Source organism: Acaryochloris sp. CCMEE 5410 (genome assembly GCF_000238775.2).
In the GTDB taxonomy this organism is placed as follows: Bacteria; Cyanobacteriota; Cyanobacteriia; order Thermosynechococcales; family Thermosynechococcaceae; genus Acaryochloris.
Map to the genome: position 1 here is coordinate 57,672 of NZ_AFEJ02000005.1, position 57,671 is coordinate 115,342.

At 45.7% G+C, this 57,671-nt stretch carries 35 protein-coding genes, 3 pseudogenes and 1 riboswitch (2 of these 39 cut by a window edge); of the genes and pseudogenes, 18 read left to right on the plus strand and 20 right to left on the minus strand.

The window, feature by feature from the left end:
* From ON05_RS33565 to ON05_RS33585, 5 genes are all read left to right on the plus strand, one after another.
* Positions 1–573, plus strand: partial view of a hypothetical protein gene (locus ON05_RS33565; RefSeq protein WP_010478814.1) — the 3' portion only. 555 nt of this gene lie to the left of the window's left edge; the window shows 573 of its 1,128 coding nt (coding positions 556–1,128); its start codon lies off the left edge, out of view; its stop codon occupies positions 571–573.
* An 83-nt stretch (positions 574–656) separates the two neighbouring features.
* Entirely contained in the window at positions 657–1,289 is a 633-nt protein-coding gene (locus ON05_RS33570) for an MT-A70 family methyltransferase (RefSeq protein WP_010478812.1), read from the plus strand.
* Entirely contained in the window at positions 1,286–1,735 is a 450-nt protein-coding gene (locus ON05_RS33575) for an ASCH domain-containing protein (protein ID WP_010478811.1), read from the plus strand. The genes ON05_RS33570 and ON05_RS33575 overlap by 4 nt, the downstream gene beginning before the upstream one ends.
* The gene (locus tag ON05_RS33580; RefSeq protein WP_010478808.1) at positions 1,725–2,495 is read left to right on the plus strand and encodes a DUF5131 family protein; all 771 of its coding nucleotides are present in this window, start codon (positions 1,725–1,727) and stop codon (positions 2,493–2,495) included. Before ON05_RS33575 ends, ON05_RS33580 begins: the two co-directional genes overlap by 11 nt.
* Positions 2,496–2,510: 15 nt before the next feature.
* The gene (locus ON05_RS33585; RefSeq protein ID WP_010478807.1) at positions 2,511–2,858 is read left to right on the plus strand and encodes a hypothetical protein; all 348 of its coding nucleotides are present in this window, start codon (positions 2,511–2,513) and stop codon (positions 2,856–2,858) included.
* 435 nt (positions 2,859–3,293) lie between these two features.
* Positions 3,294–3,387, plus strand: a riboswitch (cyclic di-GMP riboswitch).
* An 84-nt stretch (positions 3,388–3,471) separates the two neighbouring features.
* Here ON05_RS33585 and ON05_RS33590 read toward each other — a convergent pair.
* The gene (locus tag ON05_RS33590; protein ID WP_010478805.1) at positions 3,472–4,260 is read right to left on the minus strand and encodes a PD-(D/E)XK nuclease family protein; all 789 of its coding nucleotides are present in this window, start codon (positions 4,258–4,260) and stop codon (positions 3,472–3,474) included.
* A 393-nt stretch (positions 4,261–4,653) separates the two neighbouring features.
* Here ON05_RS33590 and ON05_RS33595 point away from each other — a divergent pair, with 393 nt between their 5' ends.
* Together ON05_RS33595 and ON05_RS33600 are read left to right on the plus strand one after the other, a co-directional pair.
* A complete protein-coding gene (locus ON05_RS33595; RefSeq protein WP_010478803.1) occupies positions 4,654–5,295 on the plus strand; it encodes a Crp/Fnr family transcriptional regulator in 642 nt (213 codons plus the stop codon).
* Positions 5,296–5,608: 313 nt separating this feature from the next.
* Positions 5,609–6,259: a hypothetical protein gene (locus tag ON05_RS33600; RefSeq protein WP_010478800.1), complete on the plus strand. Its 651-nt coding sequence runs from the start codon at positions 5,609–5,611 to the stop codon at positions 6,257–6,259.
* A gap of 409 nt (positions 6,260–6,668) precedes the next feature.
* On the opposite strand, the gene ON05_RS38880 is transcribed toward ON05_RS33600, so the two are convergent.
* The 3 genes and pseudogenes from ON05_RS38880 to istA form a co-directional block, all read right to left on the minus strand.
* The gene (locus tag ON05_RS38880; RefSeq protein WP_050857527.1) at positions 6,669–6,998 is read right to left on the minus strand and encodes a S24 family peptidase; all 330 of its coding nucleotides are present in this window, start codon (positions 6,996–6,998) and stop codon (positions 6,669–6,671) included.
* 219 nt (positions 6,999–7,217) lie between these two features.
* On the minus strand, positions 7,218–7,928 hold the full coding sequence (gene istB / locus ON05_RS33610; RefSeq protein WP_262562641.1) for an IS21-like element helper ATPase IstB: 711 nt from the start codon (positions 7,926–7,928) through the stop codon (positions 7,218–7,220).
* A gap of 108 nt (positions 7,929–8,036) precedes the next feature.
* Positions 8,037–9,525 (minus strand): annotated as a pseudogene (gene istA / locus ON05_RS38885) (IS21 family transposase); the annotation flags it as partial.
* A gap of 1,228 nt (positions 9,526–10,753) precedes the next feature.
* On the opposite strand from istA, the gene ON05_RS33620 reads away from it, so the two are divergent.
* Both ON05_RS33620 and ON05_RS33625 read left to right on the plus strand, forming a co-directional pair.
* Entirely contained in the window at positions 10,754–11,359 is a 606-nt protein-coding gene (locus ON05_RS33620) for a ParA family protein (RefSeq protein ID WP_010478941.1), read from the plus strand.
* Positions 11,352–11,627 carry a hypothetical protein gene (locus ON05_RS33625; protein ID WP_010478942.1) on the plus strand — a complete coding sequence of 92 codons (276 nt, stop codon included), beginning with the start codon at positions 11,352–11,354 and terminating at the stop codon, positions 11,625–11,627. Before ON05_RS33620 ends, ON05_RS33625 begins: the two co-directional genes overlap by 8 nt.
* Positions 11,628–12,561: 934 nt before the next feature.
* Here ON05_RS33625 and ON05_RS33630 read toward each other — a convergent pair.
* A complete protein-coding gene (locus ON05_RS33630; RefSeq protein WP_010478943.1) occupies positions 12,562–12,885 on the minus strand; it encodes a hypothetical protein in 324 nt (107 codons plus the stop codon).
* A 191-nt stretch (positions 12,886–13,076) separates the two neighbouring features.
* Between ON05_RS33630 and ON05_RS33635 the strand changes: the two genes are divergently transcribed.
* Positions 13,077–14,429, plus strand: a complete 1,353-nt coding sequence (locus ON05_RS33635) for an ISKra4-like element ISAcas1 family transposase (protein WP_010478944.1) — start codon at positions 13,077–13,079, stop codon at positions 14,427–14,429.
* Between the two features lie 457 nt (positions 14,430–14,886).
* On the opposite strand, the gene ON05_RS33640 is transcribed toward ON05_RS33635, so the two are convergent.
* From ON05_RS33640 to ON05_RS33655, 4 genes are all read right to left on the minus strand, one after another.
* Positions 14,887–15,456, minus strand: a complete 570-nt coding sequence (locus ON05_RS33640; protein ID WP_010478945.1) for a pentapeptide repeat-containing protein — start codon at positions 15,454–15,456, stop codon at positions 14,887–14,889.
* A 433-nt stretch (positions 15,457–15,889) separates the two neighbouring features.
* Positions 15,890–35,776 carry a putative Ig domain-containing protein gene (locus ON05_RS33645; protein ID WP_010478946.1) on the minus strand — a complete coding sequence of 6,629 codons (19,887 nt, stop codon included), beginning with the start codon at positions 35,774–35,776 and terminating at the stop codon, positions 15,890–15,892.
* Between the two features lie 113 nt (positions 35,777–35,889).
* The gene (locus ON05_RS33650; protein ID WP_010478947.1) at positions 35,890–36,648 is read right to left on the minus strand and encodes a hypothetical protein; all 759 of its coding nucleotides are present in this window, start codon (positions 36,646–36,648) and stop codon (positions 35,890–35,892) included.
* 498 nt (positions 36,649–37,146) lie between these two features.
* On the minus strand, positions 37,147–37,887 hold the full coding sequence (locus ON05_RS33655) for a hypothetical protein (protein ID WP_010478948.1): 741 nt from the start codon (positions 37,885–37,887) through the stop codon (positions 37,147–37,149).
* Positions 37,888–38,003: 116 nt separating this feature from the next.
* Here ON05_RS33655 and ON05_RS33660 point away from each other — a divergent pair, with 116 nt between their 5' ends.
* From ON05_RS33660 to ON05_RS33675, 4 genes and pseudogenes are all read left to right on the plus strand, one after another.
* Complete coding sequence (locus ON05_RS33660) at positions 38,004–38,900, plus strand: DUF4351 domain-containing protein (protein ID WP_029315559.1); 897 nt, start codon at positions 38,004–38,006, stop codon at positions 38,898–38,900.
* A 219-nt stretch (positions 38,901–39,119) separates the two neighbouring features.
* Positions 39,120–39,646, plus strand: a pseudogene (locus ON05_RS33665) (hypothetical protein).
* Positions 39,647–39,996: 350 nt separating this feature from the next.
* Entirely contained in the window at positions 39,997–40,839 is an 843-nt protein-coding gene (locus ON05_RS33670; RefSeq protein ID WP_010473927.1) for a hypothetical protein, read from the plus strand.
* 9 nt (positions 40,840–40,848) lie between these two features.
* Positions 40,849–41,295: a carboxypeptidase-like regulatory domain-containing protein gene (locus ON05_RS33675; RefSeq protein WP_010473928.1), complete on the plus strand. Its 447-nt coding sequence runs from the start codon at positions 40,849–40,851 to the stop codon at positions 41,293–41,295.
* A gap of 90 nt (positions 41,296–41,385) precedes the next feature.
* Here ON05_RS33675 and ON05_RS33680 read toward each other — a convergent pair whose 3' ends face one another.
* Together ON05_RS33680 and ON05_RS33685 are read right to left on the minus strand one after the other, a co-directional pair.
* Positions 41,386–41,940, minus strand: a complete 555-nt coding sequence (locus tag ON05_RS33680) for a leucine-rich repeat domain-containing protein (protein ID WP_010473929.1) — start codon at positions 41,938–41,940, stop codon at positions 41,386–41,388.
* Positions 41,941–42,006: 66 nt separating this feature from the next.
* Positions 42,007–42,231, minus strand: a complete 225-nt coding sequence (locus tag ON05_RS33685; protein ID WP_010482018.1) for a hypothetical protein — start codon at positions 42,229–42,231, stop codon at positions 42,007–42,009.
* A 189-nt stretch (positions 42,232–42,420) separates the two neighbouring features.
* On the opposite strand from ON05_RS33685, the gene ON05_RS33690 reads away from it, so the two are divergent.
* Both ON05_RS33690 and ON05_RS33695 read left to right on the plus strand, forming a co-directional pair.
* A complete protein-coding gene (locus ON05_RS33690; RefSeq protein ID WP_010482019.1) occupies positions 42,421–43,077 on the plus strand; it encodes a DUF4145 domain-containing protein in 657 nt (218 codons plus the stop codon).
* A gap of 24 nt (positions 43,078–43,101) precedes the next feature.
* The gene (locus ON05_RS33695; RefSeq protein WP_010482020.1) at positions 43,102–44,136 is read left to right on the plus strand and encodes a RelA/SpoT domain-containing protein; all 1,035 of its coding nucleotides are present in this window, start codon (positions 43,102–43,104) and stop codon (positions 44,134–44,136) included.
* 70 nt (positions 44,137–44,206) lie between these two features.
* On the opposite strand, the gene ON05_RS33700 is transcribed toward ON05_RS33695, so the two are convergent.
* Both ON05_RS33700 and ON05_RS33705 read right to left on the minus strand, forming a co-directional pair.
* The gene (locus ON05_RS33700) at positions 44,207–44,818 is read right to left on the minus strand and encodes a hypothetical protein (protein WP_010482021.1); all 612 of its coding nucleotides are present in this window, start codon (positions 44,816–44,818) and stop codon (positions 44,207–44,209) included.
* 218 nt (positions 44,819–45,036) lie between these two features.
* Positions 45,037–47,877 carry a DUF4157 domain-containing protein gene (locus ON05_RS33705; RefSeq protein WP_010482022.1) on the minus strand — a complete coding sequence of 947 codons (2,841 nt, stop codon included), beginning with the start codon at positions 47,875–47,877 and terminating at the stop codon, positions 45,037–45,039.
* A gap of 514 nt (positions 47,878–48,391) precedes the next feature.
* Between ON05_RS33705 and ON05_RS33710 the strand changes: the two genes are divergently transcribed.
* On the plus strand, positions 48,392–48,670 hold the full coding sequence (locus ON05_RS33710) for a hypothetical protein (protein ID WP_010473667.1): 279 nt from the start codon (positions 48,392–48,394) through the stop codon (positions 48,668–48,670).
* 23 nt (positions 48,671–48,693) lie between these two features.
* Here ON05_RS33710 and ON05_RS33715 read toward each other — a convergent pair whose 3' ends face one another.
* The 6 genes and pseudogenes from ON05_RS33715 to ON05_RS33735 form a co-directional block, all read right to left on the minus strand.
* Entirely contained in the window at positions 48,694–48,822 is a 129-nt protein-coding gene (locus ON05_RS33715; protein ID WP_255345135.1) for a hypothetical protein, read from the minus strand.
* Between the two features lie 135 nt (positions 48,823–48,957).
* Positions 48,958–49,356 (minus strand): DUF5958 family protein, encoded by a 399-nt coding sequence (locus ON05_RS33720; protein ID WP_010482614.1) that lies wholly within the window; start codon positions 49,354–49,356, stop codon positions 48,958–48,960.
* 19 nt (positions 49,357–49,375) lie between these two features.
* Positions 49,376–49,642 carry a DUF2004 domain-containing protein gene (locus ON05_RS33725; RefSeq protein ID WP_029315924.1) on the minus strand — a complete coding sequence of 89 codons (267 nt, stop codon included), beginning with the start codon at positions 49,640–49,642 and terminating at the stop codon, positions 49,376–49,378.
* A 50-nt stretch (positions 49,643–49,692) separates the two neighbouring features.
* Positions 49,693–50,127: a transposase gene (locus tag ON05_RS33730; protein WP_262562644.1), complete on the minus strand. Its 435-nt coding sequence runs from the start codon at positions 50,125–50,127 to the stop codon at positions 49,693–49,695.
* 92 nt (positions 50,128–50,219) lie between these two features.
* A pseudogene (locus tag ON05_RS38890) lies at positions 50,220–50,618 on the minus strand (transposase); the annotation flags it as partial.
* A 56-nt stretch (positions 50,619–50,674) separates the two neighbouring features.
* Complete coding sequence (locus ON05_RS33735) at positions 50,675–50,971, minus strand: transposase (protein WP_010473445.1); 297 nt, start codon at positions 50,969–50,971, stop codon at positions 50,675–50,677.
* 469 nt (positions 50,972–51,440) lie between these two features.
* Between ON05_RS33735 and ON05_RS33740 the strand changes: the two genes are divergently transcribed.
* Positions 51,441–53,129, plus strand: coding sequence for an ISL3 family transposase (locus ON05_RS33740; protein WP_010474233.1), 1,689 nt, complete (start codon positions 51,441–51,443; stop codon positions 53,127–53,129).
* Positions 53,130–53,945: 816 nt separating this feature from the next.
* Here ON05_RS33740 and ON05_RS33745 read toward each other — a convergent pair.
* Positions 53,946–57,671: the 3' portion of a hypothetical protein gene (locus ON05_RS33745; protein WP_262562645.1), read on the minus strand. It continues 297 nt past the right edge of the window; the window shows 3,726 of its 4,023 coding nt (coding positions 298–4,023); the start codon falls outside the window, past its right edge — the gene reads right to left on this strand; it ends in the stop codon at positions 53,946–53,948.

The following is a 57,671-nucleotide window of genomic DNA, read 5'->3' on the forward strand; positions in this document are numbered from 1 at the left end:
AACTATATCCGCGAGAAAACTGGGGCTGATTGGCTCAAGTCAGCCTGTGTGTTCTGTCCCTTCTGCAAGCCAGAACAGGCAGGCCAGCGCTGGGAAGCTGAACCAGAAGCGGGCCTGTATGCCCTGGTCTTGGAAGCTGCGGCGCTTGCTCTCAACCCTCGGATGAAGCTGTTTGCCAGTCGCTCTGCCTGGGAGGTTGCCCCCCAGTCCGTCAGAGAGTTGGCCGTGAATCACCTGGACTCAATTGATTGGGCTGTTTACCGAGTCGAGCGCATTTATCAAGGCAAGCAGATCAGTAGGCGAGTCATGAGAGTGTCTAAGCCGATGCCTCGCCGTGCAGCCGATGAGCAGGTCAGTGTGATTGCCAAGCAACACGGCTGTGCTTGCGATACCTCAGACCCGACCTATATCAGAGCTTACGAGTATCACAGAAAGCCCAACGAGTCCCTGACCTGTGAAGGGTTCTGGGTTGCGGCCCCTGGCTTTATCCAGAACAAGGTGCATCGACCGAATTACTTTGAGCAGACCTGGCAAGAGGCAACCGGGAAGGTCAAGCAGCTCTCGCTAGTTTGAATTACTTTGACCAGACAGAGAGCGGTCGTCTGTGAGTGCTGCCACTCTCCCCATGACAACCTTATTCATCATTGGAATCACCCATGAAAACCATGTATGCACCGACCGACAAGCGTGGGCAGCAGAAGCTTGCTATCACGCTCAACCTTGTTCCGAACACTCCACCCCTTCCCGTGGGTGCCTTCTCCCTGATTGTGGCTGATCCGCCGTGGTTATATCACCTGAGAGAAAGTGAAAAAAAGCACCGAGGGCGATGTCCTTATCCAGCCATGACCGACGAGGAAATTTTGGCGATGCCCGTGAGTTCGATTGCCGCTCCAGATTCATATTTGTTGTTGTGGACGACAAACAACCATCTGCCAGTGGCGTTCAGAGTTATGGAGGCATGGGGATTTGAGTACAAAGCCATACATACGTGGGTGAAGACGACATTAGACAGGTCCAAGATTAGATTCGGTGTAGGACATTACGGTCGAAATGCAACTGAACACGTTCTTATAGGCCGCAAAGGAAAGGCTAAAACCTTTATGGCACTGGGATTGACTAATATTCCCACCGCATTCCAGGCTCCCCTTGGTCAGCACTCTCAAAAGCCAGAAGAGTTCTACCAGATGGCGGATCGGCTAGGTGATGCTCTCGGCGGGCAGCGGATTGAGTTGTTTGCCCGGTGTCCTCGTCCTGGCTGGGAGAGTTGGGGTGCGGAGGTGGAGGCATGAAAATCATCACGCTCTGGCAACCTTGGGCAACCTTCATTGCTCTGAACTTCAAGCAATTTGAGACTCGCTCTTGGGGCACTGGCTACCGGGGCAAGCTGGCAATCCATGCGGCCAAACGGCATATCGACCCGGATGGGAAGTATGCAGCAAGCCAGGTGTATGAACTGACCAATGGCAAATTGGCTCTCAAGCGACGGGATTATCCACTGGGCTGCATCGTGGCGATTGCGGATCTAGTGGATTGTCTCCAAATGGACTCAAGTCTGATCAGCAGACAAACCGAACTGGAGTTGGCCGTGGGCAATTGGCAACCGGGACGCTTTGCTTGGCAGCTAGAGAACATCGTTGCTCTGAGTGTACCCATTCCCTATCGAGGGTCTCAGGGACTCCGGGATGTTCGGCCCGATGTACTGAAAATTTTGATGGAGTTAACCAATGGAGAATAGCAAAATTGAGTGGACCCACCACACGTTCAATTCTTGGATCGGCTGCGCCCACAACAGTCCCGGCTGTGCGAATTGCTATGCCGAAACCCTAATGGACACACGATACCATCGCGTAAAGTGGGGCAAAAATGGAACCAGATCACGCACCTCTGAATCTTACTGGAAGCAACCTCATAAATGGAATCGCAAGGCTGCTGAGCGAGGGGTTCTTGAAACCGTTTTCTGTGCGTCCCTGGCCGATGTGTTCGAGGACCGGGATGATCTGATTGATTGGCGGTTGGACCTGTTTGATGGTGTTATCGACAAAACCCCAAACCTGATCTGGTTGCTACTGACCAAGCGGGTGGATGTCGCGGCTAAGTTTCTCCAGTTCAGGCGAGTACCGCCCAATGTCTGGCTGGGCCATAGCATCTGCACCCAGCGTGAATGCGATGTCGTCATTCCCAAGCTGGCGAAGTTGCGGAAGTATATTGGCGGTGCCTTTCTGAGTTGCGAACCCCTGCTCGAACCCTTGGACCTGGGTGCCCTTCCCGCGAATTGGATTATTGCCGGGGGTGAGTCTGGTCCTGGGGCACGGCCTTGTGATGTGGACTGGATTCGCTCCATCCGGGACCAGTGTAAATCAGCAGAAATTCCCGTGTTTATCAAGCAGATCGGTAGTAAACCCGTGGGGGTTCCCAAGCTCCGTTCAGCGAAGGGTGGGGATACCGAGGAATGGCCCAAGGATCTTCGGGTGAGAGAGTTTCCTGAGTTCGGGTGAGGGAGGTGATTGTGGATGAAGAGTGACGAAATCGAAGGGTGGCGAGTAGGTCTGAAGTCTGAGACTCAAGTCGGCATTGAATCTCAGACTTTGGAAATCTCTGGGCCGGGAAATTTGAAAATCGAAATCCAACGCTTCAAGTCTGTAGAGGTTACCATTGAAGGCTTTGTGAATCTGGAAATGGCCCCAACCAAGTTTTTTGAGTTGTCCTGTAAGTGTTACGACTCGGTGAATAAATGCAAGGTCAGCCTCGATTATTATTTCACCGGAGAACCAGAAGCGTATCTGATCGTGGGATGCGCTCATTGGGTGATACCCATACCCTTTGCACAGCAACTCGTGCATGTTTTCTTGCTGGGCTAGGTATTGACCAATGCTCTGTTATACATTCAACACAATTGACAAAACATGCCCATTTTGTCAGCACAGGAGACGAAAAAATCCTGTTCTCAATCTCGTGTTCTATCTCAGCTATCATCAAAGTACGCGCGTCCAACCTTTCAACACAGCCAATTGAGGGAAGCACACAAATCCTAAACCCCTAAGCTTTGTAACACGTTCGCCACTAGCATCCACTGCCTCTTCGTCCCCATTGCCTACTTAATTTTTAACGAATTGGATGGATTCAGGTCTATATCTAGAATAAAGAAAGATATTCGATTGTAATCCGCGCTAACACTGATATTTTCTACTAAAAATCTCTTAAATTTCAGTGATTCTTCGGTTTAATTTGTATTACATCGGTAGCTACAGTAGATGTATTGAGCTGTCATACCCCCCACGCCAGCTCAGTTTAAGTCCCCGAAATGGCAACTTGCACCGAAAGGGTAAGACGCAGATTAGCAGACCTAAAGTCCAAGCATTACGGGGTATGGATGCTGCTAGTGTCGAAGGGACTTTCTTTATTTCTCAACAATGCCCTCTACCACTGTGTAGAGGGCATTGTTGTTGTGGTAAATTTTTCGTGAGAGCTGCATCAAATCCCCAACACTAATTGAACCTGCCGCGCTTCCTTCGTCCCCTCCGGTAATGGCTCTGGCTTCTTGGACTTCGCGGGACAGTACTTCTGATATCCACAGTGGTTGCAGTGCCCACCAACTTCCGGTTTCCACTCATCATCTGCTCTGAGTCTTACTGCTATATCCCCGATCAACTCCCGGACCTGCTGGTGATGGTCAGGGGTCACATCCAACGAAACTTTCTGCCCCTGCCGTAGATAAATCAGACTCAGGGTTTCAAGAGCTTCTGGGTAGATCTGCTCCAGAATCAAAAAGTACAATCCCAGCTGTAGATCTATTCCATCAGATGGGCCAATCGTCTTGCTGGTCTTATAATCAATCAGCTCCAGACCCTTATCGGTATAGTCTAAGCGGTCATAACGGCCTGTGATGGAAAACTCGATATTGTTCACCTGGAAGCTGGCCTTGATCTTCCCCTCGACGCCAAGCGGTTTACGGATCTGGGGTAGTGGGGCAACGTATTTCTCGTAATAGAGCCGCAAGGCCATCCACCCTTCATGAATCTGAGCAGGTTTCAGCTCTCCAGTATGTGCCTGCCAGCAAACGGCGAACCAGTCGAGGGAAGGGAGGGGGTAATCGTAATTCCAGTCTTTGTAGATATCTGCGAGAGTTTTGTGAAGGGCAATCCCAAAGGCAGGCGAACCGAAGGCAGAGGGTGAAGAGAGTCCCCGCTCATATCTGAAGTTGTAGGCTTTGGGGCATTGCTGGTAGGTGATGAGTTTAGTGGCTGAGAGGGGATAAGCCATCGATTTGCACTGGGGGTATATTTCAATCGTAGTTCAAGACGCTCTGACACCCTTTAGCGATGACTGATTAGTGGATGGTCTCATTAACTTCAATATTGTGATTTCTGATGAATTACCAAGTGCTTGAAAATAGGTGAATCTCAATGGATTCTGTTGATACTTCAGTTGAGAAATTTCTCAACTGAGACTATGCGAGATAACCCCGACACCTTCACGAGAGAATTGTTAGTATACGTAGAATATAGGTTTTAGCGGTCATAGCTCAATGTTCAGTTTGAACTTGAACATGGCTCTGAAGAAAAGCAATTATATCTCTATTGAGAATATATCTTAATTTAGATTTAACCTCAACGTTGAGATTTTTGAGTAAGGGCCAGCTCTCAGGACGCACCAATGCCACAAACACAGATTTCACCAGCACTCTCCTCTTTCCATTGGTCGCAGTTACTTGAAGAGGTTTATCAAGGACGACAAACCTATGATTACAAGAGGGGTTTCAACATCGTTTTGCATTCCTACGATATTTGGATCGTGTGTCGAGGAATCGTTCAACTACATACATCGGATGGTGAGGGGAATGAAGCAATCTTGGGATTGGCTTGTCCAGAAATGCCCTTTGGTTTGCCCTTGACTCAAGTTTATCCCTATACAGCGACTGCGTTAACGGATGTCGTACTCATGCGTATCAGTCAGCAAGAGTTGGAGCAGTCGCCTGTTCTGGCACAAGGCATTCAAGTTCAATTGAATCGACGACTCCAGCAAACTGAGGCTTTATTAGCTCTAAATCTTCATCGTCGTGTGAGCGAACGCTTTCAGGAATTACTGTTATTGCTGGCAAGGGAAATAGGGGAACAGGTCCCAAATGGCTGTCGGATTGGTGCTCGATTAACTCATCAACAAATTGCAGGTCTGATAGGGGCTACTCGTGTTACGGCTACTCGCATCCTTGGTGAACTGCGAAAGGAAGGATGGCTATCGGTCGATAAAACTCGCCATATCATCCTCCACGAATCTTCTGTTGTGGATCTCCAGTAATGCTTAGCATCTGCACACTAATCATTAGCTCTGCCTAGTATCCTCCCTCCATCGATCAGGAACTCTAATCCCCCCATCCTTGTAGCACCAAGCTATCCACGCTACCCTAGTGGCTAGGCAGTGGGGTATTCCCACCCAAAGTTTTTCTCCAAATCCACCTCACTACGGCTCAAAATCGAGCCTGATTTTTCCCGAGGGTATATTCCCCAAGAGGCAAAGACCACCTTTGCATTTTCTCAATATCAACATGGCCGACTCGGTTGCACTTGCCAGTCGTGCCCTATCCACTATTCATTCTTAAAGGACAAAAATTATGAAGCTCATCACTTCTGTCAAGATCCAACAAGCCGACCACACCGAAGTCATCGACAGTGCCGCTACCCAAGTGGGTCAAGCTGCAAATAAAGCCTTCCTGTTCGTCATTCGCAAGGAGATCCAGGGCTGGAAAAACTTCACTGCTCTCTGCTCCTGGGGCCTATCCAAAGTGAGCCAGAAGCACGGCCCCATCTTTGAGGAGGTCAAGGAACGTACTGTGGCGGTCTACCGCAAGGGCTGTCAGCAAGAGACGGCATTCGTCCAAGCGCTAATCAAAACTCAGCTCACGGATCGAATTGATGCCCACTGGGAACTCCATGATAAGGCTATCGATTGGTTCAAGGCCCAGACTCAGGCATTCCTAGCCGACAGTCCGGTTAAGGAGGCTTCTGAAGTCGAGGCTGAGGATCTGGCTCCTGACATTTCGGCTGATCTGGGGGAGGCTGAACCTATGGCTGAGGATGAGGAGACCATCTTGGATGAGTCCCCGGTCCTAGATCCACCTGTTGATCCTGACCCACTGGATGATGAGTTGGCCGTACCTCAAGACCCGACTCCTGCTGTGGCTAGTGGTGGGAGTAAGCGTCGGACTGGGAGCAAGCGAGTGACCCTAGCTGATGTGATGAAGCAAGAAGCTGCTAAATCCTAGGCAGACCATAGACCTGGCCTCCGGGATTTCTGGAGGCTGGGGGCAAAATATGGGGTTTGTGGGGCAATGGAACAATAAACAACGTTAAGGCTATAACCTAGACTGGGTATGGCTTTCAAACGTCAATTTTTACCTATTCACTGCCTCTTGAATCGCTGAAACACTTACTGGAAGTGAGTTTGAAGAAATTCAAGTTTTGGAGTCTACCGTTAACATTACATTATTTCCTTAAAAGCCATACTGTGCAACTGATTCAGCATTTCATTGCTTTTCAGAAGTTGCAGTGGAGTAATCGGCATACGCATCTTTTTGAGTAGATTTCACTCTAAAAACCCCCAATGTGATCATGAAACTGATCGGACGATTACATGCTAATCAACTGAAACCTATGCCCTAAAATGATTTTGGCTTATTTGAGGGTAAATTGAATATTGCTGAAAAAGTTGATTTTCCTGTAAGCCTTTCTTAGAGTGGAATTCAGCGATTTCTTGAGAAAATTCTTGGCTTCGATCACAGGTCTAAATGCAGTGCCTGTATAGCTTTCAAGCTTAACGTTGTTTATTGTTCCATTGCCCCACAAACCCCGATTCAGGGAACGATCAACAATAACCAAATCTCCTGAGAAGATTCCACAGCCTACCATTGAATCACCATCAACCCGCATCAAAAACGTGGCCGCTGGGTGGGGTATCAAAGCCTCATCCAAGTTCAGAGATTTTTGCAAATGATCATCTATCAAATGTCAACCTAACTTGGCGGGTGGCGTCAACCTAACTTGACGGATTGACACTAAATTTCAACCCGAGGATACAGCGCTTACTCAACTTATTAGGAATGCGATATCTTAGCCATCAGGCATGATGACTCGTATGCATTGCTTTGATGCCGCGACAACTCGTGATCAAAACGACAACATCAGATCGAAATGACAACTAGCGATCACAAATTTTTGTAGAGGTCATTTGGCGGTTGCTTTAGTGCTCCGTTGAGCCGCAGCCTGCCGACGATAACTTTCCGCTTGCACCTCAATGATCACCCCATGGTGAACGAGCCTATCGATGGCGGCCACTGTCATCATCGAATCTGTGAAGATATGATCCCACTGGCTGAAGGGCTGATTGGCCGTAATCAACAAACTCTTACGCTCATAGCGGTGGGCAATCAATTCAAAGAGCACCGAGGTTTCCGCCTCTGATTTTTTGACATAGCCGATATCATCAAGCACCAGCAGGTCATAGCGGTCGAGCTTTTTGAGCAAGGGATGCAACTGTAGCTGTAATTTGGCATCCTGCAGCAGCTGCACGAGGGCAGTGGCGGCAAAGAACTTGGCTCGCTTCCCTAGCTCAATGCTGCGACGGGTCACACTAATCGCTAAATGTGTTTTCCCTGTTCCACTTGGCCCGAAGATCAGACAGTTCTGGGCTTGCTCTAGCCAAACCGTATCTTCAACTAATTGCATTAACGGGGCCGGATTAAAGTCTGGGCAATGGTCAAACTCAAAGTTGGTAAAACCTTTTGCGCTTGGAAGCTGGGCTTCGGCGAGGGCTCTTTTGAGGCGCCCCTGTGTCCTTCGGTCGGCTTCTAGATAGCACAATTCGAGCAAAAATCTGGCATAGGACCATTGTTGTTGCGTAGCTTGATGCTCGATAGCTTCCCAATGGTCGAGCATGTGAGCAAGTTTCAGCTGCTTGAGCAGGAGAGTCAAGCTTTGGTAGGGAGTCGGATCTGATGTCTGGGGTTGAGCGAGGCGGCTCTTCCGTGGCTGGGTAGGGGATGATGAGTTGGTCATAACTGGATAAATCGTGTTGGGTAACGCTAAGTTCTGCCACATCCGGGTGGGCAGTGAAGGCGAACTGTTGCTTCAACCGCTGGAGGGTAAGGGTGCCAGCTGCGAGTTCGGCAGTGAGATACTGAGCCACTGCCCGTTCTTTATCCTCAGTTGCTGCAATATAAAGGGCTTCTACTATCAATCGAGCAGCATCATCCAAGGGAAACTGAGCTTTCAACTGCTGCCACAACTGTTTGTATTCCGCATTGGGCAACAGATCTTGCTGCCAGGTACAGTGCAAGAAGGCGCGAGGCTTGCGATGGAGTCCGCTAATCACGTGACGATAATCAATGCTGCGCCCTCTACGTTTATTCGGGTCAGTGACCCGCACACGACGCAGTTCAACCACTTGCTGGGTGCCAAAATATCCGACGATGCGGTTGTGATACAGGTGCAACTCCAGCCGCCGTCCGATGAGGCGTGACGGCACACTGTAGAGGATGCAGCGGACCATAATGGTGCTATTGCGACTGACTTTGACCGTGTGGATCTCATAGTCAGGGGTGCGATATTTCGGTAGTCGTTGCAGATGAGTTTGCTCATGAGCAAATTTGGCTTGGCACTGGCGGTTTAATCCCTCAACGGCCTCGTCTATCAGGGCTTGGTACTCAGACACACTGGTAAACTCTGCACTACCGCGCAGATAGATGGCCTGCTTAATTCGGTTCTTCAGATGACCATGGGGAGACTCTATGGCCCCGTTCTCATGGGCTATTCCGGTATTGTTGCGCGTCGGCTGCAAATGATAGTGTCCACACACCTCGTCATATAAACGGGTCAATGGTTTGTTGCGTTTGCCCCCCGTGTTTCGATAGCAGGCTGCGAGACTATCCGTTCGATGCTGCTTGGGCGCACCACCACTGGCAGACAAAGCATTCTGCAATCCCTCTGAAAGGGCCACAAAGCTTTCACCTCCTTCAATGATCTGAGCGTACTGCCAACCGCTGTAGGCTAAACGGTAGTGGTAGATCAAATGCTCATAGGGTTCTCCAGCAATGGTAATCTTCATGCCTTTGAGTTCCGTAAAATCTGAAAGCCCCATCATTCCTGGCTCGTGACGTAGCTCAAACATCACTTCTGGCGTTGGACCATGCATGACCTTCCAGTTTTGAACCCGACGTTGGAGGGTCCGACGCACTTGCGGATATTGCCCCGGATATTTGTCCTGGAGATATTCATATAGGGTGGTTGCTTTGAGTCGAGGTTCTTTGAAAAGCATGGGTTCGAGTTCACTGTCCCATACTTCAGCAAGTGGATCTGGGACTGTGCGACCCTTCTGAGGCCGACCCCGATTAGGTTGGTGTGTTCCAGCTTCAATTCGTTGACCAGTACGAATTGAAATCTCGGCAATCTTGGCTGAGGTCGGTTGACTCAAGCCTTGCTCACGCGCATTCATATAGACACGGCTATGATAGACATCAATTGTTTTTCCAGACACTAGGCGTGCTCCATCTTATGAGGAGGGACTAGTGTCTTTTTTATGGAGTCAGACGGGTAAATACCAAGCGAGTTGAAGGGATGTGTGTGTGGGTTTGTGGGATATTCTTCAACACGCCAATAAGGTTGTCGCTTGGTTGACCGTCATCCGCCAACCTTGATTGTCATCTAATAATCATCCGCAGGGGACGGGAACCCCGCTGATACAGGTTCAACAAGTAAGGGCAGACAAAGAGAACCTGCCCAAGCGACAGAATGAACTGAGCAAATGAGCATTGTAGTAATATATATGTACTATAAGAGGATAGCACGGATGTTTCCTATTCTGAACTCGGCATAAGCGGTATATCTTGTAGCAAAACATCTTTCAGTCAACTACTCAATCGCTCAACTAATTAACCACTAAATCGATCAACCGATAGTTCAATTGAGCAGCTTTTTCTTGGCAGATACGTTTAACCTATTACTCAACCACTCAATCGATATACTACTCAATCAGTTAATCGCTCAACCGATAGTTCAGTTGAGCACTTATCCTCTATACGAAGGCTTCAGATAGTCACTCAATTACTCAACCAGTTAACTAATCAACCGCTCAATCACTGAGTAAATCATTATCATCCCATTGCATATTGAGGTCTCAGGATTGTATAAACACAGCTATCGGATGCAATCACGGGAGCTAAAAAATACCAGTTGATCGCTTAACCACTCAATCAGTTAACCATTAGTTCAGTAGAGTGGTTGTTTCCTAGCCGAAACAGAAAGTAAATCATATAATCACTCAATCGCTAAACTACTCAACTAATCAACCGCTCAACCGCTCAATCACTAGTTCAGTTGAGCAGCTATAATCTAAGCGAAACTTTCAGCTATTCACTCAATCACTCAATCAGTTAACCACTCAACTGATAAAGAAATATGCATATTAATTGCATCTCATTACATACAGAGGTCACTGGATTACAAAAACACAGTTAGCATATACAATCACGAGAGAGTAGAATTTATTAGTTGACCGCTTAACCACTCAATCAATCAACCACTAGACTACTCAACTAAACTATTAATTAACCACTAGACCAGTTAACCGTTAGACGACAAAATTAGGTTTGCAGCCAGTTGGCAAAAAAATATCTTACTAAAAAGGCTTATCCGGTCAATCACTCAATCGATTAGCTGCTCAACCACTCAACTAATGTTCCATCGAATCAGATGACAAACCAAACATGATTATTTCACTTTGTTCATTTAAAGGAGGAGTAGCTAAAACCACAACGGCTATTCACCTTGCTTTCTACTTGTCCCAAAAGAAAGGAAAGCCTAAAACTCTATTGATAGATGGAGATCCAAATAAGTCTGCGACAAAATGGGGAAATAGGGGTCAGTTTCCATTTAAGGTCTGTGATTATTCAGGAGCTGCTAAACATTCGCAAGGCTCAGATCATATAGTCATTGATACTCAGGCTAGGCCAACTTTAGAAGAAATCTCTACTATTGCGGAAGGGTGCGATATTTTGGTTTTGCCAACTTCTCCCAACGCGATGGCTATGGAAGCCATTTACCAGACAGCCGCTGCATTAGAAACTCTGGACAACTGTCGAGTACTCCTAACTCTTTGCGATGTTAGGAAGAAAAGAACCATCGCTGATGCTAGGTCAAATATCACCGAAAAGGGGTTAACACTGTTCAAAACTCAGATACGTACTTATACGGCATACGAAAAAGCTGCTTTACAAGGAGTTCCTGTCTACGACAGTGGCGATCCAAATGCCAAAATCGCCTGGAGTGATTACAAGAAATTAGGGAAGGAAATCGATAAATATCATGCCTAAAAGAGAAGCACAAAACAATATGTTTACAAAGCTTGGGGAAATTTCCGAGGCTGACTCGAAAAGTGAAAACAGTACCGAGCAGAAACCGATTAGCAATCGTAAAGCACGACCGCAGGGTAAAAGGTCCAATCCTGACTTTTCCCAAGTGGGTGTCTACCTCCGCAAGGATACTGTTATGAAGATACGGCAAAGATTACTTCAAGAAGGTGATCGTGATTTATCAGACCTGATTGAGGAGCTACTAGTTGATTTTTTGAATACTGATTGAGTACTCAAGCAATTAGCTGGTTTTCCAGTCAAGTGGTTAACTGCTCAATCAATTGAGTAGTAGAGCAGTTAATCGGTTGAGCAATATATGAATTCCAGGTACCCGTGAGATTGAGGTTTCCCCGAAACTCACTAATAATAGTATTATCAGCTATGCGATCTCAGATTCCCCACCGCTGGCCACACAGGAACCGTGCTCCCTTCCGACTTTTCCTTGCCAAACTCAATGAGGCGGACAGGCGGGATGTCGGAAGTTTGAGAGAAACGCGACATAAATTGCACCACTGACTCTGCACTTGCAGATCACTATATAAGATCGGGGAATTTAATTCCTATCCAAGCATCAAAGCTTTACCGTATATTGTTTTGAGCGGATCTCAAAGGTCTATAGCTTTTGATGATTTAGTGTAATATTTGCCTGCTTGTTCGAGGACATTCTGAGGACCAGACTGTAGTTGTCGCCAAAACTTGGAATTGGGGTTTGGGGTACATCGGAGATTTGATTCAGGGGGGTAGAAAGCAGACCACTTCAGAATGGTACCCCCGAGTAGGACCAGTGGAGGAAATGCTTGTGGCTGCGTAATTCCTCCGGTTTTGATCACTCTCCATTTCTAAAAATGGCCTATTTTGTCATGCGAGTGTTATCCATTTTCGGCCAGATCTGAACAAAGCCCAGAATTCGTGTCAATATCTGATCGAAGAAAGAAGTTCATGAAAGGTGTGAGTGAACTCCAGGAATTATTCCAGGCTGCTTAACAACAATGAAGACAACATTTAGGGGGGATTATGACAATTTTAGAGAGTTTGGCTAACCATATCTGACACTTTCCGATCTATCATTTCAACATAAAATGAAGCTTATCCAAGCATTCCAGACTATTTATTATCAGTAAGCCTTGGGAAAACCCAGCTAATTGAATATAAAGCACAATAATCTATTCCGCTTCCCTCTCGAAACCAGGTGGACATTCCCAACACTTGAATTCAACAGGAAAATCAATTTCTTTCCCTTCGTTAAAATCAAATATTAAAATGTGAAAATCTCTTGTGTTGATGGAATATTCCCAAGTTATTTTTTCTAGCTCTTTAGAAATTGAAAGTGTACCTCCCTCGAACCCAAATTTTGAATCTTCAGATATTTGTACTGAAAAAAACCTTATATTCTCATCAACTTGCACTTTTAAATTAAGGTCTTGTACATTCGGGTTCTCTGTCAAATTACCCTTATCAATGCTTAAGATACTGAACTGTTTTTTCATCTCGATATTCTCCTTACTAGGACTACTCAGGCAACAAAAGAGTGCCGTTCCAAAAGTCTATAAACGTTTTCATGTCCACGCTACCTTTCGTCCCCAGCGTTGATGGATCATAGTAAGCGTTAATATCCTATATTTTCTATATTTTTCATGTTACTCTATCTCTTGCAGGGATTTGAAAGTAACGGTGAGAGATGGACTACGAATTTAGAGTGATTGTGGAGAAAGTTTCAGTTACCACTCAGGAAGTTGTTAAGCGAGACACTCTAAAAATTTATGATATCAAGCAACCAGAATCCATATTAGATCTAGGATTGCGTCACGAAGAACAAATCTCGCTGCTTTCCAAAGTTCAAAGTGCTCTGTTAGCTGAACAATCTACCCTCATCGATCCTGGATTCAAGCAGTGTATCAAATGCGGGGAGAAAATAGGCAAGCTTGGTTTTCAATCCTCTACCTTCCATGCTGTCTTCAGCGATCATAAACTCCGTATCCAAAAACATCGGTGCAAGAATCCAGATTGTCGTTGGCAAAGCTCTCCCACAACAATCAGTGTCTTTGGCACAGATACTCATCCAGATTTAGTGAAACTGCAATGTGAGAATGGTGCCTTACATAGCTATCGAGAAGCCGAAGACAATTTGGAAAGACAAAATGCCCAACGTCGTACTGTAAATAACCACGTCCAGATCAAAAAGATCACTGACCAAATTGGCGAGCGCTTATCTGAGGAGAACAAAACGCCTCCCATCAGTGATGAATGTGCTCCAGCTGCCCCAGAGCTGATTGTACAAGTTGATGGGGGTCACATTCCGACCAAAGATAAAGACAAACGCAGTTTTGAAGCTCTATCTGGCATCGTCTATCGTCCGAGTGCGATTGAAGTGGTGGATCAACACCATCGCCAGATTACGGATAAGACTTGTGTTGTTTCCGCCTTAGACGATGAGTTGCAAACCATCAAAACCTACCTGCATCATGCAGCCCTTAAACAAGGAATGACCCAAGAGACCAAGGTTACCGCTTTGGCCGATGGCGCACACAACTGTTGGTCCGTTATCTTAGCTCTGGAGCCTCACTGCAAGTCCTTAGAGTTAGTCTTGGACTGGTTTCACATTGGCAAGAAATTCAAGAATGTCAGCAATGCGCTGGGTGAGACCTTCACAAAGTCTCTCGACAGTACAAAGTGGAGTTTATGGCATGGCAAGGTAGATGACGCTCTGCGGAAGATTGCTCTGCTTCGAGATAATATCTCAGATGACAAGAAGCAAACAAAGCTCACAAGCTTGCACGATTATTTGAAGAATAACCGTGATTATCTTGTCAATTATGATGAACGAGAGAAAGCAGGGTTAGCCTATACTAGCCAGGTCGCAGAATCTCATATTGACACCATCATTAATGCTCGACACAAAAAGAAGCAGAAGATGCAATGGACTCGGGATGGTGCCCACAATGTCTTGCAAATCAGAGCCAGTATGATCAGTAATGAATGGGATGAAAAGTGGCTTGATTTGGTACTGCCTGAAGAAGATAAAGCTGCTTAAAAATTAGCTTTTCCATATAGGATATTAACGCTCTCATGTTTCATGGCTCCTAGCCCCACTTCGTTCTTGGTTGAACGGTAGGACACTAGAGGCCGTGAATTTTGGAAATTACCGTCAGAAGAATAAGGGAATGAGCTGGTCTGATAGAGGTAGTCGAGCTTTAGCCATACTGAAAACTGTGGAGCTTAATGGCCAATGGAAACAGCTCTGGTTCCCTTAAACCATTGCAGAGTAAGAAAACCCGGAAAAATTTACAGGTGGGCTTTGGTTGGCTTATTGGTCTGGAAGTATTACTGTGAAAAGCTTTCAGCGTAATTTTTTGTAGGATCGTGTTGTTGCAAAGTATATATTCTGTGTTTTGAGTTGCCAAAAGTATAGCTATATATAGCTTCTGCCGATCCTGTGAGAAAAAAATGGTCTATCTCGGCACAAGCCCAAAATCCGAAAGAACCAATTATTAGTTATGAAGTCTACCATCAGGCATAGTTACTTGTCTCATGATAGCAGCATTGAGATTTGTGTTATCTAGGATAACGCCAGTTAAATTTGCACCACTTAGATTTGCTCCCTCAAAATCACAATATGCTAGCTGAGATCCACGAAAATCACAATTTGATAAATTTGCCCCAGTAAAATTACAACTTCCAAAGGCGGATTTAACAAGAGTAGTGCCATTCATTATCACATTTCTAAAATCACATTGAGTAGCGATTATTTCATTTGCATTAGACCTTTCTAATGTTGCATTGCTAAAATTTATCTGCATAAATTTTGATTTATAAAAATTTACTTCAGTAAAATTAGAATACATAAAGGCAACTTCATATATATTTGACGAATAGAAAATTGAATGAGTGAAATTCGTAGAATTAAAAGTTACTTTGGAAAGTATAGTTTTTGTGAAATCAGCATTAGAAAAATCAGAGTTACTAAGATCTTGTCCAGATATTTGTTTTTCACTACAATTAATATCCCTAAAATCTCTATTTCCAATACTATATCGATGAAATAAGTCAAGATTTAGCATAGAATACTCTAAGAAAAAATGTATTAGTATTAAAAAGCCGATTAATAATAAATAGAACTAAAAACATCAGATAAGTGTAAATTTAGTGAACACAAAAATGATAATAATATTATTTTACTCTCAATGCAAAAAATAGATCTAAAAGATAAACATATTGTTATATTTGGCAATAAAATTGGACAATTGAATTATAAAACATGCTTTTTAGATTCAATTTCTAGAAAAATATTGAGGATAAAAACCTTATTTTTTGCTAGTACACACTTCCTTGAAATAGTGATTGAGATTTATGAGCCATTACATAATATAACAAAGTGTTGGGGAGAATATTAATTAAGTAATTAATCAAGATCTATCAGGGTTAGTATCCTGATGTATGAATTAATACATTCCAGACTTCTCATTTACTAAACGCAAATTCTCCAATACAAAACTAATTAGCTAAATCAGCAGGAACTGGAATGTAATGTACTGGTGGAATATTGGCCCATCTTTCTCTAAAAAAGTCAGCTGGACTTTTCTCACTAAATGCCCATTGGAAATGGTACCCGCAATCTGAAGCAACCAGCATGCCCCTATGCCTCAAGCCCTCAAATGTAGGTACATCTTGTCCATATTCAGTTAAAAACTGATTCGAAGGTATGTGCTTATAACCATCCTTTGCTTCCCAGACATTTCGCGTTCCTGGTGTCTTACCATCGTAATCTATGGCAACTGCAAGTCTGTTCATAGCAAAGAAATTAAAATCTGAATTTGAGACAAATGTTTCATAATATGCTCCAGATCTTGTTATATCTCTTTTAACCTCGGCGACAAAACACCTTCTATTTTGGTCATCTGGCTCTCCTTCTGGTTTTATATCGTCAAGTACTTGAGGATAGTTTGCAACCGTAGTGCGCTGATCGGGTGTCATTTGGGCAATAACATTTGTAAAATTGTTACTTGTTGTAGCAAGTATATATGCAGTAGTGATAGCAAGAGATAGATCGGTTTTTATTTTCTGCGCTACCTTTAGTTCAGTTAACAGCAGTAAACCACTAGGATCTGTCCCATTAACAGGGTTGTTATGAGTATAAGAATACTTATGAATTGTTAAAGGCTCAGATAAGACACCTTCATAAGTATCTCTTCGATTAAATCGGCCAGAGGATTGTTGATAATAACGCTGTCTAAGGTAATAACTATCAATATCTTTATCGAATTGTTCACCAGCAAATCTATAACTGTTTTCAGTGATTCCAGATAATCCAATTTGATCTCCAAATGAATCATAGGTGTAAGTATCAGTGACTTCCCCTTGATTATCAGTGAGTATACGGGTACTACCCAATCCATCAACTTGATAATAAGAGAGATGTTCACTTCTCTGTTGAGATATTAAATCATGACCATAACTATAGAATGCAACTAGATTGCTATTAATAGACTCTTCCAACACTTGAGCATAAGGTCGATTTTTATCAACTAAGAAATTTACCTTGTCACCATTGATAGAACGACTAACTCTGATTCCTTCACTATCATAGGTGTACTCAGTGTTATTCCCATTCGATAGGTCAACTCTTACTAAGCGATTGTCATCGTTCCATTGGTAATTTGTTACTTCAGAATTATTTTTAGTGCGTTGAGTTTGATTACCATTATTGTCATAAGTATAAGTAATGCTCTCAATTTCATTAGCTCCACGGATGAGTATTTCTGTCAATAAACGGTCATTTTCATCATAAGTATAGTTAGTTACTCCGTTAGCAGAATCATTACGTGATAAGCGATTTCCAACATTGTCATAGGTGTAGTGAATTACTCTTTCACTATTATTGATGTTTTCTTGGGTTACTCGATAAAGGTCATCATAGAGATATTCCACTTGTCTCCCATCTGCTTCAGTTACAGAAGTGCGGTGACCCGACTTATTAAGGTTATATCTATAACTGGATACGATCTCTCCATTGGATTTATTCTCTAGATAAACTAACCGATCTAATTCATCATAAGCTCGAGTCTCAATTACCCCATTAGCAAATTCAGTGCGAGTCAGGTTTCCCACGCTATCATAATCATACGTCGTGATGTTAAAGTCGGAATCAATGACAGTTGACAGCCGATTTCGCTCATCATAGGTATAGTTGACTCTGCCATTAGGCGTGACTACAGATGTTCGATTATTAGCCTCATCATAGGTGTACTCTATAGTCTTTCCATTAACTGAATAGGGACCGTCTGGGTCTGTTCGTGATATTAATCTGTCCAGTTCGTCATACTCAGACTGTGTAATTCCCCTTCCATCAGTTGTAGATGCTAGTCGACCAGTCGGTGTATAAGCATAGCTAACATCAGCATTGTCTTCATAATCTATGATTACTAGCCGATTCTGTGTGTCATAAATGTATTGAGTAACTTCACCATTGAAGTCTGTATAAGCTTGCAGATTACCAACACTATCATAGCGACTGATAGAACGCTGTCCTAGGGGCAACTCTACTGCTGTCCTACGACCAGATTTGTCATACTGATATTTTGTAGCATGATTATTAGCATCCACTACTTCAGTAAGGCGTCCAGCTTCGTCATATTTATACTCTGTTAAAAAGCCCAATGCGTCTGATACTCCTGTCAAACGATTGACCTTGTCATATTGATATGTTGTAACTTTTCCAGACTGATCTGTAACGCTCTGCTGTCTATCACGCGCATCATAACTGACATGGATTTCTGAATCATCATGAAACTTTGTATTAACAACTCTCCCTAAATCATCATATTCGTAGAGAGTGGTTCGGCCTAATGCATCAGTATTTGCTATTGGACGACCCATCTTGTCATATTCGACAATTATTTTGGGATTATTGTTCAGGTCATCTGGAGTATCATCTGCAAAAATGGTTTCTGTAACTCGTCCCATAGCATCATATCGATACTCAGTTTTGTTACCACGTTCATCAATAGTGGCCTTGACTCTACTATCTTTAGTGAATTTGGTCTGAATACGGTTATTGTCAGTAAGGAAGGTTGGAGACGCATCAGGATAAATAATCTTTGTCCAATCTATCGCTTCTAAAGTTTCACCTGGAGCTACCGCTGCTAATAGTTGTTCAAGCGTGTCATTATTATCAGGATGAATGGTTTCAACCAAGCGATCAACTTCATCATAGATAAAATGAGTCCCTCTACCCGCTTGGTCAATGGAAGCTCTCAACCTTCCACCCCGATCATAGAGATTGATAATTCGGGGATTATCCCTCAAATCGCTGGGAGTAGCATCTGAATAGATAGTTTCGACAAGCTGGCCTCGCTCATCATAACGATTCTCAGTCTTATTTCCTAAAGCATCAATAATTGCAATTTGTCGACCGTTTGCATCGTATTGATACTGAGTAATATTACCTTCACCGTCTGTCAAAGTTTGAACACGATTTTCATTGTCATAGGTCCAACGAGTGATCAAGTCCTGAATGCCGCTAGGGGTAGTTACTTTGCGAGTCTCACTAGTACGGTTACCATTTGCATCATAGGTGTATTGGGCAACGTTGCCTTCAGCATCAATTAATTCCGTTAAATTGCCATTCGCGTCGTAATTGAAATGAGTTTTGTGACCTAGAACATCTTCTTGATACAGTAGTGTTCCCGTGCTGCTATACCCAAATTGAGTGATGTTACTAGCTTCATCAATACTTGATAGCAAGTTTCCATTAGGATCATAACCATAGTTGTTGGTGTTCCCAAAGACATCAGTTTCACTTGTTAAGCGACTCTGAGCCCCATAACTATAGTAGGTAGTGTTTCCAAGAGCATCAGTTACACTTGTTTGGTTTTTCTGATTGTCATAGGTGAAGTCAGTTGTCCATCCATCGGGACCACTTTCATCAGTGATAATTGTCTTACTCAGGACATTATTATCGTTATCATAAGTCCACTTAGTGATTTTACCCACCGCGTCTATTTCAGTGATGACATTTCCACGTTGGTCATACTCATAAGTTGTTAGATTACCTAATACATCCTTCACCGTCTGTAAAGAATTCTCAGGATCGTAGATTAGTTCAACTGCTTCTCCATTGACATCTAGTACCTTCGTTAAACGACCCTGGTCGTTATACTCGGTCTGCACCCCAGACCGACCTAACGGATCAATTACCTCATCCAGGTAATGGGGCTGAGTTTCGTCATACTTAAACTGGGTAACATTCCCTTCTCTATCCGTGACGGCCACCAAATCACCCAGAGCATCATACTCATAGGTCACCTGGTTCCCCAACGGATCCGTCACTGTTGTAATCCGACCTTGAGCATCCCGCTCAAAGGTCACCTGCTGTCCCGTGGAACTGGTAATTGCACTATCGGTATAGGTAAGGGTATTGCCATTGGTATCTGTGACTGACAGCAGATCCCCTGATTGACCATCAATCTCATACACAATGCCTTCTTTGGTGGTTAAAACATATACCCCACCAAAGTAGCTATCCGCTGGGTTATAGACCTGTCCCGCCGGATTGATATAAACCCCATCCTCTCGACGAATTAACTGACTAGCGTCACTTTGACGAACACTCAGCGTGCTGGTTACACCTAGATCCGATTCAAAGGCCGGATTCAAAAACTGCAACTGCTCAGGAATTCTTGCTCCTTGTTTTAGCAATTTAGCAATCTCAGGATTCAATATCGGTTTGAACGTAAACCCTTGCCGCTGTCCCCCCGGCAGAGTGATATACACCCGTGTATCCGCCTCAAACCCAACAGTACGAATCCCCAACTGCTCAAAGGTCTCATCCTTCGGCAAACTGGTTCTGAGATCCGTATCCCGGAACTCTAAACGCCAGCCATAGCCAAAGTCATCGGTGGTATTGCTGGTCAACGTATCGTAGGTCCGAGTTACCGAGATGGGAATCCCTGTCACTGGAATGGTCAAATCCGTAAACGACAGCTGGAAGTTCCCTAACTTCAGCTCACCCGCCACCGTCACCACCTCATCTTGGGTGACAACATTGCCCCCCGCATCCACAGCGGTCAGCCGCAAGGTATAAGCATCATTCTCCAATAGCGAAGGATCAAAAGTACCCAATACCCCATCCACCACCGGATCAGATCCTCGGAAAATCTCCCGGAAGTCCTCAGACCCGACCTTGGCTACAGACAGGCTGTAGTAAACCAAATTGTCATCATTTACCGTCCCCACAATCTCTGTAGGAGCCGTAAACACCTGTCCCCTCAAATCCGGGAGGCTAATCTCAGGGGCATCCACATCTGTGAAGTCCAGCACAGAGAAAATGGTCTCCGTCTGGGTGGTATTCCCCGCAGCATCCGTGGCCGTGGCAATCGCCGTCACCTCACCCACGACATCTGGGGTAAAGGTATAAATCCCATTGGCATCTAGAGCCACCGCTTGGCCATTCACCGTCAAGCTCAGCAGATCCACCCCAACGTTATCCGTAGCAGAGGCAAACAGAGAGACCGACTCACCCAGAGTAGCGGGTTCCACACTGGGCACCAACCGCACCTCGGGTGCTACATCATCCGTCTGCACCGTCAGGTCAAACTGTTGTTCAACACTGGCTCCCACTGCATCCGTCACCGTCAAGGTAATCGGATAGACGCCCACTTGGTCAGCCGTCGGCGTCCAGGTAATGCGGCCATAGGCATCAATGGTGACCCCTAAGGCTTGGGCATTGGCATCCAACTCATAGGTCAGTGCCCCACCCTCTGGATCTTGAGCCTGAACATCATAACGATATTCACCCCCCACAAAGGCTGTTGTCTTTGGTGTGGAGCGAATCACAGGCAGCTCATTGGCTAAGGCCCTGAGGGTATAGCCTTGAGCGGCCCCCAATCCCTCGGCATCATAGGCCGCCACCACAATACGATGATCCCCTGCAACTGGAGCATCCCAGGTCAATACCCCTGTTTGGGCATCCACCGAAATCCCAGCAGGACCTTCCAGTAACTGGTAGGACAACGCCTCACCTTCTGGATCCGTCGCTTCAATTTGATAGGTATAGGGTTGTTGCAGATCAGCCTGGAACAACGGACGAGAGGTAATCGTAGGAGCTTGATTAATCGGAGCTTCACCCACTTCTAATTGATAGGTCTGGGTACTCACGGCCCCTTGGCTATCGCGCAACTGAACCTCAATTTCATGAACACCCAACTGGCTGGCTTCGGGGGTCCATTGGATCAGACCCGACTGGGCATCAATCGTCATCCCCGCTGGGTTAATCCCCAGACTGTAGGTCAATTCATCCTGTTCTGGATCTTGAGCAACCACCTGATAGGAATAGGCTTGGTCTTGAGCGGCTCGGGTAGACGGCGTCGATAAGAACGCTGGAGGCGTATTGGCCCCATTCACCTGCACCTCAAAGGTTTGCTGAGTCGAGAGGCCATAGGCATCACTCAATTCCACGATTAAGGTATGCGCCCCCAGCTGATCCACCGTCGGCTGCCAGCGTAGACTGCCAGAGGTTGGGTCAATCACCACACCCTCAGGACCATTCACCAACCGCCACTGCACCAAATCCCCATCTGGGTCAGAGCCCGTCAGGTTGTACTGATACTCTCGCTCTAGGTTCGTGACTAAATTCGGTGTCGAGGTAATCTCAGGGGCGGCATTACTCAGCTGATTGCCCACCGTCAGGGTATAGGTCTGTTCCGCGACCCCACCTTGACCGTCTTCGACAGAAAGCACCACCTGATGCTCACCCATCTGCTCAGCAGTAGGTGTCCATACCAGGATATTGTCTTGCAATGCCATCCCCGTCGGAGCGGTCGATAAGCTGTAGGTCAACGGATCGCCGTCGGCATCTGTGGCATTCACTTGATAGAAATAGGTATTCCCCAACCGGATGCTCTCTCTAGGTGTTGAGGTAAATGTGGGAGCCTGATTCGGCAAGGGATTAATCACCCTTAGATCCAAGGTCTGAATCGCCTCTCCCCCTTGACCATCTAGCGCTCGCAGTTGAACCGTGCGATTCCCTAACTGTGAACTCACAGGGGTCCAGTTCAGTAACCCCGTCTGGCTATCTAAGGTGACGCCACTTGGACCCGACACCAATTCATAGGTGAGCACATCCCCATCGGCATCTATGGCTTTAGCTTGGTATTGGAAGGCTTTACCCACCTGAGGTTGAGAATGATCCAAGACAGAAGTGAAGGTGGGGGCTTGATTATTGGACTCAACCACCAACTCAAAGGTCTGTAGCGTGGTACCGCCCTGGTCATCTCGCACCCGCAGAATCACATCAAAGCGACCCACCTGATCCGCTTGGGGAATCCAGGTAATATTGCCTGACTCATCGATGGTTACTCCGTCTGGAGCCAACGGCAGGTCATATCGAATTGGATCTGCATCAGGATCTTGGGCAATGGCCCGATAGATAAATTCTTCACCCACCTGGAGCGGGGTGGTCGGTGCCTCCGTGATCAACACCGGATTGGAATTCGCAGGTCCACTAATAGGATGGAGACCAAAGAGATGCTCATAGACTTCACCCCCAGAGACCGTCACTTCATCTACAAAGGATCCACTACTGGGATTCGATTCTTCATATCCATTGGGTACGACTTGGCGAACCGTATAGGTTCCCGGCAGTAGATTCTCAAAGGAATAGAAATAGCGAGTTTCACCTAACCGGGAATTAGAGGTATCAGGCTGAGTCAGTTGATAGGGCTCATCTGGGTCCAACACCCCATTATTGTTGTGGTCCAAGTAGACCGTAATGTTATCCAGGAAGGGTTCAGTGGAGAACCGCTCATCCCAGCCACTAAAGACATCGACTAACTCATCGACATTGGTAATCTGAACCGCATCGGGGTCCACTTTCTGCAGTTGTCTCAAACCTGCACCTGCACCAATCCCAAAGGCCGTTAGATTAATGTCCGCCTCTCTAATGTCAGTGACAATGGTTTCATCCAAACGCCCATAGCCATCCGAGAGGAAGATTAAGTTGGCATCGCCATCAAGGCTATCCAGGACCCCTTTCGCTGTCGTCAGTCCAGCATCGAATAAGGTGCCATTGCCCGAATTGCTAACGGTCTGTAAGGCTTCCCGCAGGTCAGCAATGCCATTGTTATTTAAATCTGCTATGGGAGTGGTGTAGAGCTGCTTCCCAGGCTGGGTCAGATCCATATCCAGGGTAGAGGCCGCTTCATTCCAGAGAACCACACCAATCTTGGCATCTCCCCGGCCCTGGGCAATCAACTGTTCACTCAAGGCAATGACTGTCGCCAACTCCAAGTCAAGAATGGAGGCCGTGGTCTCACTCAGACTGCTAATATCTTGGTTCGTTAAGTCTACTAGGCGGTACCCGGCACTGCCAGAGGTATCAATGGCAAAGACAATATCTGGGGTATCCCCTTGCACGAGGGTGGTATCGCGGTAACCATTGTTATTGAGGTCGGCAAACACACCGCCTTGAATCCGACCGAGTTGACCCGCCACATCGACGGAGAAGGTTTGCTGATCCGAGTTACCGAAGCGGTCTTCCACTAAAACTGAGAATTGGGCGGTGTTGCCGGGGGTGATGCTGGTATTGGGATACCAGAGTAGCTCTCCCGTTTCTTGGTCAATGACGGCCCCCAAAGGCGCATCCAGCAATTTGTAGACCAGCGGATCACCGTCAGGGTCATTGGCCGTGAGCTGATAGCGATAGACTTCGTCTGCCAGGCCAAACTGGGTGATGGGGGTGCTGGTAATGATGGGACCACCATTCTCAGGATTGGGCCATAGGCGTAGAGAAAAAGACTGGGTGGCACTATTCCCCGCCGTATCTTCTGCTTGAATCTTGACGGCAAACGTTCCTAAAGAGCCATCAGCAGTATTCTGAGTCTCGCCAGTTCCAGGGGTAATGACAGTGGGAACATCCGGCTCTGACGCCCAGACCTGGAAGCCATAGTCTAAAGAACTTGAGAAGTTCTGGCCTTGAATATGAAGATAATAGGGACCGTCTTCCTGGATGACCACCGATGCATCCGTTCGCTGCTCTTGGTTGAAGAGCACTTGAGTATTGGCGTCATAGAGCTGCCAACGATAGCTAGATGAGCGTCCTGAAGTACTGGAGCGCAAGCTGTCAAAGTACAAGACCTGGCCTGCTTTAGCGGACAGCTGATAGACAGCCCCTTCACGACCATCGGCAAAGAAGCCATTGACTGTTTGGCCAAACTGGATTTCAGGGGCTGCAGTAAAGTCCAGCAGTTGGAAAGAGTAATCAACGGTGGAGGCAAAGGGGTTCTGCAAGACCAGTTGGTAGAGTCCGGATTCCGTGAGGGTCAAGGGGCCTTCATCCGCGACCCCCGCATTTCCAGGGGTGGAAAAGAGTGGTGTCCCAAGAGGGCTATACAAGGTTGCGTTCCCCCCTCGGATGCCATTGAAGTACAACCGCTGCCCTGCTCGACCCTCAAGGGTCAAAACCTTCACCGTGCTGGGGCCAATGGTTTCCGTCGTAACGCCACTGCCTTCAAAGATGTTGACCCCGGGACTGTCCAGGGTGCTGGGGACTTCCAAGACCTGGAACTTGTATCCTCCTCCTGCAAATGTGCCACTGCCGCGATACAGTTCTACGGTGTAGGTGCCCGATTGGGTCAATTGAATCAGCCCAGAATCATCATTCGCGCTCAGGGTATTGAAGACGAACGACCCATCGGGATTAAGTAACCGCGTCAAGCTGGCAAAGCCACTATTGGTTTGACCATCAAAGATGATTTGCGTCCCTGCGGTTGCCGTGAAGGTATATTGATCCACGTCGCTGCCACTGACACCACCACTGTAAATGGTGTTAAAGCCGCTATTTTGGATTGTTGGGGTGGTATCCAAGAGGGTCAGACTATAGTCAAAGGCCGTGCTGGCACCCGCAATCGCGAGGGTATAATCCCCATCCAGGGGCAATATCGCGGTGTCATTGCCGTTCGCAGATGTTGCCAGGGATTGGCCATTGGTCCCATACAGCGTCCATCTTGCCGTACTGTCTAGAGAACTAAAATCAATGGCTAAATGCTGTCCTCGGCTCCCCGTAACTTGGTAAAGGTTTGCCTGTTGGGCTGATGCAAGGGTGCCTGTCACTGGGGTAGCTAGGGACAACGCCGTTGCGTTCCCCCTCTCCTGCAGGACAAAGTTATAGTCCCCCGTATTGGCCCGATCCCCTCGAATCACGAGTTCATAGGTGCCCGATTGAGCAAGCTGGTAGGAGGCCCAGTCTCCATCAATGGACTGAGTGGTCAACAGAGAGCGGTCTGGCCCATAGAGCAATGCCGTCAGTCCGCTACCGCTGAGGGTATCAAAGAATAAGGACTGACCCGCTTCTCCCGTAAAGGAATAGATATCGCGGTCCCCGGACTTCTCAATCGAGCCTGCAACATCATCCCCATAGGTAAGAGAGAGCAAATCATATTTGGCTGATGTCAACTGTAGTCGATAATTCGGGTCAGCTGCCCCCTGGCCTTGGACCACGAGGAAATACTCTCCATTCCCAGGCGCTGTGAATTCATAGTCATCCGTCGTTCCATCCACCAGCGACCCCGTCTGAAGTTGCTGACCACCAGGACCATAAAGTGCCCAAGAATTATTGGCTTGACCTCCACCCATGTCTAGGTAGAATCGTTCGCCTTTGTTAGCTCTGAATTGGTAAGCAGCACTGCCCAAACCATTGTTGTCTAGCACCCCAGTGATTTGCGTATCCAAGGGCAATACAGGGGCTGATAAATGATCCAGGAGTCGGAATCCATAATCACCCGTATTCTCCCCTTCACCATCCACGATGAGGCGATAGGTACCCGTCTTCGTGAGGGTTAGTCCTTGATTGGGTCCACGATTCACCCGGCTATCGGACGTAGAAGAGTCATAAAGCTGACGACCCGTATCATCTAGGACCTTCACTCTAAAAGGTGATCCACCCAAGGCATCAAAGAAGAGCTTCTGGCCTGCTTGTCCTTCAAAGGTATAGGTATCCTGTTCGCCCTTTTCAGAGATGCTTCCAGCAATAGCGTCACCGAAGGATAGGGATGTTGTCAGCAGGTCGGGAGTAATCAAGCGCAAGCTATAATCAGCCTCAGCCCCCGTGCCCTGCATTGCTAGCAAGTAGTTGCCTGCATCTAGCCAAAATTCTTCGTCCGTACTGAAGGTGCTGGAATTAACCTGTTGACCATTGGCAGAATAGAGTATCCAGTTGGCATTACCCTGAAGACCATCAAAGAAGACATATTGCCGTTGATCTAAGTTGAATTGATACTGCGTCGTTCCTTGAGTGCTCGGCTCAAAGGTACCCAAGATATCCGTATCCACATCAACGGTGGTTGCCGCTGCTCTATCTAAGACCCGGAAACTATAGGTTCCTCGACCCTCGTCATAGCCATCAATCGTGAGACGATAGGTGCCTTCGGTACTGAGGACCAGTCCCTGGAAAGGTTCTCGGTCAATTCGACTATCGGTACTCGTGGAGGTAAACATCTGCTGACCGTTCGGGTCCGTCAGCTGCCAGCGGAAGCGACTACCACCCAAAGCATCAAAGAACAGCTGCTGTCCTGCAGTTCCTGTAAAGGTATAGGTATCTTGCTCACCTTTTTCATCAATCGTGCCAGATACCGTCTCACCTAACGTCATGGGGGTTGAGACGAGCTCTGGGGTAATGATATTGAGTCTGTAATCGGCAGCCGTACCCCGTCCCTGGAGAGAGAGGAGGTATTGGCCCGCTCCCAACCAGAACTCCTCATTACTGGAGGTCGCTCCATTATTGACCCGTTGCCCATTGGCCCGATAGAGGTTCCATAACCCATTCCCTTGCAGACCATCAAAGAACAGATACTGACTCTGATCCAGGGTAAAGGTGTAGAGCGTCGCTCCTAAAGCATTGTTATCAAAGGTGCCAGCAATCTCCGTATCGAGGGCCACCGCCGTTGCCAGCGTCTGATCCAACAGACGGAAGGCATAGCTCCCCGTCTGCGCAAAGTTACCATCAATAATCAGCTGATAGTCACCATCGACGGTTAAGAACAGACCTTCACTCGGTCCCCGGTCATTGCTAGTGTTCGTGGAACTGGTGCTGACAAGCTCTCGTCCAGCGGGGTCAATCAGCTTAAATCGCAGGGCTGAACCACCTAGCGCATCAAAGAACAGTTGTTGCCCCCCAAAGCCCGTGAAGGTGTAGGTATCCTGCTCCCCCTTCTCCGAAATTGTCCCCGTGACCGTCTCCCCAATATTGATGGGGGAAGAGACAAACTCTGGGGTCACGAGGTTTAACGTATAGTTGGCGTTCGACCCCGTTCCCCGCAGAGCTAGCAGATATTCCCCAGCCGCGAGTGACAGTTCTGGATCGTTGGATCCGCTCAAATAGCCATCGTCAACGGCTTGACCATTGGCTCGATAGAGCGCCCACCGACCATCACCTTGTCGGCCATCAAAGTAAACGTACTGTCGCTCACTCAGACTCAGTCGATAAAGCGCACTCCCGAGGGCATTGTTATCAAATGTGCCCGTAATATCGGTATCCACCCCAACGGCTAGAGCGGTGGCACTATCAAGCAGACGGAAGGCAAAGTTCCCCGTCCCTCGCTCCCCAATCCTAATCGTGTAGTTGCCATCCGCTTTGAAGGTGAAGCCCTGATCTGGGCCTAAATCGCGACGGCTATCCGAAGAGGTTGAGGAATATAAAACCGTCCCTTCTGAGTCATAGACGCTGATGCGGAAGAGGCTGCCCCCGAGGGCGTCATAGAAGAGTTGCTGACCAGCAACGGCCCTGAAGGTATAACTTTGGGTCGCTCCATTCGTACTAATGGTGCCATTAACCACGGTATTGAGGTCGATGGGGGTAGCCGAATTCGTGGGAGGCGTTGCTGTGTCAAGGAGCTGAATCGCTAGGTCATAGTTGGGAGCCGTGATGCCATTGCCCCGCAGCACCAATAGATGCTCTCCTGGATCAAGCCAGACAGATTCATCTGTATTCAGGGTCTGTCCCGTGATATATCGACCCAGGGGGCTAAAGAGTCGCCATTGATTGGAGAAAGAGGATTGGGAGTTGAAATTGAGCCGCTGCCGTTCCGTTACCATCAAGCGATAGAGGTCCGCACCAACGCCATTCGTGAAGGTGCCGCTGAGGGTCGTATCCGCCGTTACAACGCTAGCCGTGGCCTTATCCAACAGTCGGAACTGATACGCACCCGTCACATCCCCGGAGCCATCCACCACCAGCTGATAGGTGCCATCCGCTGCTAAAGTCAAACTATCCGGTCCCAAGTCCTGGGAACTATTCCAGGTCACGGTATTTTGGCCGTTGCTCAGTCTGATGGTCAGACCATCTGCACTGAGGGAATCAAAGTAGAGCTGCTGACCCGCTGTCCCCGCAAAGGTGTAGATATCTCGCTCGCCCTTCACGGAGAGACTGCCGCTCACCGTTTCACCCACCGTTATCGCTGAAGAGACAAACTCAGGTGTATATATCCTCAATCCATAATTCGGATTGGCCCCCCCCCCTTGAATGGCCAAGAGATATTCTCCAGCCCCTAGGGAGAATTCTGTGTCTACGCCTAAACTACTGGACTCAATCTCGCGACCATTGGCTCCATAAAGCGCCCAAGTCCCACTTCCCTGTAATCCTTCAAAGTAGAGGTACTGTGTCTCATCTAGGGTGAACCGATGAAGGTGAGTCGAGCGAGCATTATGTTCAAACGTCCCCGTGATATCCTCATCCAGGTTGATATCGGTGGCCATCGCTCGGTCAAGAAGACGGAAGGTATAGCCCCCGGTTTGGTCTCTAGAGGTGTCGATAACGAGCCGATATTGGCCATCTTGGGTCAAGACAACTGGTCTAGAGTCACCCCGAGTTGAGACATTCGTGAGTTGTTGGCCATTTGGATCATAAATAAGGGCATTGTTATTGAGGCCAGAATCTGTAGTCAAAGCATCGAAGTAAACCTGCTGGCCCGCAGTGCCTGTGAAGGTATAGGTGTCTTGCTCTCCTTTCTCTACCGTCGCACTAGTGATCACCTCATCTATCGTCAAAGATTCCGTGACAAACTCTGGGGTGATCATCCTTAACCCATAGCTAGCATTAGAGGAGCCAAACCCCTGCATCGCCAGTAAATAATCTCCAGCATCTAAGGTAAACTCTGTGTCATTCCGCTGGGATTGTGTACGGACAAGCTGGCCGTTAGGACGATAGAGGGTCCAAGTTCCTCTTCCTTGCAGGGCATCAAAGTAAATGTATTGACGCTCATCCAGTGAGAATTGATAAAGGGTGGTGCCATAATTATTGTCCAAGGTGCCCGTGATATCCTCGTCCAGGTTCACAGCCGCTGCTGTCCCCCGATCCAAGAACCGGAATTGGTAGCCCCCTCTAGCCTCATTGGTACCATCCACGACCACGCGATACTGGCCATCTATAGTGAGGGTGAGGTCTTGATGTGGGCCTCGGTCTCCCCGAGGGTCAAATTCTGTAATTAGGTTCCCATTGGGATCATAGACATTGACTCGAAGACTACGCGTCGTCGTATTCAACGAGTCAAAATACAGCTGCTGACCTGCTGTTCCTGTGAAGGTATAGATATCCTGCTCACCCTTCTCGCTGATGGATCCAGAGATATTGGTATCCAACGCCATGGGTTGAGTGATTAAATCTGGGGTGATCACCCTGAAAGAATAGCTGGCAGACCCCGTGAATCCAGAGCGACCCTGAAGCGCTAGGGTATAGTCCCCAGACACGGGTAGAGTCACTTCTAAATCACTAAAATTACTGCTCGATGCAACAGCCCGATTGCTGGAATTATAGAGGGTCCAGCCAAAGGTGCCGCTCTTATTCAGCGCATCAATAAATAACTTCTGGCCTTGATTGCCCGTAAACCGATAAAGCTTAGACTGGGTTCCCGGCCCCAAATCCCCACTGATAGTCGTATCTAAAGGAATCACAGGGGCCTGCTCATGGTCAATCACTCGGAAGCCATAGTTGCCCAGTTGGACATTATCCGTGGAGATGGCAATCCGGTAATTCCCGGTCTCGGCTAGCTGCAAGAACTGGTCCCCGACCAAGGTGCTATCTGTCACCTTGACCCCACTGGGGCTGAACACCTCAAAGTTCCAGTTGCGGTAATCACCCGTATACTGCAGGGCATCAAAGAAGATGGTTTGACCTTTGGACCCACTAAAGCTAAATTCATCCCGGTCCCCTGGAATCCGAATCCGACCGAGGACGGTATCTCCAACCACTAACACGGGGGGTGGGGTAAACTCCGCTAAGCCCGTATCCGCCTGAATGGTGAATCCTTCTGGACCAAGAATCAGGTTAAAGGTCAGGTCATCATTGTCTGGATCAATGGCATTGGCATCGTACTGATACAGCTGGTTGATATAGGCATCCACCACTGGATCGCTGGTAAAGAGGGGTGGGCGATTGGGGGGTGGTTCCGTAATCGAGAGGGTATAACTTTGCTGGGTGGTGCCGCCGCGACCATCACTGACCGCCACTTGAATGGCATGATGACCCACAGGGGTATTGGGGTCCGTCGCAGGTAGGAAGTCTGGGGACCATTCAATCAATCCCGTCTGGGCATCAATGGTCATCCCCGTCGGACCACTCAAGAGTTGATAGGTGAGGTCATCCCCATCGGCATCCGTTGCTTGGACCTGGTAGGTATAAGGCTGGCCAATAATCCCCTCTGCTAGGGTCTGGCCGGGAACGACAGGGTTACTCTCAATCACGGGAATTCGATTGAGATCCGCTAGAATCTCCAACTCATAGGTAAACTGCACCTGGTCGGGGTTGGCAAACACTAAAGTCTGACTGGCAGAAACCCCTTCAGGGTTCAATTGACCATTGACGAGCAGATGGGTGAAGTCGTAATAGGGCAACCCATCAGCGGTGAGTCCATCGGCGTCTCTAAGTTGGACATTCAGATCACTGATGTTTTTCACCACCAGAACCAAAGGCCCATTAATCCCATAGGTGCCGATATTGCGGAGGACCACATCCGTCAGCAGTAGATCTGACTCCGTATCCAAGCTAGTGCCTTGATACTCAACGGCCACACTGGGAGAAACATCGGTCAGGGAGGCTAAGGATGCAATGGTTGAGGGGGCGTTGCCTTGACCAGGCAGACTTGGACTCAGGGGGACCGTTGCCCCACTGGGCAGATCCGTTAGGGTCAAGTCACTGATACGGACGGTGGTCGTCGTATCGCCATCATTGTTGACAAGGCGAAAGGCCAGATAGGCAGGGGTGCCGGGAGCGACGCCTTTCAAGTTCAAGGTGACGGTCTGGTCTGTCTCGTCATAGGTGACGCCAGGGGCGAGCTGTACCCCTTCACCCTCCGTCCAGTTAAAGAAGCTGCCTCGGCGCTGACCAAAGGTATGGACCAAGGATTGGCCCTGGTCATCCACCAAGTCCACCTCAAAGGCGTCATTGATGGCATCAACAGTCGTTTCATCAAAGGTTAACGGGTTGATCTTAAAGCTCAGCTGAGAGGGGGTTTCAGGAATGAGCAGAGAGAAGGTCTCTTGGGGGGCAAAATCGTTGTTTTCGGCTAACTCAAAGGCAGTAAACAGCACCACGGTCTGCTGGCTACTCGCCCCTTGATCATCCGTAGCGGTGAGGGTAAAGGTATGTAGTCCCAAATCAGCGGGGGTAGGTGTCCCTGATACTGTAGCCGTCCCATCGCCATTGTCCACGAAGGTCAGCCAGCTTGGTAAAGTGTTGGCACTAAGCGTCAGCGGGTCATTCTCTGGATCTGACGTGGTAACGGTATAGGTATAGGGTTGGTTCGCCTCAATATTAGTAACGGGGCTACTGGTGAAGACGGGAGCTTCGTTTACATCCGTCACGGTAATGACGAGAGACTGTTCGAGGGTTTGGGGGGGCTGACCATTATCCGTACTGCGAATGGTGACCGTGTGACTCGGGTTGGCCTCGAAGTCTAAGAGAACATCAGGGGCGATGATCAGCTGATTGTCCACGATTTGGAAACGACCACCCGCATCATTGACCAGTTCATAGGTGTGGGTATCGCCCGTCTCTGGATCAACGGAACTCAGTTCCCCAATCACGGTGCCTGATGCACTATTCTCATTCACCTGAGTTTGGCTCAGGGTAATCGAAGTGGGGGCTTCATTGACGTCGCTGATGGAGACGGTGAAGACCTGGTCAATGATTTCTCCCCCCTGATCCGTGGTTCTGACCCGCAGACTGTAGGAGTCTTGTATCTCGAAGTTGGGAGAGGTCTGGAAGAGCAGCTGGTCCCCTTGAATCAGGAACTGGTCGTTATCCGTATCGCCGACCCCAGGCACAAAGGTATAGGTATGACTATCCCCAGCATCCACATCTAAGGTTCTAAATTCACCGATGGAAGTATTGGCAGGGGTGTTCTCCGGAATCAGGCCAATATCTAAGGTCAAATCCGTTGGAGCTTCATTGATATCCTCCAGGCGAATCACCATCTGTTGGGTGCGGCTAAGGCCCCCGGCATCGGCGCTGAGAATTTCAATCGTGTATTCGGTGGCCAGTTCAAAGTTGAGCAAAGACCCATCTGCCACTTGGAGCTGATTGTCAACAATTTGAAAACGGCCCCCGGCATCTTCTAGCAAGCTATAGGTATGGCTATCGCCAGCATCTGGATCTGCCGTGCTCAGAGTACCAATGACCGTGCCATCACTGCTGTTTTCTGCCACTAGATCCGCACTGAGGGTGATTTGGGTCGGGGCTTCATTGACGTTCGTGGTGCGAATCGTCATCACCTTATCTAGGCTCAAACCACTGGTGTCTGTGCTGCGCACTAGAATGCTAAAGGTAGGCTGGGTCTCAAAATTAGCGGAATCATTGATAAAGAGCTGGTCGCCGACAATTGTGAAGGCCCCGTTGTCTGTATCCCCCGTTCCTGAGACAAATTCATAGGTATGGGTATCCGTGGCGTCTGGATCTAAAGTATTGAATTCACCGACCAACGTATTGACGGGCTCATTCTCCGCCACCTGATCTGGCGTCAGGGTAATATCTTGGGGGGCCTCATTCACATCCGCAACGGTAATCTGCAGCTGCTGGGTCGTACTTAACCCGCCTGCATCCGTCGTTCGGACCGTAATGGTATGGGTCGTCTCTTGCTCAAAGTTGAGGATGGCCCCTGGTGCCACCTGCAGATGGTCTCCCACAATCTGGAAATGGTTGCCCACATCCTCCACAAGCTCATAGGTGTGGGTATCGTTGGCATCGGGATCAAGGCTCGTAAAGGTACCAATGACCGTGCCAGCATCACTGTTCTCCTCCACCGTTGTGTTGCTCAGCAGTAGTTGGGTGGGGGCTTCATTGGCATTGTCAATCTGGACCGTCAGGACTGTCTCAGTGCTCAGTCCGGCTGCGTCCGTGCTACGAATACGCAGGCTATAGCTAGATTGAGTTTCAAAGTTGGGAGAGTTTTGCAGAAACAGCTGATCACCTGTGAGGGTAAAGGCGGCATTATCGGTATCGCCCGTCCCGGATACTAACTCATAGGTATGGGTATCGCCCTGATCTGGATCGTCTGTACTGAAGGAGCCAATCAAGCTATTGGCCGGTGAATTTTCCAGTATCGCATTGGGAGAGAGGGTAATCTCGGTTGGTGCCTCGTTGAGGTCGGTAATGTTAACGGTGAATACCTTCTCAACACTCAATCCCCCCTGATCGATACTCTGGACCCGGATGGAGTAACTATCCTGAGTCTCAAAATCAGGAGTTGCATTAATCTGCAGCTGATCACCCACAATGCTAAAGGCCGCGTTGTCTGTATCCCCACTGCCTGGGACCAGGGAGTAGGTAAAGGTATCCCCAGCATCTGGGTCTGTGGTGGTGAATTGCCCGACGACACTATTGGCCGCCACATTCTCCGAGATGGATGAGGTATCTAGGGTAAGGTCTGTGGGTGCGGCGTTGCTCGGGGTTGTGGGTCCAAGACCAATGACGGTGGCATTGCCATTAAAGATGACATTGCCTTTTGCCCCAATGGAGCCATAGATGGTGGAATTGCCGTTGAGGGTGAAATTGTTCACACTCAAGAAGTGACCCCGAGTATCTGTAGAACCGTTAAAGGTAATGTCCCGCTGGGAAATCACCGTGAGGACATCATCTGAGTCGGTGGTTTGGGTGGCTCCATTAAAGTGGATACTCTGGTTGTTGCCCGTGGCAATCAGAGAGGTGCCGCCAAACCGAGCTCCCCCATTCATATTGATGGACTGGGAGGAGAGAATGGTGAGATTCGTCCCCTGGATATTGCCCAAGTTCATGCCGCCATTGTGGGTGACGAGGGTGACATTATTGAGCTGATGACCATTGCCATTGAAGTTGAGATAGCCGTTCTCTAACTCAATAACGGTGTTCTCTATCGTGACTCCCCCAGGGATATTCAGTCCCCAACCGGAGACTTTGACCACCGTGGGCTGTTCAGGGGTTCCACCGGCTGGGAAATGTTGAGCCCAATCCGCAGCATTGTTGAGGGGGTTTTGATAGGGATTGAAATCAATGGGCGTTGTCCCAGCGGGGATTTGATCCGCTAGAGTCTCTGACTTGATGGTGTCAAAATCTTGAATCTCCACCACCTGCTCTTCCACGATTTGGGGTGGAACGAGATTCCCATAGGTGTTGTTGGGAGCATTGAGGGTGGAATAGTTGGCAGAGACGGCAACGGCATTCTCGACTAACAGGGGACGACCATTGCCATCCAGGACGGGCTGGCCGAACTCATCGAGCTGTACGGGCAGTGCAGGTCTACCGTTAATCGTGAAGCCATTCCCGGCATAGATCAGGGCATCATCACTGAGATCTGACGGGTCCCCATCAAAATCACTGTTGCCGTTAATCGTGACGGTTCCCTCGGCTCGGACAGCAAACCCGAGATTGACAGATGAGGTGGCATTGGCCGTGGGAACGTACGGGTCTACGACTAATACTCGTTCCTCTGGGGTTCCAGACTGAGAAGTAGCGTTGGCTGAGGCTGGAGCTGGGGAGGGTGAAGATTGTACTGAAAAGCTGGTTGTGGTGGGGGTGCCGACTAAGGGGCCTTGGGTTGTTCCCGTTAAGGTATCCGCTGTTAAGGTACTGAATTGAGGTAGGGTCGTTGACGCAGGGATGGAGGGGGTGATTCCACTAGAGTTGGGGACGATAGTCGAAGGCGGGGGCTGAATGGGGGCAGCACTTTGCAGCCCAAAGCGAGAGGGGTCAGGGAACCCTGAGCCACTGGCCGATGGCCCTCCCCAAGATAGACCCAATCTCACGTCTAAATCCGTGAGGTCTCCCATGAGATCTGCTTGCTCCAGTAGCGAGCTTCCTAGGAATCCTTCCTCAGGGACTAATCCACCACCGATGCCACCCGATTGGGCGCGACCGTTACTCATCGTTATGCCTTCTAAAAAAATTGGATCACGAACGGTCCCCAATCCAGCCCTAACGGTGGAGGTCAACTCCTACCGTTAGCGCAGATTAGGGATGTAAAGAAAAGAGCGCGGAACTAGGCGATTGCTGGGAGTTCCTCAGCGGGTTCTGCCGTGGGAATGGCCCCTAAACTATCAGCTTCAACATCATGGCTGTCTGCTGAGGACGTGAGAAACTGCTCAACGACGGTTCGGTAGTTTTCTAAATTAGTGGGCCAGTTACCGACTAATGTCTGAACCTGGGCTAAGCGATCTGCAGCAGCAACCTCTCTAAGATCCGTTTCAAAGTTGCCCGTAAACATCAGGATGGGGACTTGTTCTCCCTCGGGAAGCTGCAGTGCTGCTTCTTGAACACCCAAATTAAGGCGATTGTCTTCAAAGGTATACATCAGATTCAAACCCGCGCGCACAGGAGCGGTTCCTTGCTGCTGCCAGGGTCCAGGGGCTAATAGGGTATTGAATAAATAGTCATGGGCACTTTCTGCATCACCCGTGAAGGTGACATGGCCTCGGAAATTAACTCCCACCGCTTGGTACTCAATGTTGCGGAGGATTTCAGAAAAGCGTCGAGCCACGCCAGCAATTTGAATATCTTCTTCTGCTTTATCTCGCAGTGATTCAACAAACACGGTTTGGTTGGGGTAGGCGACGATATTGACCCCATTTTGGAAGCTGACCTGTGCCCCTTGAGGCTGGCGGACTGGCTGCTGGGCGAGTTCCCAAGCTTCGGGGATAATGCCACTGTAATGTAGAAATTCTGGATTTAAGAGAGTCGGATCTTGACGCTTAACGGCGAGGACGAGCGCGAGTTCTTGAATTTCTAGAGTCTTTTGCATATGGGTATGGACCAAGTATTTAGTAATGAGTAGAAGCGGTCAAAACCACTCAGGCACACAGATCGGTTCCACAGCCGTGGATCTATGAATCAGCAGCAGGCTGCGCACAGATCTAATGCTGTGAAAATATACAAATCTACAGGCCAGCATGGTTGACCATGAGCCGATGGTGACGCCGTTGCCTGATGTCCCCCACATCCCTGGCAGCTACCCCAATGGATTGAGCAGCTCCGCCAGTGTCAAATACCACAACGAACGTTTGAATGCTGAAAAATCAACAAATAGAGTTGTTTTTCTCGATTGACTAATTAATCGTTCCCAACATAACAACGGAAATTAACATCCGCAACACAAAAAAAATTATAAAAGCATCTGAAAGAATGATTCCCTTTTTTTTGTTGATAGAGTTGATAGTTTTAAAGCAAGAAAAATGAGGTTCTGGCTAAACGAATCTAAAACCTGCGGGATGGAGTCGGAGTTATCCCCATTTTAAACCCCTTACGAGCTTCCTCTCTCCTTCCCAGTTTGGGTTGACCCCTTTATAATCCGCTGCAAGAGAGATTGAATTTCCTTTGACTCTCTGGCGGTAATATCAACCTCATAAGTCTGATTAAATGCCTCTATCGCTTGATGGTAATCAGTATCTGACTCAAAACTCTCCTCAAATAACGTTCCATCCCGACATCCGTAGAGAATAAAGTTAGAAGCGACTTGTTTAAGGAAGGCAGGTGGAGAGATTTTGCACACCCATGTTGAAGCGCCCTTGAGATATCCATAGAGATAGCCAATAAATTTGTTGATCGCTTCTGTTGGAAACTCAAGCTCATAGGGTGCACGGTAGGCATCAATGTTATACCCACTAGCCCCCTGCTCTAGGAGACGATAAAGTGGGAAATCGACGCAACCCCGATGATCCAAGATTCTCAACAGATAAAAATACCGCCCCTGTTTTTGGGTTAACACCATCAACAAGGGAAAACTAAATGACCCTTTCCATGGATCATACTGAGTAGACGTCTTCCCAAACAGGGCTTCTAAGGTAAGGAATGCTTCAGGTAAAGTGAGGCGATCTGGGTTGCAATGTTCACTTAAGGCGAGCTGAAACATAAACCCAGCATCTTGTTTGATGGGTAGGCTATGCTGACGTAACTGCTGATACTCGTCATCTCCCAAACGCCATAGGTTGAATTGGGTGTCCTCTAGCTTAAATGAAATCTGATCTCGGGTTGAATCGGTCATAACCGTACTGTAGGTCACTACTATTCAGGACAGATGATCTCTTCTATCCCATCCAGTAGAATAACCGGAAGGATGTAGAGCGATCTTCAATGGGTTGCTGTCTTAAGGCTGAGGAAATGCCCAAAGTTTCAGACATTGGCGGAAAACGATTATTGGGATTAGCTCCTGATGCTTGGGCACAGTGGGTTACTCAACAAGCTGATGTCATTGCACTCGAAATCCTAGGGTCTGAATTTCAATGGGTCAGCCGTGAAAATGATGTGCTGATGAAGGTACAGAGCCCCATTCATGGGGAATTCTTGATCCTCACTGAGCTACAACTGCGCTATACGGACAAAATGCCCTTGAGGATGAGAGCCTATGCTGCCCTGGCCCAAGAACGGTATGGCTGGCCAGTCTATCCCGTGTTGGTCAATATCTTGCCCCACTCTGCACAGATTGAGGTGAGCGACCGCTTTGAGTCGAATTTCTTGGGCCTTCAGGCTCGGCAAGATTTTTGCGTGATCAATCTGTGGGAGGTCGATGCTGAAATTGTCTTTGAGCAGTCTCTGGATACTCTGCTGCCTTTTGTGCCCGTTCTCAAAGATGGAGGCAACCAGCAGACCGTCAAACGCGCATTGGTGCAGCTCCAGCAGAATCAGGAATTGGTTGAGCTAGAATCGTTATTAGGGTTCTTTGCCAGCTTCGTTCTAGATACAGAGCTGGTCCAACAGATTATGAGGTGGGACATGACCGTATTACGAGAGTCGCCCTGGTATCAAGAAATTCGGCAGGAGTCTCTGCAAGAAGGCCGTGAAGAAGGGGAACAGACTGGCATTACCAAAGGTAAGCTTGAAGGCGAACAGTCACTTATCCTCCGCCAACTTACCCGCCGGATTGGTGACGTTTCCCCAGAGTCGCGATCGCAAATCCAATCCCTCTCCCTCGATCAACTCGAAGCATTGGGTGAAGCCTTGCTCGACTTTACGGAATCTGCTGATCTAGGGAACTGGCTCCAGAAAAATCGAGCATAGGCGGCAGGTCGGCATGTTGAGCCAAACACGAAATAATTTGCACCACAGAGCATGAACTTGAAGATCACTATATTAGATCGGGGATTTTAATTCCAGATTTTTATCCAAAATCTGTATTAGACTATTTCTTAGACTAAATAATGGTATGCTACCCTGGCAACTCGAAAGTTTTTCTGTGATTGACTTTCACCGTCACTGGTCAAAGGAGTGGCCTAGAGTATGGCTCGTCACATTAATCCCAAATGCTTAAAGTGCATCGACTATTCTCGATCTGAGGCCAAGCACATTCACGGACCTCAAGGGGATAGCTGCTGGCAAGATAACACTTGTGACAGCAAACGCTCTCACTACCGAAACCGCAAGGGGAACAATGCCAACCGCAGGGGAGAGCGCGCCGACCAGAAGGTGGAACAGACTGAGGTTGAAACCACTGAGACGATCTCCGTTCCTGTTCAAGCCCCACCCGTGGCGTTGCTCTACCTCTACAAAGAAAGCCCAAGGATGCCCACCTCCATGCTCTGGCCGTCAGTGTCTGGCAAGGCAGTGAGAAGTTAGCGGAAATCGAACCTATCCACTGTATGGGCATGACCAATACTCAGGTACGGAATTACCTCAAGGAAGTGCTGAAGGTACTGCGCGATCGCTTCGGTATCACGGAGTTCGAGCCGTCGATTCGCATGGAGCCATCCGAGTGCGAGATTGCCGAATGTCCTTTGAAGGATAAGCGCCATGTTCAAACAGCTTGAGCTAGATTTTGCTAGTACGTTGGCCTCTGCTTTGGATGTATGAATCGTTGGAGCAGTATTTGCAGGGGCGATCTCACCATGAACAGCTCCGGGTGACTTACCCTTTGATGCACCGCATGATCTTTTAAGAAGCAGAAATGCAGCACCAGCAACAGTTACAGCCGCAGAAATGCTTGCGGTTTTCCCATTGTTCCCTCCCCTCTAGATTGCATACTTTGAAAAGGGGTGATAAATTGTGAAACGCTGCCATGGAGCTATCTAACACAAGTCTGATTTTGCCAATACTTTGCATAAAAGCGCCATCGAGCTTTTTCATTTGCTGAAGGCTTTCTAAGGGCTAAAGGAAAGGAATGCTGAAACAATCTCTCTTTGCAGTTGCGCTGTGCTCCAGCTTGCTAGTTGCCTGTCAACCATCGGATGATTCCCCCTCTCCAGACGCCGCTACTTCTTCAGATGCTAGCGCTTCAGGGGCCGGGACGCTGCAGATAGCGGCCAATGGTGAAAACTTTGTGCGCCAAGGCTTCACCTCTAAGGATGGTTGGCAGATCAGCTTTGATCATGTCTATGCCCATTTGTCTGAAATTAAAGCCTATCAAACCAATCCCCCTTTTGACCCCGATACAGAAGCACCGCTGCAGTCCACCTCTGAAGTAACACTGCCTGCTGAAACAGTGGATCTTGCTGCCGGAGATGAAAACGCTGCTCCTGTGTCAGTGAGCGAAACAGAAGCACCTGCAGGACATTACAATGCCCTAGCTTGGAAGATGACTCCCGCTGAAGATGGGCCTGCGGCGGGGCAGGTTCTGATGCTGGTGGGGCAGGCAATCAAGGATGGCAAGACCGTTGAATTTACGCTCAGCTTTGATCGCGAATTGGCCTACACCTGTGGCGAATTTGTCGGTGATGAGCGCAAAGGCGTCGTTGAATCCGGACAAACGGCAGATTTAGAAGCCACCTTCCACTTTGATCACATCTTTGGAAATGGAGAACTCCCGGCTGATGACGACCTCAATGCCTCCGCTTTGGGGTTTACGCCCTTGGCCGCTTTAGCTGAGGAGCAGACGCTCAAAGTAGATTGGTCCACGCTGAAGCAAAAGCTGTCTCCCGATGCGTTCCAGACACTAGAGAAGGCATTGGTCGGGCTTGGGCATGTAGGTGAGGGCCACTGTCGATCTGAGGTTGTCACGTCATAGAGGTCTGGGATGAACAGACGTTGGGCACCGATATTAGGATTGTGGGTCAATCTCTGGGTGACTCCGGCGATCCTTGCACACGGCATCGTTGTGGATTATCGCGTCACCCCTGGCACTGTTGAAATTGAAGCAGCCTTTGAATCGGGGGAGCCAATGGCGAATGCCCAAGTGACGGTCTATACGCCCGATCATGCGGCTGAACCCTGGCTAACGGCAACGGCGGATGAGGAGGGCCACTTTACCTTCTCGCCTCCGGCTGACCAGAAAGGCACTTGGCAGATTAAGGTTCAGCAGGCGGGACACGGCAAGATTCTTAATATCCCTGTCAACGAAACTAGCAGTGGGACAGCAGGAGCTAAGCCGTTCAGTCCTTTAGTGCAGAACGTGATAAGCGTTATCGTGATTGGGGGCTCCATTTTGACGGCCATTTTGTTGTTCTCTAAAAGGAAGCAGTAATGCACATCTGTGATGGTTTACTACCCGTTCAAGCCTGTATTGTCTTACAGCTTAGGCATTTTCTAGAGAAGCAGTTCCCTTCACAAAAAATCAACGAGGTTCATATTGCTCAAGAATATGAGGGGGTAATGGGTTGCCCTCCACAGTTATCTTTGTTGATTGACGCAGCTTCTCTATCTCTACTGGCAAGCTACTCAGCTTATTGCCCCGGAGATCTAGGGTTTGTAGCTTGGTAAGCTGTCCAATTCCTGGTGGCAAGCTACTCAGTTGGTTACTCGACAGGTTTAGCGATTGCAGTTTGGTAAGCCATAGGATTTCTGGCGGTAAGCTACTCATTTTGTTACCCGACAGGTTTAGCGATTGTAGCTTGGTAAGCTGCATGATTGCTATTGGTACTTGGGTGAGTGATAGCCCGCTTAAATCTAATTCAGATGCCTGTGTCTCTTGTGCCACTTGAATTCGATGCTGGGCTTCAAAATAGTTTTGAACATCTTTGGGTAGTTGTGATTGCGCTAGATGCGTAGAATTCTTTTGAACTGGATTTGCCAGTACAACAACATCCTTTCTGTCCGCTTCATGGCATAGCGCAGTCGCCAGAACTACGAGCACCACTATTCCTTGAGAGAATTTCCTGATCTGTGACATATCCCGCAGCTTCCGTAGAAAAAAAAAAGAATAACTGTACTCAAGTCTAGATCTACCCTGCTATTTTTACCCCCAAACCCTACTCACCCGCTCCCGGTCCAGCCACACCCCCACCATCTCCTCAATCCGCTCAATAGTTTCCCCTGGTCGCAGTTCAACTATCTGAAAAATCTCCAGAACTCTCTTCAGTATTGACTTTGGAGATTCCGATGTTCGCTGGTGGTCCTGGTCGGGCTGGTCTTTTGTCAGATCTGTAGAGTTTGGATTTTTCTGGACTGTGTTGCTAACCAAACAAAGCCTTGGTTTTATGTGCAGATGCCATCTAAGAAATTTAGGGGCTGGGGATAACTGGTGAGTTTTAGATGGAGCAGCGGGGAGGGTTCTCTGGGAAGGAGGTTTGGGTGGGGTAATGGGAATTATTGGGCATATTTAGTAGATATTGCTAAAATTTAGTCTCAGTTATCAGTAGGTTATTTCATATTGAACAAAGTTTTCCAGAAACGTTTTGATGAGTTGGAGGCTCAAATAGCACAGGTTGAAGCTTCTAAATCCATACAGGAAGGAGGAGTGTTCGGAAATGAATACGTTGATGATGACCTTTTACTAAGCTGGATTGTCAAAGTCAAGAATTTATTATCAAAAGTTTGCGGTGAAGAATCTCAACATTTTAAGCAATTCGAGAAAAGTGAAGATATAGACTATTCGACAAACTACAATATCTTTAAAAGTCTAAAAGCGGTATTTTTTGCAGCTAAAGAAGATTTTGAGGGTGGTTATCTTTTGTCTGTGAAGACACTTGTTCAGGCAGAAGTTTTCGATTCAGAGCTTGAACAAGCGGAGGAGTTATTGCGCGGAGGTTACTATACAGCCGCTGCTGTCATCGCAGGGGTTGTGCTAGAAACAGCATTGCGAGAGCTGTGTGATAGAGAAGGTATTCCACATGGCAAACTAGATAAGATGAATGCTGACTTAGCTAAAGCTGGTGTGTACAACAAGCTTGTTCAAAAGCAAATAACTGCATTGTCAGATATACGAAATAGTGCGGCTCATGGTAAATCTAGTGAGTTTACGCAGCAAGATGTGATCAATATGATTAGAGATGTATTCCAGTTTCTTGCAAACCATCTGGCAAGTTGATAAGCCTAAAAGAGATCTGTGAATATGGCCTGGATCGAACCTGAATATAGCAAGAAGACTGTTAGTAGAGCAGGAGATAAATTATTAGCTGAAGGAACTTCAGAAGAAGAATATTTGACTGCCCTAAATATTATCAATAATTGGCGTTCTTCTCATGCTTTCCCGCTAACAACTGTACAAACATTTTTGCGCTCAAAGGCTAGTAAAATTGATAGGAACGCTTTAATTGCACAGAGGTTAAAGAGGGTTCCGTCAATCTTAGGAAAATTAAAGCGTTTTGATAAAATGCGACTTCACCGAATGCAAGATATTGGTGGATGCCGAGCAGTGGTTTCAGACTCCCAAAAAGTTTATAAACTTCGCGATAATTTTGTCAATAGTCGTACAAGGAATGAGCTTTTAAAACAAAACGATTACATTAAATTTCCAAAAGAATCTGGATATCGTGGTATCCATCTAATTTATAAATACTGTGGTACTAAGAAACATATTTATAGCGGCCACATAATCGAAGTTCAGATAAGGACTCGTATACAACATGCCTGGGCAACTTCTGTTGAAATTATAGGTATCTTTCTAAAAGAATCTCTGAAATCAAGCCAAGGGCCAAAAGAATGGCTGCGTTTTTTTGAATTAGTGGGGATCCTTTTTTCGTGTCTAGAAAATTGTATTCCTGAAAATTTCAGCGATAATCAGATTCAGTCTATTCGTGAAGAGGCTACTTTTCTTGCAATTAAGCTTGGTGTAATTGAAAAGCTCCAAGCTTTCTCTGTATCCACTAAACATATTGGAACTCAAAATAAAAAGTCTGGATATTTTCTGCTATTGCTTAAAACTGAGGAGCGGATGATGAGTATTAGTCATTACAATAATCGAGACTTACCAATTGCAACTAATCATTATCTAGATTTAGAAAGACAACACAATAATAATAACAGTGTAGATGTTGTACTTGTTTCGGCTAAGTCAGTGAGAAGTTTACGTATTGCCTATCCAAACTATTTTGCGGATTCTAGGGTATTTTTAGAAAAATTGAATTTAGCATTCAATTATAAATGAGAATTTTTAACTGACTGCTAGTAAATATTTATATAATAATTTACTTATCTCATAGTTCCCATCATTTCCCTCACCCCCAAACCCTCTTCACCCTCTCCCGCTCCAACCAAACTCCGATCATCTCCTCGATCCTCTCGATAGTCTCCCCTGGCCGCACCTCGATGACCTGCAACACATTGAACGTATCCTCTAGCTCAAGTGCTGCCTCGTAACAGTACTCAGGCGATTCAAACGGAATTCTGATGAAGGGCTGGCCGCTGCCCTCTACCGTTATCCAAAATTGCCCAGCACTGCTTTTGAAAACCGTTAGATGCTCCAGTTCACCTTGCTTTTTGACTTGCTGTAACAGATTCTTCTGACTCAGCTCTAGCGCTCTGAATCGTCTCTCCATCTCAGCCGACACTCTCGGAATTCGCGGTTTCCTCGTTTGGAGCGCTTCTAGAGATTTAGGCTGTGGGCTGTAATCAGGCTCGACTAATCGGGTCGTTCGCCTAACACTGCGTTGCTTCCCGCTCAGCTCCCCCTGCCCTCTCTCCCGCTTGGGTGGCCAGGTGCCCCTCGGCGTTTTCGTTGGAAACTCTGTCTTGTCAATCAGCTTAGGGGCTGGCGAAGTGGATTCTGATTGCTGCTTAGGGACCGGAGGGACTCGCTTAGGCTTAAGAGCGATAATTGGGGTTTCCAATATAGAACCTCCTTTACAAAGTCACATACAGTTCTGTCTCTAGGTATCTTTCCTAGAGTTTTAAAATTGGAAGAGTAAAATTGATCCATCGAGTAAAGACAGCAAATTTTAGGATTAACAAAAGAAAGGATTTATAAACTACCGAATTTAATATTCCACTTTTAATTGATTTAGAGCCGATAACACTCAATCCAAGCTGTATCGAGATTTGTATCTTACTATTTCCATTTATTTTCATCCTTCTTCTTATTTGCCTTATAAGCAATACTATTTACACCTGTATAATTAATTATTGGCCCATCTTTTTTCCAATTAGACCGTTTATTGATGACTTCTTGTCTTGTACCATCAACATTTTCTTTTAATTTTAGTTTATAAAGTCTGGCCTTAAGCTTTGTTGGTAAACTATATGACTCTAGTTTTCGATACTTTTCTGACTGCTCCTCATAGTCTTCGTATAAAGTATCTTCCTTTTCTTTTACGGTATTAGATATTTCATCAAACTCTCTTTTCTTTTTCATTCTTTCTTGCTTTTGTTCTACTGTTTCATTTTCATCCTCTTCTATTAACTGCTGCTTTGCTATCTCATACTGTTCTTTCGCTTCCCCATATTCAGTAAACAGATTTTGTTCCGGTGTACTCGGATTCATCTCAGACTCGTTAGAAATTGTTTTACCCAGTTCTATCGGTTCATCTATTTGTTGATCATCTTCAGTCCAAACTTTGTAGAAAACGACCTGATTCTCTTCTAATACCATCTTCTTCGCCTTACTCTCTATTTTCTTTTCCATGTCAGTATTTAGGCTACTGGTCATTGGCAAGAGATTCCTTGACTCGGCTGGACCATGCAAATGATGGTTTAGTAAATGGCCTTGAACATACTTCCCCCACCTCTGTGTCTCCGGTTCAAAACCATAGCTCTCTCCTGGATTTATGCTAAGGATTTTAGCCTCCATCCAAGTACCATGCTCATCAGAAAATCCCATAAATTTCTGATTATCATTGTTTTTAAATTTTTTTGTCGCTCCATAGGTAATATCTGATTTAGGGAAAACTTTCTTCTCATCGGGGTAAAGCCTTACTAAACCTTGAACAATATCATTCAAGATATCTCGCAGATATTTACCAAAATCAGCCGTCCATTCTCTCTGGATTTTCTTGAACTCGTCCCTGATATTCTTTAGCTCTTCACTTTCTAAAGCGGGATTGTTCTCAAGGAAATTCTCCAAAAGCGCAGAATCAGCACTTTGGTCGGGTTCGACTTTGTTGCCATTTTCGTCCGTAACATTACCCTGCCCTTTTTGGTCCAAATCACCTTTTACCTTGCCACCATCATCTTTTACTCTCCAATCATCGTTATCTGGTTCTAGTTCTACGGCTTCAAAGGTGATACCTTTAGGCACACCTCCATCCATTCCATAGACCTGGACTTCAAATTTAAATACTCTATTCTCAGAAAGAATCGCTTGCTTTAAGTAGCTCTCGACTTGTGACTCAAATGCTTTGTTCAATGCATAAGTCATTGGGGTCAAGTTCTCATCTTTTGCTTTACCATGAAGGTGATGATTGAGTAAATGCCCTTTGACATAATGCTTTCCATAATTGGAACTGGGTTCAGAGCCACTCAGTTTACCTGGATTGATACTCAGTGGGTTGGCCGTCATCTTTGTGCCAACTTTATGGTTACCCATATCTTGGGTAGGCCCCCAGGTAACTTTCGTTGGGGGTGGTATGTAGTCGAACTTATTATCATCCATACCAACTCCAACATTGCTCATATTCTCAACGGCACTTTTCATAAGTTTTTTTAGCCGCTTCCCAAGACTTTCTTTATAACCGCTGGATACTTGGTTATACTGCTCAATTTTTCCGTTAATTGCATTCAATTGATTCTTCTTTTCTTCATTCCGCTCATCTCTCAACTTCTTTGCAATATAGTCTTTAAGCAGTTGTGGAGTACTGGCTATCATTAGCTCGTAATTCACTCCATGCTTTACTACAAAGATTTTATGTTTTTCACCAAAATCAAAAAACTCTTTCTCTATTTTTGGTAACGGGTAATCTTCACGTATGTTTTCTCCCTCTGACTGTCTTTGGATGATCGGTTTATCAACACCCAGTACTACACCACCCAAATTCATCACTGATATTCTGTTTTCTTGATTCTGATCTGTGGTTAAATCACTTACTGTTTTGTCAGTTTTCTCATTATCCAACTGTCGTCGAAATTTTAATTGCTCTTTACCAGCCGCTGGTTCACTCGATGAATCAGTCTGTAGTTGCTTTGACTCTGCGGCTTTGCTAGATATCAAACTTCTATTCTGCTGCACCACATGGGTCAACTCATGGGCAATCAACTCCTGCCCCCCTCGATTTCCGGGCTGATAAGCTCCTGACCGAAAAAAGACATCTTGCCCTGTCGTAAATGCCTTCGCCTGAATCGATTGATTCAACTGATCTGACTGGGCATCTGTATGAACTCTCACATTACTAAAATCTATCCCCATCGCCTGACCCATTGACTGCTGCAATCCTGCATCCAAGGGCTGTCCGCTGCCCTTCGCCCTATGGATTGCAGACTCTAAATCCGGCGATGCTTCTCCACCTGTTATTGCTTGCTGTCGCTGGATGACAGCTTTAAAGCAATTCGCTTGCATTTTCCTTTCTAAGTCTTTCTCGCGCTGAATCAACTGCCTTAGATTTGATTGAGTAAAAGCAGGGGTATTGATTTGCTGAACCACTTGAGAGGCAACCCGATCTGCTTCCAGTTCATATTTATCTCCAGGTTCTCCAAGTGTTAGCTTCCTCTGAATCCAAGGTTTGGGTTGTATTGAATTGGTCTGATCGTTATCAAGTCTGGGTGGACCCATTTGTATCATTGAACTACCCAGCCGCTGAAACTTCTTCAATCGCTCAGCATGTTCAGCTAAGCCCTCTTCATTAGACCTTGCCTGTATCTGCGGAGGTTGCACTGATGACTGAACTTCAGTAGGTCGAGGAACAAAGGTACACATAGACTGGGAAGCTCGTCTCTTATGAGCGTATAGATGAGTTTTCATAACAAGCGCCCTTCATTGAGCAATATGCTTGTATTCTCCTCCTCTGCTATTTTTGTTTAAGCTACTGTTATTAACCTAAATATGCCAGTTTGATGCAGTGGATCTCTAGCCATATCGCTAGTTTGGCTGGATGAGGGTGTCAATATCAGCTAGGAAAAAGCTTATTGGGAATAAAGACTCATTAATGACTTATGTTTCATCCTTATGACCAAATACTGCCTTGATTTGGGCACACTAGGATGGATTATGTGTATGACCTCCCCAGTAGACTGTTCCCGGGCTACCCCAAACCTATTTGAAGTAGGATAACGCTTCTAAAATACCTTTCAGGTAGCATTATTGTTTGGGGCACTTTCGTTCACATCATCAAAAATATTCATAATCTATGTTTAGGTCTACCTCCCTTTTAGGTCTTTCCATCTTCCTCTGCCTCGTATCCGCAAAACCAACACTCGCAAGTCCTTGGGAAAACCTGTTTAGCTCGACATCTGGAACCACTGAGGCCAGAGTTGATATGGAATCTCATAGTTTCAAGAGAATTAAACTCTCGGGAGAGAGTGTGATTAAGGCTCGTCTTTCGATGTTTTATCGGGAGAATGGAGAGTCCGTGCTAGCAAAGGGTGATTATGAAGTCCACTGTGCAGCTCGGAGAGTATTTCGTTCAAATTTAAAAATGACGACTGAAGACACTAAAAACACGCAAAGTAATATTAGTGTGCCTCAAAAAACAAAGCTTGAAGGCAAAGAGTATCAAGACTTTATCGGTATTATGGATCTGCTTTGTACCAGATAGAACTTGAACATAATCGGCTCCAATCACCCCCAAACCCTACTCACCCGCTCCCGCTCCAACCATACCCCGATCATCTCCTCGATCCGCTCGATAGTTTCCCCTGGCCGCAGCTCAATCACATTCAACACATCGAATGTTTCTTCTAACTCCAAGGCACACTCTGTACTTTAAAGCGCTCTGTGGGTCTTGGCCGCTTTTGGTGAAACGGAATTGAAGCCTTAGAAAAGGGTCTACCCCTCTGCCAATAAATACTGAAAATCTGAATCTCTGTACCTTGGAGTGAATCTTTAGAGTGAATCGAGGTTATGCCACTCATGCGAACAGCCGTCTTTACAATGAGCTTCACGACGTCGGGCATCAGAGATCGCAAAGAGTGCAATCAGTAAGCGGAAGGACTTTATCTGCTCTGACTCTGGAAGGGCAATGATTTTATATAGACCTTTCTCTGGTGGATTAGCTGATTTAAGCAGGATACAAGGCGTGAACGTGGGCTTTAGTTGAGCATAGGCAATTGCTTTCGAAACCTCATCGTTTCGAGGATGGGACTGGTCACACATTCGTGCAAGATCAATAAGAACTTGTTGGCGCTGAACTGGTAAAAGCCCCTCAAACCATAAAATACCTTCTGATTCCTTGACTAGCCCCTGAGCGATTCGATTTAGTTGTAATTCCGAGTCAGTCAGCATAAATGGTTACTGCCCTCTTTTAGCTTTCATGGGTGATGTCAATTAGAGAGCCATCTTGATTTAGCGCAACAGACAGGAATCTATCGCTCAGATCGTTCGGGAAGGTGAAGTCAAAAACTGAGAACCACTCATTACTTGGATAGATCCCTACTCTTGTTAAGACAAGTGTCCCAATCTCTAATCTCAGTCCATAGTCTTCCATTAAGTCCTGATGGATCTCAAAATATACAACTACTAAATCATCATCCTTAGCCAAGTTATTTAGATATTTCTGTGCAAGCTGCATGTTGTTCGGTAGTAGATCTAAAAACACCTTTATTTGGTTAGTGTCCCGATTTATTCGCCATGGTTATTGAGACGATCATGCTTGGCATGATCTCTGCGTGAGACGAGGAAGAAAATCGCTAAACAGCTCTCCTCATTAGGGAAAGCACCAATCTCATCAGCTTTGGTTCGGAATTCTCGGAACAACCGTTCTAGCGCATTGGAAGTACGAATCAGCGAATGAATGGATTCATCAAAATCATAGAAACTCAAGGTCAGGGCAAAATCTTTGGTAAAGGTTCTGACCGCATCGGGTTCAAGGTCTGTCCATTTCTGTGCAAACACGAGCAACGCAACAATAGCTTCTTCCCAGTCTGGCGCTTTATAGATAGCATAGGCATCGTGTTTAATTTGTGAATACCGCAGCTTCTTGGCTTCAGAGTGGGACAGTTCTTGTCCTTGAGCATCCAGGTGTGGCAATTGCTCATAGCCCAAATGCCGGAGCATCGCTCGAACCTTATGGGTAATGCACCGTTGATGTGCGCGAGGGGAAACAGAGCGCGAATTACCTTAGGTAGCCCAGTGGTGCCATCACTCACAATCAGCTTCACCAAATGGGTTTGCAATCCTCGTTGCCGCAGGTGCTCAAAGAACAGTAGCCAAGCTGCCTCAGATTCTTGGACAGCAATTTCATAATGGAGAACAGTTGTGTCCCATTTGGCCATATCGCCATGGCCACTAAGATGACTCTGTCTTCCGCACGGCGTAGTTCCGAATATGCCCAGCTTGGTCTTCCCAAAAGTCTTCAGACGCACATTGAACACTCGCCCAAACCCATCAACAATCAAAATAAAAGGGGTTTTCTCAAGACGAGTCTGACGACTTTGGAGCATCTGCTTCTGGGCTTTAAGTGTAATCCGGTTAATGGCATTCACGGATAAGACTGCACCCAGGATCTCATAGAGAGCTTCTTGCAGATCTCGAAGCGATAAGCCCATGACATACAGCCCTAGGCAAAACTCTAGCAGGCTGCCAAGGGCTCGTTGGTAACGCTCTAAATCTGCCACTCTCGGCCTGCATTCCCTTTCCGTAGTTTGGGAACGGACAGCTGAGTAATCCTGCCGTACTGGGTATCAAGGATCCGTTGATAGTAGCCTGAACGTCGAGGTCGATCCCCTTGAATCTCTGATAGATAAGCTTGAACTTCTTCGTCTAGAGCTGACTCTACTGCGATCTGGGTGACTCGGTTAGCTTCAAGACGAAGGGTTGATTCTAGGGCTTCGTTAATAGAAGCATAGGAACTTTGAGATTGGATGCGGATAATCTGCTGCTCGCGTTGGGCAATGTTCATAAAGGAGTGCTCTGAATTCTCTATTATCAAAGCATTTCAGCTATCTCAGCCCATGGCGAATAAATCAGGACACTAACTTTATTTGATTGAGTTCAGCCTGCCCCAAACTTGATGTCTCAAAATTCAGGTCCAGCTCAATTGATCTTTCTTCGAATCGAATTTCTGTCTCAAGATAGTCAGATAGGTTCTGAGAATCGATTTCACCAAAGTAAGGCATGTCAAACATAGATATTCAGAGCAGATATCAGAACAACCTGTGAATACAATTGCGATAAGTGGGCAGATACCTAATAGAGCACAATCTGTTTCATGGGCAGAAATATAAAATGCTTGACTAGAGGTGTACTTAAATATATTCCTTTTCCTAGCCTAGTTAGACAATGTACAAGAAAATCTGACTAGCTTTGGGTAGTGTACGCAATCTATCAGTAGGAAAATGGAACGGTAAGATCTTTATCTAGACTAAATCGTGGACTTTCTCCAACAATTTCTCCCCTGTCAAAGCACTCTCCATCTGGAAAGTTGGGATCTTGATTCCACTAACCGTCAGATGACCTTCCACGTTTCTTCAACCCAAGCTTTTGCCTGTTGTCCAGTCTGTAATCAATTGACGCAAAGCGTTCACAGTCATTATGAGCGGACCTTGAGAGACCTCCCCTGTGTGGATTTCTGCCTGACTATTCTGCTTCAAGTCTGTAAGTTCTTCTGCTCCAATAAAGCTTGTAAGCGTCGGATCTTCACTGAGCGACTACCCCAGGTCGCTGTTCCTTGGGCCAGAAAGACCGTTCGCTTTGCTGAACACCTAAGCTCGATTGGTCTAGCCCTTGGCGGTGCAGCAGCAGCGAGGCTGAGCTATCAGATCAATTATGGGAGTAGTCGCAATACGATGTTACGCGCTATTGCCAAGCTTGAGCCTCCCCCAGCCCCAACCCCAAAGATTCTAGGGGTTGATGATTTTGCTTTCCGGCGTGGCCATCACTATGGAACGATCTTGGTGGACCTGGAGCAGCATCGGACTATTGCACTACTGCCAGATCGTGAAGCAAAAACCTTAGTCGCTTGGTTGGAAGAACACCCTGGTGTTGAGATCCTTTCCCGTGACCGCTCCAAGACCTACAAGTCAGCCATGAGTGAAGGTGCGCCCAATGCCATTCAGGTCGCAGATCGTTTCCACTTGCTGAAGAACTTACAAGAAGTATTGGAAAAGGTATTTCACTCTAACTATCCTGCGCTGAAAAGTGTTGATGCAGCCCTTTTGAAATCTGAAGTACCTGAACCACATGCACCAGAGAGTATCGAGAAAAACGAGGTTCCTCCCGATGAGCAAGGTCCTCGGAGTCGTACTCGTCGATTGCACAACTATCAACAAACTCACGCCTTAAAGCAGCAGGGGTATCGAGTGACTGACATTGCTCATCATCTAGGTATTGCCAAAAGGACTGCTTACCAGTATTTGTCCCACCCAGTCTTTCCTGAACATCAGCCCTATACCCGTAAAGTGCCTACTGTTATCGAACCTTACAAAGACTATCTTTACCAAGAGTGGATGGCTGGGCGACAGAATAGCCAACAACTATTTGAAGAAGTTCAAGAGCAGGGATTTAAAGGTAGTTATGGCACGGTTGCTCGATATACACGCCAACTCCATCAATTTAGCCCTCGCGACCCATCTAAACCGAAGGCTCGACCGGCAAGAGAGTCATTGAATAATTTACCTGGACGAGGGCCAAAACCAGCACCAGCAGGTGGGATTACACAACCAAAACCTCTGACACCCAAGAGCGCATCATGGTTGGTGATGCGTCACATGGATGAACTGACCGCTGAAGAGGAAGAAACCCTGACTCAGCTTAGTGGACAGCCCGAATTATCCGATGCGATTACGCTGACACAGAGTTTCTTGCTCTTGGTTCGTAAGCAGTTACCCCAGCACTTGGACAACTGGCTTGAACTGGCAAAGAATAGCACACTCAAACCATTCCAGAAGTTTGCTAAGGGGCTGATTGATGACTATGCGGCAGTCAAAGCGGGGCTGACATTAGAGGTTAGTAATGGGCCAGTTGAGGGGCTAAACAACAAACTCAAAATGCTCAAACGACAGATGTATGGTCGGGCAGGATTAGACCTGTTGAATAAACGCTTAACTCTGTCAAGCTAACAAGGGTATCAAACTACATTTAAATTCTTGAGAATTGTTTATATTTTTTGAGTAAAATCCCCAATTTAGTCTTAAGTACAGTTAGCAAGATGAATAAGATCTATGTTTAATTGGCAGAGTGTACCATCGTCTGCTGAGATGCAATGGAAACAAGTTTTCTCTGGTCAAGAGAATGACATTGATATAGACGGTGATTGTCCCGTATGCGGTAAGTCTTCACTGCATCGATATTATGATGGTTCCGGAATTAGAGGGGCTCTTTGGGAATGGTGTTCATCTTGTTATTCATATGAACATTACAGTGCAAAAGTTCCTCCATGGTGGAATCAGAAGCTTGATTTAAATGGCCTAACTTTAACAGGCACACCCGAAGCTTTAGAATTAGCAAGGCTATGCTAAGAGGTAGATCTTGGAAGGAGCATATCTCTTCTTTTACAAAATCATGAGAGGAAATCTCAAAATATATTGTTTGCTGAAGCTAACGATTTCGGTCCCAACTCAAACTATAAACTGTTAGGCAGCAGGTCTTGGAAGAGAAACTCATCATCGAAGTTAAAGATATATTCGAGCTGGTACATCCTCCAGGATTAATCATTACTCCAATGTTCATTGTTCCAGAATTTTCTATAGGTTATTCTTATGATGCCTTCAGTAAAAAGCTTTGCAGCCTGAGCATTCATATAAACGAAAAGTCATAAGGTTTATGAGGTATCACATTCAAAAAAAGATTTAAAAGTGAAGATAAACAATGACGATCTTATAATCTGATAGCCGTCATTCAAATTTCAAACTATTTTGCATTAAATCCCGTTAAGATCAATCCATAGAATCAGAAGGTATATCAAGAGATAAAATGTTGTCAATTGATGGTGTTTTTAATTTTTCATATGCTTCATAAATGAATTGTTTAAAACTAAGTAAATTCATATCATTAATTTGCTTGTTTGAGTATAAAGCAAATTTATCTTTTGCCTCATGTAATTTATTAAAAATACTCTTGTTAAAAGCATATATTTTACTAAGATGTCGTCCATAAAGTTTAATTTCATAATCATTTCTTGTTTCCAAAAGTTTGTGAATAGCTCGTGCATGTTTTACAAGCGATAATATTAATGTATATAGTGCTACAGCTTCATTTCTTAGTGTAAAAGGGAGATATTCTTCATACTTTAGTTCTGGTAAATATGAAAAAGCAGATTCTGGTAGTTCCTGAATAGTTAAAGAATCGTTTATGCTCCCTAATTGAAGTAAATTTAGATCTTCATCACTACTTAATATTTTAGGTAGTGAAAGGGAGCTAATATGATATCCATTTCTTGGCGGTAAAAATATGTTTTCTTTGTAGGTAGGAATTAAGCAGAAGAAATCCGCAATGTTGCTTATTTTTAAAATAGCTTCGAGTACTGATCTGAGAACTTCAAGATAATTCAATGGATCATTGACAGAGAAAGCAAGAGAGAAATACCTATATATATAATTATTTTTTTCATCATACAGATTATATATATCTGATGATAAAACTGTATCGATACCAATGTCTTTTAAGGAATTAGATAACTCAGTTGTTCTATTAGTTAAAATCTGAACTTGATCTTCTCTAGATTTTTGCAATTCTTTTTCTATTTCATTGACCAGAAAAATATTAAAAGAAAAACACGCTTGCAACAAATCTTCTAGAGTATTATAAGCAGATTTCTCAATTGAGTTTAAAGACTTCATATTTAAGTAGTCAGGACAAGATTCAAATAGTGCATCAAATTCATGATGTAGTTTTGGTAAATAGTGTTTAGCGAATAGAAATGCATTTAATATAATGCCTTTTGTGCTATTTCTATTTTCTGAGTCTAATAGAAAGTCACGCATTTTATAAAAAAACAAATGGAAATTATTATAAAACTTATTCGTGTAACTATCTTTTTTTAAGATAATTTGTAAGGAATGTGGTAGTAATGAACTAATTATCTCAGACCTGTCATCATAGCTAGATGGATAATTATCGAGTGCTTTATCTAATGTTATAAAAATTTCTATATTTGAAAAATAATTTTTTAATTTTTTGACCGAGCCATGAGTAAGAAGACTACGTAAAAGTTTTGATAAATCTTTAATGAATTCAAGTGCATCGGATCTAATAAGCATCCATGCCTTTTGAAAATTATAATAACTATCGGGTATGAAGTTTGAATAGGCAACTTCATGCCAAGTATTAACTTTAGTAGCATCTGAACTAAAAGGCAGTAATTCCTTCTTCACATTTTTATCTGTATCAGTAAATAATGGCGTTATTATCGATAACCAGATTCCATGTGATTGATATTGTTTACAAAAAGGAATTGCTGAACGAAATTTTCTTAGTCGTGAGTTTGTTTCTTCATATCCACTGGCATCATTAGAATTCAAGTCAACTAGGAATTCGAAATATAATTCATCATCAAATAATTCAAGCGATAAACAATCAAGATTAAGCTTCAAATATCCAATAATAGAACCATAGTTTTGATTAAACCACTCACAATATTTTTTAGGATCATAGCGATAAAATCCTTGAGAAAATATGCAAAATTCTTCTATTGATAATTCAAAAATTATTTGTGTCGATGAAATATTTGACAATAATTCAAACCAATTGAGTAATGTAACTTCTGTTAATGCTGACCAGTCTAAAATTCTACCTAGCTGGGCAAAATTATTTTGAAAACTTGTAATTGAAATTTTGTATTGAATTTGCTGTAAAAATTCTCTGCATAAATCCATGCCTCTCAATGAGTCGTCAAAATTTGACGAGATAGACTGAATATCTTCTAAAGCAGGTATATTATTAGCTAAGCTATCTAAAGAATTATCTAGCTCTTTATTTTTGATAATTGATGATGAATAATAGACTAGAAATTGTGGACCTCTTGTTCCTTGTAATTCATACGATTGCTCAAAAAGATGATTATTTTTCTGATAACATAGTCTTTCCCCACCTTCATAAATCCCCTCTAAATACTCAAGAAAAATTGTCCAGTCTTCATTCGGGATTAATTGTGATAATCCAGTAATAAACTCATTCAGGTTAAGATCTTTTATACATAATGATTTTGCGATATATCTTTTCCTATCAACATCTAAGACTGAGTTTATTGTCTTTAGTATGGTATCTACTATATTTGGATAACCCTCGTGAAGAATTGATGTCAAGTGATTTGAACGAACCCAGTGTAAACCTCTTAGTATTCCTGTCTCTTCTAGAGCTATATACTCATCAACAAGTGAATTAAGAAGTTGCTGAGGGTCTGAGTTTAGGGAAATATCTTTGATTAATCTACTTGCAACTACAGGTGTTCCAAGAGTATCGGCCAGTGCAACTCTTCTTAGGATTTCAATTTTTGCAGGGTCTTCTTTATGGTCTTGAATCTGCTGAATCTGATCTCTAAGCCTATCCTCAATCATGCGTCCATGAGTAAGGAGATATGTATATTCAATTAGAAGTTTAGGTGTACCAATTTTTTCGTATGCCCATTCGGGAGAAGTAGCGTTTGAATGTACATAATTTTCTGCTTTTAATGTCAAATATATCTGCTTTGCTTCTGCTAAATCTAAGGTTGGCTCAATGACTTCCCAATTTGTTATATCTCTTTTAGCAAATCTAAACCAATCTTCATGTCTAACTGCCACTAGAACATATATACCTAGTGATACACATTCTCGAACTATTTGAGGCCATTTTCTGGCTCGAAACCCAGCATCATCAATAAGTAAGAGAATTGGTAGGCCTAAGCTATCTATAAATCTAATATATTTACATACTGCCTCTGCTTGTTCATCAGTTTCAGCAACTCTTAGAATATAAATCTCTTCATGTCTCCAGTATTCGTAAGCATATCTGTAAAGTAATGCAGATTTTCCTTGACCACTGGAAGATTTGAGTACACAAATTTTAGTTTTATATATTGCAGTATCAATTTTTTCTAGCCAGCGTATTCTCCTTACATCAACACCAGCTGATATTTGACCGGGTCTTGTACCTTTACCTTCAAAAAAATCTGACTGTTTATCATCTTTATTCCAAGTTACCCTATCAATCAATCCTCTTCCATAAGCTTGATGTTCTTCACTTGCAATATGGTCACCAATTGATACTCTGATTAACTCTATATCTTTTTTTGAAATAGTTTCTCTTTCTTGTGCCCAGTAAAGAAACTTGCTAACTAGAACAGCTATGTATGTGTCTACTAGATTGCTACCCAATTGAAAATCGTTAGTTAGACCTATTTTTATCTCTTCATAAATTTCTTTCTCTGGTAAATTCTGGATGCCTATTTTCTCAAAAAGTAATTCTGCCTCATTTCTTGAAGCTCCAACATCAGAACATAATTTTATGAATTTTTGCTTGATTCCTTCATATTCCTTAGAGTTAAGTTTATCTTTATTAGATAACTTTAAGACATCTGATTTAAGTGTAGAGTTTAAAACTATTATAAAAAGCGCATTAGGACTTTCACGTAGAACTGTTAAGAAGTTGCTAACTGGTTCTTTTAGCTTCGCCCAATTCCATGA

Excerpts from the sequence above, each read along its gene's own strand:
- ON05_RS33570 (WP_010478812.1), top strand. The coding sequence starts at position 657 with ATGAAAACCATGTATGCACCGACCGACAAGCGTGGGCAGCAGAAGCTT.
- ON05_RS33575 (WP_010478811.1), top strand. The coding sequence starts at position 1,286 with ATGAAAATCATCACGCTCTGGCAACCTTGGGCAACCTTCATTGCTCTG.
- ON05_RS33580 (WP_010478808.1), top strand. The coding sequence starts at position 1,725 with ATGGAGAATAGCAAAATTGAGTGGACCCACCACACGTTCAATTCTTGG.
- ON05_RS33585 (WP_010478807.1), top strand. The coding sequence starts at position 2,511 with ATGAAGAGTGACGAAATCGAAGGGTGGCGAGTAGGTCTGAAGTCTGAG.
- ON05_RS33590 (WP_010478805.1), bottom strand. The coding sequence starts at position 4,260 with ATGGCTTATCCCCTCTCAGCCACTAAACTCATCACCTACCAGCAATGC.
- ON05_RS33595 (WP_010478803.1), top strand. The coding sequence starts at position 4,654 with ATGCCACAAACACAGATTTCACCAGCACTCTCCTCTTTCCATTGGTCG.
- ON05_RS33600 (WP_010478800.1), top strand. The coding sequence starts at position 5,609 with ATGAAGCTCATCACTTCTGTCAAGATCCAACAAGCCGACCACACCGAA.
- istB (WP_262562641.1), bottom strand. The coding sequence starts at position 7,928 with ATGCTCGACCATTGGGAAGCTATCGAGCATCAAGCTACGCAACAACAA.
- ON05_RS33620 (WP_010478941.1), top strand. The coding sequence starts at position 10,754 with ATGATTATTTCACTTTGTTCATTTAAAGGAGGAGTAGCTAAAACCACA.
- ON05_RS33625 (WP_010478942.1), top strand. The coding sequence starts at position 11,352 with ATGCCTAAAAGAGAAGCACAAAACAATATGTTTACAAAGCTTGGGGAA.
- ON05_RS33630 (WP_010478943.1), bottom strand. The coding sequence starts at position 12,885 with ATGAAAAAACAGTTCAGTATCTTAAGCATTGATAAGGGTAATTTGACA.
- ON05_RS33635 (WP_010478944.1), top strand. The coding sequence starts at position 13,077 with ATGGACTACGAATTTAGAGTGATTGTGGAGAAAGTTTCAGTTACCACT.
- ON05_RS33640 (WP_010478945.1), bottom strand. The coding sequence starts at position 15,456 with ATGCTAAATCTTGACTTATTTCATCGATATAGTATTGGAAATAGAGAT.
- ON05_RS33645 (WP_010478946.1), bottom strand. The coding sequence starts at position 35,776 with ATGAGTAACGGTCGCGCCCAATCGGGTGGCATCGGTGGTGGATTAGTC.
- ON05_RS33650 (WP_010478947.1), bottom strand. The coding sequence starts at position 36,648 with ATGCAAAAGACTCTAGAAATTCAAGAACTCGCGCTCGTCCTCGCCGTT.
- ON05_RS33655 (WP_010478948.1), bottom strand. The coding sequence starts at position 37,887 with ATGACCGATTCAACCCGAGATCAGATTTCATTTAAGCTAGAGGACACC.
- ON05_RS33660 (WP_029315559.1), top strand. The coding sequence starts at position 38,004 with ATGCCCAAAGTTTCAGACATTGGCGGAAAACGATTATTGGGATTAGCT.
- ON05_RS33670 (WP_010473927.1), top strand. The coding sequence starts at position 39,997 with ATGCTGAAACAATCTCTCTTTGCAGTTGCGCTGTGCTCCAGCTTGCTA.
- ON05_RS33675 (WP_010473928.1), top strand. The coding sequence starts at position 40,849 with ATGAACAGACGTTGGGCACCGATATTAGGATTGTGGGTCAATCTCTGG.
- ON05_RS33680 (WP_010473929.1), bottom strand. The coding sequence starts at position 41,940 with ATGTCACAGATCAGGAAATTCTCTCAAGGAATAGTGGTGCTCGTAGTT.
- ON05_RS33695 (WP_010482020.1), top strand. The coding sequence starts at position 43,102 with ATGGCCTGGATCGAACCTGAATATAGCAAGAAGACTGTTAGTAGAGCA.
- ON05_RS33705 (WP_010482022.1), bottom strand. The coding sequence starts at position 47,877 with ATGAAAACTCATCTATACGCTCATAAGAGACGAGCTTCCCAGTCTATG.
- ON05_RS33710 (WP_010473667.1), top strand. The coding sequence starts at position 48,392 with ATGGAATCTCATAGTTTCAAGAGAATTAAACTCTCGGGAGAGAGTGTG.
- ON05_RS33720 (WP_010482614.1), bottom strand. The coding sequence starts at position 49,356 with ATGCTGACTGACTCGGAATTACAACTAAATCGAATCGCTCAGGGGCTA.
- ON05_RS33725 (WP_029315924.1), bottom strand. The coding sequence starts at position 49,642 with ATGCAGCTTGCACAGAAATATCTAAATAACTTGGCTAAGGATGATGAT.
- ON05_RS33730 (WP_262562644.1), bottom strand. The coding sequence starts at position 50,127 with ATGCTCCGGCATTTGGGCTATGAGCAATTGCCACACCTGGATGCTCAA.
- ON05_RS33735 (WP_010473445.1), bottom strand. The coding sequence starts at position 50,971 with ATGAACATTGCCCAACGCGAGCAGCAGATTATCCGCATCCAATCTCAA.